This is a genomic window from Elusimicrobiota bacterium, from assembly GCA_016722575.1.
Classification (GTDB): Bacteria; Elusimicrobiota; Elusimicrobia; order FEN-1173; family FEN-1173; genus JADKIY01.
On sequence record JADKIY010000002.1, the window covers coordinates 634,386 to 690,746 of the forward strand.

The 56,361-nt window shown below is 62.3% G+C and carries 57 protein-coding genes and 1 riboswitch (1 of these 58 cut by a window edge); of the genes, 9 read left to right on the forward strand and 48 right to left on the reverse strand.

Translation table 11 applies throughout. The annotated features are described in order from the left end of the window. Both kdsA and IPP68_06440 read right to left on the reverse strand, forming a co-directional pair. Window positions 1–696, reverse strand: the 5' portion of a protein-coding gene (gene kdsA, locus IPP68_06435) for a 3-deoxy-8-phosphooctulonate synthase (GenBank protein MBL0349993.1). Its footprint begins 159 nt before the window's first position; the window shows 696 of its 855 coding nt (coding positions 1–696); it begins with the start codon at window positions 694–696; the stop codon falls past the left edge of the window. An 83-nt stretch (window positions 697–779) separates the two neighbouring features. Further along, window positions 780–980 carry a cold-shock protein gene (locus IPP68_06440; GenBank protein MBL0349994.1) on the reverse strand — a complete coding sequence of 67 codons (201 nt, stop codon included), beginning with the start codon at window positions 978–980 and terminating at the stop codon, window positions 780–782. A 497-nt stretch (window positions 981–1,477) separates the two neighbouring features. Between IPP68_06440 and IPP68_06445 the strand changes: the two genes are divergently transcribed. From IPP68_06445 to IPP68_06455, 3 genes are read left to right on the forward strand one after another with little or no spacing between them, the layout of a single operon-like run. Next, window positions 1,478–2,770 carry a hypothetical protein gene (locus IPP68_06445; protein ID MBL0349995.1) on the forward strand — a complete coding sequence of 431 codons (1,293 nt, stop codon included), beginning with the start codon at window positions 1,478–1,480 and terminating at the stop codon, window positions 2,768–2,770. Continuing rightward, window positions 2,757–5,966, forward strand: a complete 3,210-nt coding sequence (locus IPP68_06450; GenBank protein ID MBL0349996.1) for a type II secretion system protein — start codon at window positions 2,757–2,759, stop codon at window positions 5,964–5,966. The genes IPP68_06445 and IPP68_06450 overlap by 14 nt, the downstream gene beginning before the upstream one ends. A gap of 26 nt (window positions 5,967–5,992) precedes the next feature. Next, window positions 5,993–6,952, forward strand: a complete 960-nt coding sequence (locus IPP68_06455; protein MBL0349997.1) for a hypothetical protein — start codon at window positions 5,993–5,995, stop codon at window positions 6,950–6,952. 145 nt (window positions 6,953–7,097) lie between these two features. On the opposite strand, the gene IPP68_06460 is transcribed toward IPP68_06455, so the two are convergent. The 6 genes from IPP68_06460 to IPP68_06485 form a co-directional block, all read right to left on the reverse strand. Further along, the gene (locus IPP68_06460; protein ID MBL0349998.1) at window positions 7,098–8,348 is read right to left on the reverse strand and encodes a PD40 domain-containing protein; all 1,251 of its coding nucleotides are present in this window, start codon (window positions 8,346–8,348) and stop codon (window positions 7,098–7,100) included. Between the two features lie 997 nt (window positions 8,349–9,345). Further along, on the reverse strand, window positions 9,346–9,714 hold the full coding sequence (locus IPP68_06465) for a hypothetical protein (GenBank protein MBL0349999.1): 369 nt from the start codon (window positions 9,712–9,714) through the stop codon (window positions 9,346–9,348). A 262-nt stretch (window positions 9,715–9,976) separates the two neighbouring features. Continuing rightward, window positions 9,977–10,267, reverse strand: coding sequence for a YbaB/EbfC family nucleoid-associated protein (locus IPP68_06470; protein MBL0350000.1), 291 nt, complete (start codon window positions 10,265–10,267; stop codon window positions 9,977–9,979). Then, complete coding sequence (gene sfsA, locus IPP68_06475) at window positions 10,260–11,000, reverse strand: DNA/RNA nuclease SfsA (protein ID MBL0350001.1); 741 nt, start codon at window positions 10,998–11,000, stop codon at window positions 10,260–10,262. The genes IPP68_06470 and sfsA overlap by 8 nt, the downstream gene beginning before the upstream one ends. Next, on the reverse strand, window positions 10,985–11,443 hold the full coding sequence (locus IPP68_06480; GenBank protein ID MBL0350002.1) for an NYN domain-containing protein: 459 nt from the start codon (window positions 11,441–11,443) through the stop codon (window positions 10,985–10,987). Before IPP68_06480 ends, sfsA begins: the two co-directional genes overlap by 16 nt. After that, entirely contained in the window at window positions 11,440–11,751 is a 312-nt protein-coding gene (locus IPP68_06485) for an MTH1187 family thiamine-binding protein (GenBank protein MBL0350003.1), read from the reverse strand. The genes IPP68_06480 and IPP68_06485 overlap by 4 nt, the downstream gene beginning before the upstream one ends. A gap of 134 nt (window positions 11,752–11,885) precedes the next feature. Between IPP68_06485 and IPP68_06490 the strand changes: the two genes are divergently transcribed. From IPP68_06490 to IPP68_06505, 4 genes are read left to right on the forward strand one after another with little or no spacing between them, the layout of a single operon-like run. Further along, window positions 11,886–13,064 carry an FIST C-terminal domain-containing protein gene (locus tag IPP68_06490; GenBank protein MBL0350004.1) on the forward strand — a complete coding sequence of 393 codons (1,179 nt, stop codon included), beginning with the start codon at window positions 11,886–11,888 and terminating at the stop codon, window positions 13,062–13,064. Next, window positions 13,061–14,272, forward strand: coding sequence for a hypothetical protein (locus tag IPP68_06495; GenBank protein ID MBL0350005.1), 1,212 nt, complete (start codon window positions 13,061–13,063; stop codon window positions 14,270–14,272). Before IPP68_06490 ends, IPP68_06495 begins: the two co-directional genes overlap by 4 nt. Next, window positions 14,269–15,108, forward strand: coding sequence for a CHASE domain-containing protein (locus tag IPP68_06500; protein MBL0350006.1), 840 nt, complete (start codon window positions 14,269–14,271; stop codon window positions 15,106–15,108). Before IPP68_06495 ends, IPP68_06500 begins: the two co-directional genes overlap by 4 nt. Then, window positions 15,099–15,902, forward strand: a complete 804-nt coding sequence (locus IPP68_06505) for an alpha/beta fold hydrolase (GenBank protein MBL0350007.1) — start codon at window positions 15,099–15,101, stop codon at window positions 15,900–15,902. The genes IPP68_06500 and IPP68_06505 overlap by 10 nt, the downstream gene beginning before the upstream one ends. Here IPP68_06505 and IPP68_06510 read toward each other — a convergent pair. From IPP68_06510 to IPP68_06570, 13 genes are read right to left on the reverse strand one after another with little or no spacing between them, the layout of a single operon-like run. Next, window positions 15,863–17,005: an SAM-dependent methyltransferase gene (locus IPP68_06510; protein ID MBL0350008.1), complete on the reverse strand. Its 1,143-nt coding sequence runs from the start codon at window positions 17,003–17,005 to the stop codon at window positions 15,863–15,865. The genes IPP68_06505 and IPP68_06510 overlap by 40 nt on opposite strands. Before the next feature lie 52 nt (window positions 17,006–17,057). After that, entirely contained in the window at window positions 17,058–18,197 is a 1,140-nt protein-coding gene (gene queG / locus IPP68_06515) for a tRNA epoxyqueuosine(34) reductase QueG (protein ID MBL0350009.1), read from the reverse strand. Continuing rightward, a complete protein-coding gene (locus tag IPP68_06520) occupies window positions 18,194–18,943 on the reverse strand; it encodes a hypothetical protein (protein MBL0350010.1) in 750 nt (249 codons plus the stop codon). Before IPP68_06520 ends, queG begins: the two co-directional genes overlap by 4 nt. Beyond that, a complete protein-coding gene (locus tag IPP68_06525) occupies window positions 18,940–19,356 on the reverse strand; it encodes a DUF420 domain-containing protein (protein MBL0350011.1) in 417 nt (138 codons plus the stop codon). Before IPP68_06525 ends, IPP68_06520 begins: the two co-directional genes overlap by 4 nt. Further along, window positions 19,353–20,084 carry an ABC transporter permease gene (locus IPP68_06530; GenBank protein ID MBL0350012.1) on the reverse strand — a complete coding sequence of 244 codons (732 nt, stop codon included), beginning with the start codon at window positions 20,082–20,084 and terminating at the stop codon, window positions 19,353–19,355. Before IPP68_06530 ends, IPP68_06525 begins: the two co-directional genes overlap by 4 nt. 47 nt (window positions 20,085–20,131) lie before the next feature. Next, window positions 20,132–21,079 (reverse strand): ABC transporter ATP-binding protein, encoded by a 948-nt coding sequence (locus tag IPP68_06535; GenBank protein ID MBL0350013.1) that lies wholly within the window; start codon window positions 21,077–21,079, stop codon window positions 20,132–20,134. Next, window positions 21,079–22,827, reverse strand: a complete 1,749-nt coding sequence (gene cyoE / locus IPP68_06540; GenBank protein ID MBL0350014.1) for a protoheme IX farnesyltransferase — start codon at window positions 22,825–22,827, stop codon at window positions 21,079–21,081. Before cyoE ends, IPP68_06535 begins: the two co-directional genes overlap by 1 nt. Window positions 22,828–22,850: 23 nt before the next feature. Further along, window positions 22,851–23,072, reverse strand: coding sequence for a hypothetical protein (locus tag IPP68_06545; GenBank protein ID MBL0350015.1), 222 nt, complete (start codon window positions 23,070–23,072; stop codon window positions 22,851–22,853). Next, on the reverse strand, window positions 23,069–23,353 hold the full coding sequence (locus IPP68_06550; protein ID MBL0350016.1) for a cytochrome C oxidase subunit IV family protein: 285 nt from the start codon (window positions 23,351–23,353) through the stop codon (window positions 23,069–23,071). The genes IPP68_06545 and IPP68_06550 overlap by 4 nt, the downstream gene beginning before the upstream one ends. Before the next feature lie 2 nt (window positions 23,354–23,355). Continuing rightward, a complete protein-coding gene (locus IPP68_06555; GenBank protein MBL0350017.1) occupies window positions 23,356–23,943 on the reverse strand; it encodes a heme-copper oxidase subunit III in 588 nt (195 codons plus the stop codon). After that, window positions 23,943–25,658 (reverse strand): cbb3-type cytochrome c oxidase subunit I, encoded by a 1,716-nt coding sequence (locus IPP68_06560; GenBank protein ID MBL0350018.1) that lies wholly within the window; start codon window positions 25,656–25,658, stop codon window positions 23,943–23,945. The genes IPP68_06555 and IPP68_06560 overlap by 1 nt, the downstream gene beginning before the upstream one ends. A gap of 7 nt (window positions 25,659–25,665) precedes the next feature. Continuing rightward, window positions 25,666–26,466 (reverse strand): hypothetical protein, encoded by an 801-nt coding sequence (locus IPP68_06565; GenBank protein ID MBL0350019.1) that lies wholly within the window; start codon window positions 26,464–26,466, stop codon window positions 25,666–25,668. Between the two features lie 20 nt (window positions 26,467–26,486). Continuing rightward, complete coding sequence (locus tag IPP68_06570; protein ID MBL0350020.1) at window positions 26,487–27,176, reverse strand: cytochrome c; 690 nt, start codon at window positions 27,174–27,176, stop codon at window positions 26,487–26,489. A gap of 84 nt (window positions 27,177–27,260) precedes the next feature. Here IPP68_06570 and IPP68_06575 point away from each other — a divergent pair, with 84 nt between their 5' ends. Next, window positions 27,261–27,983 (forward strand): hypothetical protein, encoded by a 723-nt coding sequence (locus IPP68_06575; GenBank protein MBL0350021.1) that lies wholly within the window; start codon window positions 27,261–27,263, stop codon window positions 27,981–27,983. Next, complete coding sequence (locus IPP68_06580) at window positions 27,980–28,927, forward strand: VWA domain-containing protein (GenBank protein ID MBL0350022.1); 948 nt, start codon at window positions 27,980–27,982, stop codon at window positions 28,925–28,927. Before IPP68_06575 ends, IPP68_06580 begins: the two co-directional genes overlap by 4 nt. Window positions 28,928–29,008: 81 nt before the next feature. Here the strand turns inward: IPP68_06580 and IPP68_06585 are convergent, their stop codons facing one another. From IPP68_06585 to IPP68_06715, 27 genes are all read right to left on the reverse strand, one after another. Continuing rightward, window positions 29,009–29,290, reverse strand: coding sequence for a 4Fe-4S dicluster domain-containing protein (locus tag IPP68_06585; GenBank protein MBL0350023.1), 282 nt, complete (start codon window positions 29,288–29,290; stop codon window positions 29,009–29,011). 19 nt (window positions 29,291–29,309) lie between these two features. Continuing rightward, a complete protein-coding gene (locus IPP68_06590) occupies window positions 29,310–30,668 on the reverse strand; it encodes an FAD-dependent monooxygenase (protein MBL0350024.1) in 1,359 nt (452 codons plus the stop codon). A 12-nt stretch (window positions 30,669–30,680) separates the two neighbouring features. Next, window positions 30,681–31,049: a response regulator gene (locus tag IPP68_06595; GenBank protein MBL0350025.1), complete on the reverse strand. Its 369-nt coding sequence runs from the start codon at window positions 31,047–31,049 to the stop codon at window positions 30,681–30,683. Window positions 31,050–31,062: 13 nt separating this feature from the next. After that, window positions 31,063–31,626, reverse strand: a complete 564-nt coding sequence (locus tag IPP68_06600; GenBank protein ID MBL0350026.1) for a hypothetical protein — start codon at window positions 31,624–31,626, stop codon at window positions 31,063–31,065. Between the two features lie 50 nt (window positions 31,627–31,676). Next, on the reverse strand, window positions 31,677–32,984 hold the full coding sequence (locus IPP68_06605; protein MBL0350027.1) for a cytochrome c: 1,308 nt from the start codon (window positions 32,982–32,984) through the stop codon (window positions 31,677–31,679). Then, the gene (locus tag IPP68_06610) at window positions 32,981–34,753 is read right to left on the reverse strand and encodes a cytochrome bc complex cytochrome b subunit (GenBank protein ID MBL0350028.1); all 1,773 of its coding nucleotides are present in this window, start codon (window positions 34,751–34,753) and stop codon (window positions 32,981–32,983) included. The genes IPP68_06605 and IPP68_06610 overlap by 4 nt, the downstream gene beginning before the upstream one ends. Window positions 34,754–34,756: 3 nt before the next feature. Next, a complete protein-coding gene (locus IPP68_06615) occupies window positions 34,757–35,293 on the reverse strand; it encodes a Rieske 2Fe-2S domain-containing protein (GenBank protein ID MBL0350029.1) in 537 nt (178 codons plus the stop codon). Window positions 35,294–35,384: 91 nt separating this feature from the next. Next, entirely contained in the window at window positions 35,385–35,747 is a 363-nt protein-coding gene (locus IPP68_06620) for a response regulator (protein MBL0350030.1), read from the reverse strand. Window positions 35,748–35,757: 10 nt separating this feature from the next. After that, entirely contained in the window at window positions 35,758–36,360 is a 603-nt protein-coding gene (locus IPP68_06625) for an HNH endonuclease (protein ID MBL0350031.1), read from the reverse strand. Window positions 36,361–36,514: 154 nt separating this feature from the next. After that, complete coding sequence (locus tag IPP68_06630; GenBank protein ID MBL0350032.1) at window positions 36,515–36,754, reverse strand: NIL domain-containing protein; 240 nt, start codon at window positions 36,752–36,754, stop codon at window positions 36,515–36,517. Between the two features lie 351 nt (window positions 36,755–37,105). Next, window positions 37,106–37,384 (reverse strand): MoaD/ThiS family protein, encoded by a 279-nt coding sequence (locus IPP68_06635; protein ID MBL0350033.1) that lies wholly within the window; start codon window positions 37,382–37,384, stop codon window positions 37,106–37,108. A 23-nt stretch (window positions 37,385–37,407) separates the two neighbouring features. Further along, complete coding sequence (locus tag IPP68_06640; GenBank protein ID MBL0350034.1) at window positions 37,408–38,688, reverse strand: threonine synthase; 1,281 nt, start codon at window positions 38,686–38,688, stop codon at window positions 37,408–37,410. Between the two features lie 82 nt (window positions 38,689–38,770). Then, a riboswitch (SAM riboswitch) is annotated at window positions 38,771–38,885 on the reverse strand. A gap of 58 nt (window positions 38,886–38,943) precedes the next feature. Further along, window positions 38,944–39,396: a PilZ domain-containing protein gene (locus IPP68_06645; protein ID MBL0350035.1), complete on the reverse strand. Its 453-nt coding sequence runs from the start codon at window positions 39,394–39,396 to the stop codon at window positions 38,944–38,946. Between the two features lie 181 nt (window positions 39,397–39,577). After that, the gene (gatB, locus tag IPP68_06650; GenBank protein MBL0350036.1) at window positions 39,578–41,044 is read right to left on the reverse strand and encodes an Asp-tRNA(Asn)/Glu-tRNA(Gln) amidotransferase subunit GatB; all 1,467 of its coding nucleotides are present in this window, start codon (window positions 41,042–41,044) and stop codon (window positions 39,578–39,580) included. Then, entirely contained in the window at window positions 41,041–41,505 is a 465-nt protein-coding gene (locus IPP68_06655; protein ID MBL0350037.1) for an NUDIX hydrolase, read from the reverse strand. Before IPP68_06655 ends, gatB begins: the two co-directional genes overlap by 4 nt. Then, window positions 41,502–42,245 (reverse strand): glycosyltransferase, encoded by a 744-nt coding sequence (locus tag IPP68_06660; protein MBL0350038.1) that lies wholly within the window; start codon window positions 42,243–42,245, stop codon window positions 41,502–41,504. The genes IPP68_06655 and IPP68_06660 overlap by 4 nt, the downstream gene beginning before the upstream one ends. After that, window positions 42,242–43,711, reverse strand: coding sequence for an Asp-tRNA(Asn)/Glu-tRNA(Gln) amidotransferase subunit GatA (gene gatA / locus IPP68_06665; protein ID MBL0350039.1), 1,470 nt, complete (start codon window positions 43,709–43,711; stop codon window positions 42,242–42,244). Before gatA ends, IPP68_06660 begins: the two co-directional genes overlap by 4 nt. Next, window positions 43,708–43,992 (reverse strand): Asp-tRNA(Asn)/Glu-tRNA(Gln) amidotransferase subunit GatC, encoded by a 285-nt coding sequence (gatC, locus tag IPP68_06670; GenBank protein MBL0350040.1) that lies wholly within the window; start codon window positions 43,990–43,992, stop codon window positions 43,708–43,710. Before gatC ends, gatA begins: the two co-directional genes overlap by 4 nt. A gap of 17 nt (window positions 43,993–44,009) precedes the next feature. Continuing rightward, window positions 44,010–45,545, reverse strand: a complete 1,536-nt coding sequence (locus IPP68_06675) for a glycosyltransferase family 39 protein (GenBank protein MBL0350041.1) — start codon at window positions 45,543–45,545, stop codon at window positions 44,010–44,012. Continuing rightward, window positions 45,542–47,770, reverse strand: coding sequence for a UvrD-helicase domain-containing protein (locus IPP68_06680; protein ID MBL0350042.1), 2,229 nt, complete (start codon window positions 47,768–47,770; stop codon window positions 45,542–45,544). Before IPP68_06680 ends, IPP68_06675 begins: the two co-directional genes overlap by 4 nt. A gap of 282 nt (window positions 47,771–48,052) precedes the next feature. Beyond that, on the reverse strand, window positions 48,053–49,273 hold the full coding sequence (gene rlmD / locus IPP68_06685; protein ID MBL0350043.1) for a 23S rRNA (uracil(1939)-C(5))-methyltransferase RlmD: 1,221 nt from the start codon (window positions 49,271–49,273) through the stop codon (window positions 48,053–48,055). Further along, the gene (locus tag IPP68_06690; protein MBL0350044.1) at window positions 49,224–51,200 is read right to left on the reverse strand and encodes an LTA synthase family protein; all 1,977 of its coding nucleotides are present in this window, start codon (window positions 51,198–51,200) and stop codon (window positions 49,224–49,226) included. Before IPP68_06690 ends, rlmD begins: the two co-directional genes overlap by 50 nt. A gap of 29 nt (window positions 51,201–51,229) precedes the next feature. Next, complete coding sequence (locus tag IPP68_06695) at window positions 51,230–51,655, reverse strand: acyl-CoA thioesterase (protein MBL0350045.1); 426 nt, start codon at window positions 51,653–51,655, stop codon at window positions 51,230–51,232. 49 nt (window positions 51,656–51,704) lie between these two features. Beyond that, window positions 51,705–53,375, reverse strand: a complete 1,671-nt coding sequence (locus tag IPP68_06700; GenBank protein MBL0350046.1) for a diphosphate--fructose-6-phosphate 1-phosphotransferase — start codon at window positions 53,373–53,375, stop codon at window positions 51,705–51,707. Between the two features lie 112 nt (window positions 53,376–53,487). Then, window positions 53,488–54,567: a class I fructose-bisphosphate aldolase gene (locus IPP68_06705; protein MBL0350047.1), complete on the reverse strand. Its 1,080-nt coding sequence runs from the start codon at window positions 54,565–54,567 to the stop codon at window positions 53,488–53,490. Window positions 54,568–54,597: 30 nt separating this feature from the next. Continuing rightward, window positions 54,598–55,635 carry an acetyl-CoA carboxylase carboxyltransferase subunit alpha gene (locus tag IPP68_06710; GenBank protein MBL0350048.1) on the reverse strand — a complete coding sequence of 346 codons (1,038 nt, stop codon included), beginning with the start codon at window positions 55,633–55,635 and terminating at the stop codon, window positions 54,598–54,600. Between the two features lie 9 nt (window positions 55,636–55,644). After that, on the reverse strand, window positions 55,645–56,349 hold the full coding sequence (locus tag IPP68_06715; GenBank protein MBL0350049.1) for a hypothetical protein: 705 nt from the start codon (window positions 56,347–56,349) through the stop codon (window positions 55,645–55,647). Window positions 56,350–56,361 lie beyond the last annotated feature (12 nt).

Sequence of the window (56,361 nt, forward strand, 5' to 3'; positions counted from 1 at the left end):
CACGCCCACGGCCACCGCGGCCCGGGCCAGGGGGAAGATGAATTCCCGTTGCCCGCCGCTCGCCTTGCCCTGCCCGCCCGGCAACTGCACGGAGTGCGTGGCGTCGAAAACGATGGGCACGCCGTAGCCTTTCATGACTTCCAGGCTGCGCATGTCCACCACCAAATTGTTGTAACCGAAGGTCGCGCCCCGCTCGGTGAGCATCAGGCGTTCGCCGCCCGCGGCCCTGGCCTTTTCGACGATGTTGGCGGCTTCCCAGGGGGAAAGGAACTGGCCTTTTTTCACGTTCACGACCCGGCCGGACTTGATGGCGCCGACGACCAGGTCCGTCTGCCGGCAGAGGAAGGCGGGGATCTGCAGGACGTCCACCACGGCGGCCACGGGCGCGATGTCTTCCATGGCGTGAATGTCGGTCAGGACCGGGACGCCCAATTCCCGTTTGACCCGGGCCAAAATTTCCAGGCCTTCGCGCACGCCCACGCCCCGGTAGGAGCCGATGGAGGAGCGGTTGGCCTTGTCGTAGGAGCACTTGAAAATAAAGGGGATGCGGAGCTTGGCGGCGGTCTCCTTGAGGCTCTTGGCCACCCGGAGGGTCAGCTCTTCGGATTCGATGACGCAGGGGCCCGCGATCAGCGCCAACGGGCGATCGTTGGCGAGGCGAAGGGGGCCGATGGAAACGACGTTGGTGGAAACCATGGTGGAGCGGACTATTCTACATAAAAAAGACACGCCCCCGCCGGGTTTCCCTGGCGGGGGCGTGCTTGAACAAGAGGCGAAAATTACGCCGGTCGAACGTTAGCGGCCTGGAGCCCTTTGGGGCCTTTGGTCACTTCCAATTCCACCGCCTGCCCGTCATTCAAGGACTTGTAACCGTCGCCCTGAATGGCCGAGAAGTGGACGAACACGTCCTCTTGGCCGCCTTCCGGGGTGATGAAACCGAACCCCTTGGAGGCGTTGAACCATTTCACGATGCCTTTCACTGAAACATCACCATCCCATGCAAGATAGATTGCGAAGCGTCTTCCACAGCGAACCGCACATACAAAAAAACCGCGAGCCGCACTTTCCGACCCACGGGTTCACGATGGTGTCCCACTGAGAGGTACCGGAAGCCAATCTTCAACTCTTACGGGACTCAGTATGGCATGTTTCCCGAAATAAGGGAAGGATTATTTACGTGCTATTGGTTTCTATCTGGCCCCGTTCCCATCCACGCACCCAAATGGACTCGGGCGGGCGAGCCCCTTGAACGCGCCCAAAATTCCGCGCTGTCCGTCCGGGCGAAAGAACCCTGAGCGACAATGGCAACCTTCGATAAACGGTCCGCTGTGTTTCTTCGAAGCTTCTCTTCCCGGACGTGACTTGAGAACGCTCCGTTGCTGGGGAGAACGTCAAGGGCGCCTGATCCATTCCAGGGACGAAGAACCCAGGGGGTCCGTCCCATTGAAAAAACCCAATGAGCGGGATATATATATTTATGGTCAAGAAGCGACCCCAAAACGACATAAAAACGCGGGGGCAATCGGCATGGATCATGCTGGTGTTTCTTCTATTGGTGACCGCCTTTCCGCTCCTCCTAAAAATTCGAACCGAGTCTCAAAAACAATCCTATAAATCGGAAGTTTACGACCAAATGGCGGGCAATTTCGCCCAAGGGGCGGTGGAATTGGCCCACGCCTGGTTTCGAAAACAGGGTCCGGAGCGGGTGGCTTCGATGGATGACCCCGTCGCCTACCCCTATCCCGACGCCGCTTTCTATCCGCGGGTGAGTTCCGCCACCGCGGCCTGTTGCACCTTGGACGAAAGCATCGGGCTGGTGGAGGAACAACTGGTCGATTCCGTCAAAAACCTATGGGTCCGGCTTGAGGCGCGCCGACAGTCAACGGACCCGTCCTCTTCCACCCGGGACCCCCTGGCGGTGCATGACATCACCGCCCTGCGTTACCCGGGGCACGCCAACGGCGAAGGGAAAGCCTGGGAAATCACAGGGATCGCCACCATTTTTGTTCGCTTGTCGACGGCCGTCCCCTACGATTGTTATCCGAACCGAAAAGTGTCGAACGCAAAAGCCTACGGAGAGATCCGCTTTTTAAACCTTCAATTGCCCGCGCCCGCCGCCATCTGGTCCAACGACATAAGCCGCGTGACCGGAAAGGGGGTGGTCCGGGGGGTCTCCGGAATCGGGATCGCCGGATCGACCGGCTCCTTGGCGATGGCGTCCGACCGGGTGTCGGGAACCCCGCCGACGATGATCGTCAATGCCACGGTCACGGTGGAAAGCGTGCTGGGGGTTTCGGCCGCGGAGTTCAAAGAGTTGGCCTGGTCCCGCAACGTGATGGGGGCCGAATTCTCCACCACCAGCGGGTATCGGGAAGGAGTGAGCGACCTTTGCAACAACAAGGCCGTCTACACGACGTGCAAATTCGGATTGGGCGGAAGCGCCGGCACGCAGGGCCGCGATTCCATGAGCGTTGTTGAACTCGTGGAGTCCGACTCCGACCTCAACATCGGCGGAATGATGTCGATGGTCGACACTTTGCAATCCGGCCTTTTCATTTGGAACAGCTCGAAAACCTTGACCTTGTCCCAATACTTCAGCCTGACGGGAGCGGTTGTTTTAACCGGCGGCGGCTCGCTCGTGGTCGATGAGGCCACCAACACCTTGTCGGTTTCCTACGACCCCGACAGGGTTCAGGACATATTCGAAAAAGCCTGCGGATATCTTCTCCTGCCCACGAGCGAACGGAGGATTTACAATGACTCGAACTAACCGGCGGGGCGTGACGTTGCTGGAGATCATGATGGTCATTGCCGTCTTCTCTCTCGCGGCGGTGAGTTTGGCCAAGGGGATTGCGCGGTTCATGGTCATGCAGGAAGCCGACAATCTCCGGCAACGGGCGCAGGAACGCTGCCAATCCATGATCAGCGAGATGAAACAGCTGAGTTTAAATAGCCTGAACAATTCGGACGACACCGTTTTGTTTTCCGCCTATGTCAAGCTTCGAAACGATGCCACCCTCAGCGCCTACGACGATGGCGGCACACGGAAATTGTTCCTGTCGTTGTCCCAATCCTATTTCCCCGAAAGCCCCCCCAGCTCGAACAAAGGGCTTCGGATGGAGCGATTGGTTAAAATCACCAAAGTGCCGGACCAAGACGCGTGGAAATGCGTCGTGACGATCTACAAAACCGGGACCGATGAGGTTCTCGCCCAGTCGTCGATTGTCCTCCGATCCAATTATTCATCGCCCAAGAGCATCCAAGCGCCCACCTACCTTTTCCTTAACCCCTCCGTGATGAGCCCCGTCTTAAACAGCAACGCCAGCGCCTCGCTTATATCCCACAATTCGATGCTGAGCACCCATCGGGGAGTGATCGGCAATCGAGACGAGATCCGGACCTTGGCTTTTGGCCGGGACCGGTTCTACCGCCCCTACGGCTGGATTCAGGCCAATCCCTCCTATGGGATCTACGTTTACGACGAACAATCCACCAACTATCCAGGAAGCGGCATGCTCTACAACACCGACACCGTCACGGGATCCTCCCCCACCAGCGATATCTTTCGCACGCACGCGACGGAGTTCAACCACGCTCAGCGTTACCCGCAGGAACTCTTGTCCTACGACGCTTTAAAAGTTTACGAATCCACGGCGCCGGATCGATACGCGGAGTCCATCCGGATTCTGATGGAAAAGATGATCCAGGGGAGCACCGCCTACAAGCACCGGGTGCTGCTCTTTCCCCCGGGCGGCCTGATGCCGGCCCCCCCGCTTCGCAACTTTTCGGACGCCGCCAAGAACCCGGCCACCCAACCCAACATGCGGGCCGTGGTCCATCCCGAGAACTTGCGGATCGCCTCCGGCCAGGCCGCCAACTTGCGGGTATACACCTACCCCATGATGCCCAGCGTGTTCGCCGCCACCGCGGCGATCCCCGCCGTGACCGTGCTGGTCAAATACCCCGTCTCCACCGCGGGGGTCACGGTGCGTTACATGGTCGGCAGCAGCACGACCGCGTACTCCTGGATCGACGCCGTGAACGGCGCTCATTACACCATCAGCAGTTCCGCGGCGGGATTGAAAATCGTGCTCTACAACAGCCCCCTCCATTGCGGCCTCCACGCCGTCAGCGGGACCGGCTTGGACCCCAGCCGCTGGCTCCACGGGTTGGAGTATATTCCGTGCGTGGTGGGGACGGCCGGCCTGCCCTACGCCTTTGTCGAAGGCAACAAGGATTTGTCGACGGCCGGAGCGGGGGCGTCCAAAAACACCGCCCGCTGGGTGATCGGTCTGCCGGCGGGGGCCCTGCCCGACGGGGAACACACCATTGAAACCCGGCTGGGAAACCAGACCGCCACCGGCGCCATCCCCAACGACCCCGAAAACCTCTCGACCACGTACCTTTGGGTGGGCGTGACGCCGCCCCGCACGGAACAGTTCCAGTTGGTGGGCGACCCCCGGCACATGCCCTACGCCGACGTGAAAAGCAACCACGGCTACAACCGCTACTACGTTCAGGTGCCCGCCGGGGATTACGAGGGGTTTTCCTACACGTGGACCGGCTGGTCCACCACCAACCCCGTGTACAACAGCGGCTCAACCTCCGCCGGGCTCGTGTCCCTCGACGTTCCCCGGGCCATGCAACTCTGGCGGGAGGCGCTCCTCAATTCAAACGCGGTCTTTTCCTTTTCCGGAGACCCCAAAGAAGGGATGACCCCCAGTTACATTTCCATGGGCGGTGAAATTTCCGGAGCCGGCCTCTTGGAAGGCAATATATGGATCTCCACCATCCCTTCCGGTTGGTATCGCACCGCATCGGAATACATGAATTCGACCGTGGGAGCGGCCTACGGTCGGCAACAGACCCATCAACGCGTCATCGCGAAGGCGAACAACTCCTGGGTGTCCCGGCCGGATCTTGGCGAATTGTGCCCCGACAGCAATTTCGCCTCTTGGAAAATCATCGGCAACTTGTCCCGCGGGGCCGCGACTCAGTTTTACCGGGCCAAATACAGCGTCTTTTACTCGACGTTGGGTTTTTCGGCTCCCGTTGATTTCGACAAAAAAGTGGCGGGGTATGGCCTGGGGCTGCTGCTCAACGGCAACGCCTCGGGGGCGGGAGACAACTTCGCCTATCAGACCTACAACACCGCGAACGTCCCCCTGACCGAAACGGCCGAGGGGCAAGAGATGGCGAACGCCTTCAAGCTGCCCAAAATCTCCTCCGGGGGAGCGTCCATCCTTTCAATCGACCACACGGGCACCCCGCCCACCGGGTACGACCTGCCCGAATACGCGGCCAATCGCAACCGACTCACGCTGGAAACCTGGCTTTCCCACCCCAGCGGACCCGCGGTGGGCCTGGTGAAGGTGCAAGACCCCACCAACGTCAACCGCGTCGGCTGGGTGGTGGTCAACGGCGCGCGAGGCTACGAGTTTCAACTTCGCAACAATGCCCAGTTTCTGATTCCCGGAGCGGGCGCTCTTTGGGCCTTTTACCGGGCGGGAGAACCCGCCGTCGCGGCCGGGGCGCGGGCGGTGCATTTTCCTCTGGTGCGTTGGGTCACGCCGGACGGCATTACCGCCTACAAAAACCCGTCGACCATCTCCCTCGATTGGGCCGTGGATTGGAAACGGTTCGACAACAAACCCTACAACAACCAATATCCGGATCCTTACGCCCCGGCCGATTCACCTCTCTTCAACATCACCTACCACAAGGAAGTGCCCCCGTCGGCCGCCCGAACCTATTTTCATGCGGGAGGGGTTTTCATCCGCGACTACGTCCTTGACTATTTTGAGCCTCCGGACTTCCCGGCCGATCCCGTGTATGCCCGGACATCCCCCTACACCTGGGATGTGTCCGCTCTGCCCGCCGGCTCCTATCAAGTCGTGGTCCGGGCCTTTTTTCCGGGCCGTCGAATGTATTCTTCCGACACGATGAAAGTCGTCATCGACCGGTGAGGGGATGGGAAATTCCGGACCCCCCGATGCGTCCTCGTAAAAAGAAGGGTTCTTCGACCGGCTGGACCTTGGTGGAAATCATCGTCGCCTCGGCGGTTTTCGCGATCCTCCTCGTGGGGTTTGCGAAAGCCTACCACCACCTCCGCCAAGTCATGGCCCTGGGGGACGCCGTGGAACAAATGAAATTGAGGTCCGACGGAATCGACGAAGTGTTTCAGGCGGTGGCGCCTTCGAGCATCCGCCTCTTTTCCCAAGACCCGGGCAGTTTCCCCTTCTTTTCCCGCCTCAGCGCACCGCCCCCCCTGACCGGTTGGCAGGCCCCCAACGTTGACGGGTCCTCGTCGGGCAACGTATTCCTGGTCCTTGCAAGATGGAAAGCGTTGGACGTTGTCGTGGGGACAGAAACGGTTCGGATCGACTTGGTTCGCTTCCATTACATTTTCCCCTCCTACGGCGAGGGAATCATGCTGGGAACAAACACCTTTCGGGAACTCCACTATTGGGAAAGCAAACCCTACGCCAACCTAAACAACATCAACGTCATTCTGTCCCCCGCGTTAAAGTCGAGCGTCGTTTCGTATCTTTATTCCACCAGGGGCATTTTCTACGCCATGGACATCGGGGCCATAAATCCCAACGAAGCCTTTTTTTCCTTGTCCGCGGGCGGCGCGGTTGCCAGCGACCCGGCGCACACAATTCCACAGGACCGGCTCGTCAACTTGACCCGGGGAGGGGGGGTGGAACGCGGCAGCTACCGCATCGGTCTGGCCCCGAACATTTTATTCAGCGCGGGTCTCCTCCACACCGTACCCCGTTACAATGCCGCCAGCGGGGATTTTCCATCCGGCTTTGAAGTCGTCTTTCGAAGGACAAACACCCAAAGACGAGACGTCGTCGTCCGCTGCGTTCTTCTCGCCAAGGGGGCTTTTCCAAAACCGCGCACCTACGAGCTGGCCTCGCAATTCGCCGTCCGCGACGTGTGGTGATGGGGGACGACGCCCCCCGGAATCCCGGATGGCCCCCCCCGAGGAGCCTCGAGTCGGACTTCTTCGCCCCCAACGCCCGCCACAAACAATTCAAGCAGGGCCATCGCGGGCCCCGGGGGGATCGCCGCGGCCGGGGATCGGCGGGTCAATCCCGGGTGACTTTATAGAGCGCGAATTGCGGGCCGTCTTTTTTGTGGTAGTAGAGGGTTTTCCCGTCGGAGCTTAGCGTGGGGGCTTCGACAAATCCCGTGACCGGGGCCAGAACTTCGGGCGTCCCGAAGGGCTCGTTGACCGTCCTCCGTCGGGCTCGAAGGATCGAGGTGTGAAGGTCTTTCAAACGAAGCCGGGTGAAGAAGAGCTCCAGCCCGTCGGGAGAGATGGAGGGGGCGTATTCCAGGTCCGGCGTGTTGACGTTGCGCAGAATCGCGTCGGTGTCGGATAAAAGCAAGAACCGGCCATCGGCGCCCTTCCCGGCGATCTTGATGTCCGAGAGGCTCGGCATGCCCTTGTCCATCTTGGGGAAAAAAGCGTCGGAACAATACACCGTGTTCCCGTCCTCGCTCACTTCCACGTCCATGGTGACCCAATGGAGCTTCCCGCGGGAGAAATTCCCCAGCACCGGGGAAATGTCCGTCAGGACTTCCTTCGTGAAATTCCCGCTATAGATGGTCAGGAAGCTGTTGGCGTAATCCCTCGTGGTGGTGAAATAGAACCGGTGGTTCCGGTCCATGCTGGCCACGCCGTCCAAAACGGGCGGCGGCCGGTTGGCGCCCTTCACCGGGCCCACGAACCGAAACCCGCCCTCGGGCGTGCGCCGGGCGTAGAACAGGTCCGTTTTCTCCCCCGGGTCGTTGGAGTTGTTGAAGAACAGGTATTTGTCGTCGTGGGAGAGGAAGGGCTCCATCAGGTTCCCGTCGTATCCCAAGATGGGAACCTTTTGCGGATGGGAAAACTCCATGGTCGTCTTTTCCGGCGGGAAGCCGGCGGCCGCGGGGGTCGCCGCGGCGGCGGCCGTTCCGGAAGGCTCCCGTCCAAAGAGTTTCTGGTTCAGCTCCGTGAGCGTGTAGCCTTGATAGATGTCCCCAACGAAAGCGATGTTCAGCTGAAACCCCGTGTCCTTCTTTCGTCCCACCATGATCCAGGGCGGAAGGCCGATGCCCAGGAAGGCGTTGCGAATCCATTGGTAGGAATAGACCGTCGTGTTATCGATGGTGTTCCGCGCCACGTTCTCCGGCTCGCCCAGGACGGTCTTCACTTCCTCGGGCGTGGTCTCCCCCACCTTAAGCTCGTTGACCTGGTTGATGTCCACCTTGTGGCCGGTGGAAACGATGGCGCAGGCCGGGAGGATCAGCGCCAGGCCCAGAGACAACAACGTTCGCAACATGGACGGTTTCATTTTTATTTCCTCGCGAGAAAGTGCAAAACAAAATTTAAATTCAATCGATCAGTATACTGTCCCTGCTATTTCATGTAAATCTAATTCGTGGGCCTCCCCGGCCCACACCCGGCCGTTGAAATCTTTTTAACCAACAACCAAATCCCCAGGCGCTCCGAATCAGCGGGCATGCCGCGCCTTTACACAAACAGGCACCGTGCCTAGCGGCACAGCCCCAGGTGTCCGGAGCTCTGCGACGGGCCGCCCTGGACCCAGGGAACCAAAATCGTGGGGCTCCCCCGGCCCACGCCCGGCACCAACATCCCAGGCGCTCCGCCCTGGACCCGGGTGACTTCTCTTTTTGCTTGTCCAAAAAGAGAAGTCACCAAGAGAAAAAGACCCCCCAGACGGCCTGCGCGCGGTCTTTTTGCCGGGCCTGCGGAACTCGCCCCGTCAAAAGCCCGTGACGGGGCTCAAACAGTCCTCGGCCACCGCGGCGGCAAAAAGCCCGTGCTCGTTTCGCCTCAAGGGGCCCCCGAATTCAAAAACGGAAACGGCAAGCTTTGCTTTTGGGTTTAGGCTTATGCCTATGCCTCTAAAAACCCCCTTGAGGCGTTATGAGCACGACGTTTTGGCCGCAGCGGCGTGGCCCGTTGTGCCGCCGATAGGCCCTTGAGGCGTGCCGGCCCTGGTTTGGCGGCGGCAGCCGACAAGGGACCGGGGCCGGTGTTTGGCCCACGTGAGGGCCACCGGCCAAAACGGCGCGCGCAAGCCGCCTGGGGGCGGTTTTCTTTTGCCTACTTTTCTTTGGGCGGCCAAAGAAAAGTAGGTTGCTGCCGGGCAACCCCCGGCGACTTTAGATTTCGGGGGCCAAGGCGATACCTTGACAATTGATTTTCGGTGCGGGGCGCGCAGCCCCGCGACCTTTCTTGAAATTATTAGGATGATTTTTTTAATATCCCAGACAAGACACCATCGGCGACTTTCTTCTAATGTTCCTTTATTGACTATTGATTTTTCAATGGAGATAGAATCGGACTCCGACGTTAAATTCCACTCCATTCGTTTCTGTTTTTTGACCAAGAAGTAGAGGAGATTCTGTTGCCTCGAAACTTGAACCAATATAACCGATGGCCCCCGATAGAGTCACTCGATCGGAAACTGGCAAACGCACGTTAAGGGCAAGGGCACCATACGACTGTTCAACATCTTGGATCGCTGAAGACCCTGAATTTAAAGCTCTTGAATCTCCGGTTTGAGCTCCACCACCTAAATTAATGCCAATAGAAGGGAATCTATCGGGATTTCCTGAATACTCTTGTGCCATTGCGGTGGAAGCTATCATCATGGAACCCAAGAAAATACCCGCGATCGCAAGCTTATTCATTTGGTTTCTCCTTTTGTCTACCCGTTGGCGATTAATTGCCTAAACTGTGTCGATTTCAGGCAATATCTCATGCAACCAAAGATGCCCCCCAGATATTAAGGATCCGAACAATCCCTCGTATACCCGCAGTTCTGACAAACAATCTTGCACTTCTTGGCCACCGCCGTCCCCCCGCACACCACGCAGGTGGAAATATCCCGGGGATCAATCGTCGGGCCCCCCGAAGCGGGCGACGCGGGCGCCGGCGGACGCGCCCAATCCCTCATCCGCGCAAACCTTTCATCATGTCCATGGCCGCCTTCGCCGCCTCCTTCTTCGCGTCGCCCAAGGCGTCGTTCAAAAGTTCCACCAGGGCCTTCTCCAAAACTTCTTTCTGCCCGGGCGCGGCCAGAGCGCCGTCGATTTCGACGGCGGACACGCGCTGGTTGCCCGTCACCTTCGCCCGGAGTTTTCCCCCCAGGGCGGTGCGTTCGATCTTGATGTCTTCCAGGCGGCGCTCGGCCTCCTTGGCCATTTTCTGCATGTCCATCAACTGCTTCATTTTTTCAAACAAGGGATGTCTCCTTGGGAGTTTGAGGGGATAAATCCAGGGGCACGGCCTCGCCCCAGGCCACTCGTTCGCGGCTGACCTTGGCGCGATAAACCAGGATATCGACGCCCAAATCCGCGGCCCGGCGGAGGGCGGCGCCGTATTCCGGGTCGATGTCGTCGGCGGGGCGGAAGACCTTGCCTTCGGGGCGCTGGACGACGAAGAGCATGGCGGCCCGGTCGCCCTTGGCCAGGGCGCCGCAGAGTTCCTCCAAATGTTTTTTGCCCCGCTCGGTCACGGCATCGGGAAAGCGGAGTTCTTCCCCCTGGAGCATGCTGACGTTTTTGATTTCCACCCAACACCGGCCCGGGGGGCCTTCCAACAAAAGGTCAATGCGGCTGTTGACGCCCAGGCGCACCTCGCGCTTGACCTCGGTGTAGCTGATGAACTCCGGGATTTGGCCGTATTTGATGGCCAGGGCGGCCAGTCCGTTGGGAACGCCCGTGTTGACCCCGACCCAGCCGGCGTCCATTCGGATCATTTCCCAGGTGTAGCGGTGTTTGCGGCCCGGATCGGGGTGGTAGCTCAAGGCCACCGGGCGGCCGATCTCGCAACAACTCTTCATGCTCCCGGTGTTGGGGCAGAGGGCGGTGATCATTTTGCCGGAATCCAACTTTACGTCCGCCAAAAAGCGCTTGTAGCGCTTGAGCAAAATCCCCGTCGTCAGCGGCGGCGAAAAAACTACTTGAGCTTCCATAATCGGCGGAGCTCCTCGTTGATGTCGTCCACGTCCTGGGGGGCCAGTTGGCGGCCGGGCTTCCGGGGCTTGGGCGCCCCGGCTCCGGCGGCTAGGAAATCCCGGCAACGCATCACCTTGGCTCCGGCGGCTTTGACCCAGCGCTCGATGGCCCGGTCGTCGGTAACCACCACCACGTCCCGGGGGTTTTGACGCTCGTCCACCAGGCTTTTTAAAAGAGGGTCGGCCTCGCCGTCGGAATAGATCACCCGGGTGGGCCCGCCCCAGCGGGGGCCGCTCACGTCGGCCCGGCCGTCGAAAATCACGATCACCTCGGCGTTGCCCTGGGGCCGGCGGTCCTCCACGAAACGAAGCAGGCGGTCCCGCTGGTCCCGCAGAGGGCCCGTGGCCATCCAGTCCACGCTTCGGATCACGTTGTAGCCGTCCAGAAAATAGGCGGTCACGGGCGCCCGAGCTTCCGGCCGACCCGCCGCTCGACGCTGGCCACTTTGGATTTCAGGCGGCCCCGGGCGCCCCGGCGCGCGTCCACCTTGATCGTCAGGGCCAGCCGGGGGCAGTCCCGGCGCATGCGCTCGTAGCACTTGCGGACCACGGCGAAGACCTCGTCCCACTCGCCTTCCAGGATCGTGCCCATGGAATGAAGCTCGTAGGGCACCCCGCTTCTGTCGATGATTTCCAGGGACCGGGCCACGTAGCGCCCGACGCTTTGACCTTTGCCGATGGGAAACAGGCTGAATTCCAGGAGGACCATGGGGAACATGATACGCCTTCCACAATCCGACGTAAACCCGCCGGGCGGGGATTCCCCCGGACGGGGATTCCCCCGCAGGGGGCCCCCCCGGCGGGGGTTCCCGTCGGGGTCCCAAGGTGTTATCATCAAACCCCATGAAGTGGGCCTCCGCCATCTCCCAGCAGGTGCGATTGGAATCGGCGCTCAAGGAATGCGCCGAGGGCGTCCGCACGCAGTTGGGCGAATCCCCGGTGGATTTCGCCGCCCTCTTCGTCTCCGATAATTTCGCCGGGCGTTACGAGGAAGCCCATCTCCTTCTGGCCGACCGGCTGGCCGCCAAAACCCTGATCGGGGCGAGCGGCGGCGGCGTGATCGGCGACGGGCAGGAAGTGGAGCACCGCCCCGCCGTGAGCCTCGTCGCGGCGCGCCTGCCCAAAGTGCGCATCCGCCCTTTCTCAGTCCAGGACGAAGACCTGCCGGATCTGGACGCCTCCCCCCGGGCCTGGGAATCGATCGTCGGCGTGCGCGCGGGCGAAGACCCCCAGTTCATCGTGTTGGCCGACCCCTTTTCCATCCGCTCCGACAATTTTATTTTGGGATTGGACTACGCCTTCCCCAAGTCCGCCAAAATCGGCGGTCTGGCCTCGGGCGCTTCCGAACCCGGGCGAAACGCCCTTTACCTCAACAACCTCTGCCTGCGCTCCGGGCTGGTGGGCGTCTCCCTCTCCGGCGACATTCAAGTGGAGACCGTCGTGGCCCAGGGGTGCCGCCCCATCGGCAAACCCTTCCACATCACCGAATGCAACGACAACGTCCTGGCCGCCCTGGACGGCAAGCCGCCCCTTCAGGCCCTTCAAGATTTGTTCCAAAGCCTGCCGGAACGGGACCGCCAACTTCTCCGCCAGTCCCTCTTTTTGGGCATCGCCATGAACTCGACCAAAGGGGAACCCGTGGCCGGGGACTTCTTGGTGCGGAACATCATCGGGGTCGACAACGAACGGGGTCTCCTGGCCATCGGCGCGCCCCTTCGGGTGGGCCAGGTGGTGCAGTTCCATTTGAGAGACGCCCAATCCTCGGCCGACGATTTGAAGCAGGTCTTTGACCGCGTGGGCCCCGTCCGGGCCGAGACCCGCGGGGCTTTCCTTTTTTCCTGCGTGGGCCGCGGCCAATCCCTTTACGGACGGCCCCACCACGACTCTCGTTTTTTCCAACAGCAAGTCGGCCCCGTTCCCCTGGGAGGCCTTTTTTGCAACGGCGAAATCGGGCCCGTGGGAGGCACGACCTACCTGCACGGCTACACCAGTTGCTTCGGGCTTTTCCGCCCCAAACCATGACGCGAACGCTTCTCGCTATACTTCTGGTCTTCGGCGCGGCCTTCCCGGCCGGCGCCGCGTCGCCCGGCCCGAAAACCCCGGTCGCCGCCCCCGCCGTTCCGGAAGACCCGCCCCCCTCGCCCTCCACCCCCCGGGAGGCCATGGACGCCCTGATCGACGAAGGCCTGCGGGGCATCTACAACCTGGACTACGCCGGTTCGAAAAAAGCCTTCGCGACCCTCAAACAAGATTTCCCCGACCACCCCATCGGCCTCTACGGGCTGACCACCGCCCTCTGGTGGGAGCTCACCAACGACTACGACGAAGACAACCCGGTGCTGGAAAAGGAATTCCTCGCCACGGCCGACGAGACCATCGCCTTCGCCCGGAAACAATTGAAGAAGGGCGACCCCACCGGGGAAATCCGCCTGTGCCTGGGCGGGGCCCTGGGGTTGAAAGGCCGGTGGGACGCCATTCAAGGCCATTGGCTGGCGGCCTACAAAAGCGGAAAGAAAGCCTTCGACGTCCAGGACGAAGCCATCAAGTCGAACCCCGAACTCTACGACGCGTACTTGGGCGTTGGCATCTTTCACTACTACGTGGCGGTCCTGCCCGCCGCGGTTAAAATTTTCGCCCGGATGATCTTCGGCGGGTCCAAAGCCCAGGGGCTTCGGGAGATCAACCTGGCCAAGGACAAGGGCCGCTTTTCCCGAACGGCCGCGCTCCTCTTCCTGGTCAACCTCTACGTCAACAACGAAAAAGACCCCGCCAAGGCTCTGGCGTTGCTCCGCGAAGGGCGGAAGGAATTCCCGAACAGCCCCTTCTTCCATTTTGCCGAACTATTGATTTTGGACGAGGCCCGGGACTGGTCGGCCCTTCGGATCGGCGCCCAGGACTTTTTGGCCCGGATTCGCCGGGCGGAGGGCAACTACGGAAAAGGCCGGGAACACATGGGGCTCTTCGCCCTGGGAAATTCCTACCTGATCGAAGGGGACGTGGGGCGCGCCCTGGACATTTACGAGGACGTGCTGGCCAACCACCATCAACAGGACCGTTGGATCTCCCTCACGTATCTGCACCGGGGCATGGCCTACGACCTTCGAGGGCGGCGGGACCTGGCCGTGGCCGACTACAACACCGTTTTGGATCGACGCGACGTGTGGGAACTTCACGACAAAGCCCGGGCGTTGCTGAAACACCCGTACCAAGCCCCCCGAAAAAAACATTGAACAAAAAATTCGGCCCCATCGCCCGGGGGGTAGGCGCCCTTTGGATCGCCGCCTGCCTCGCCGCCATGGCCCTCACGGTTCGCTACCTGAAAGGGGCCGTGCGGAACGCCTTTGTCCTCCAATCGGCGGGGGTGTCCCAACAGGCCCAGGCCAATCTACAGGAACTCCTGGACCGGCACACCCGGGACCTGGGCGAACTCGCCCAGGAGCTGGGGGACGCCCCGCCCGTCGGACAACGGGATTTCGAGGACCGGGCGGCCCGCGTTCTCCCCGAAAACCCCGCCTTCGCCGCCTTGAATTTCATCAATCGGGACTTCATCCTCACCTGGGGCTTTCCGTACGCCGCCAACCGCGCCGCCGAGGGGTTGGACCTCAAAACCCATTTCGCGGGGCTGGCCGCGGCCCGCCGGGCCATCGAGCGGCACGGTCCGGCGGCCTCCGGGTTGGTGGACCTCCTTCAGGGGGAATCGGGGGTGCTGGTCTACGCCCCCATCTTTGAAGGAGACACCTGGCGGGGATTGATCGAGGGCGCTCTTCAAATTCCACGGTTCGCCGCGCGGGTGATTGCGCCGCTCTTCGGCCCCCGGTTCCGGTTTATGATCATCGATGAACGACGGGGCGAGGAACTGTATTCCAATTTACGGGACGCCGACCGCGCCCGAACCCCGGCCTACGACGCCTATTTCACGCTGACGGTGGCGGACCGGATCTGGTGGGTCGTTTTGCACCCCGCGGCGCCGCCGCCGACCCTGGCGCTCGTGGTCGCGGCCCTGATGGGGGAGTTGGCCGTGGGCGCGGGGGTTTTGACTTTGGCCTGGAGGCGAAAATGGGATTGAAAAAGTGGGGTTGCGCGGCGTTGATTTGGGCGGCGGGGGTTTCGCTCGCCGGGGCGGAGCCCTTCGACGTTCCCGTGCCCGGACGGGCGGAGAAGGATCCCCTCCTGCTTCAGGGCGATTTCACCGCGCCCCGGACGGCCAACGCGCCCGTCCTCGTGTGCCTTCACGGACTCGGAAGCACCCGGGCCGAATGGCAGCCCCTGATCGACGCCGCCCGGAAAAAAGGCTGGGGCGCCTACGCCTACGACGCCCGGGGCCACGGACGCAGCCAGAGCACCCTGGCCGGAGACACCATCGCTTACGACAGCCGCCGGGACCGGACGCCCGCTTTTTGGAACGCCATGCCCGGGGACTTGGCCCGGGTGCTGGAAGCCTTGGAAAAACAAAAGAACGTGACGCCCCGACAGCGGGTCCTGGTGGGCGCCAGCCTGGGCGCCAACGTTTGCTTGTTGGCCGCGGGCTCCTCCCCCTCCGCCGGGGCGATTGCCCTGTCGCCGGGGATCGAATACGCCGGATTGAATGTCGAAGGCGTGATGGCCGGATTGCCGGTGCCGGCCCTTTTGGTTTCGGCCCGAACGGATTTGTACGCCCACGCCAGCGCCGAACGGCTCTTGTCCCTGGCAGGGCGGCCGGGGTTTGTGGGCTGGACGGCCCTGGACCGCGGAACCGCCCGGGGAGACCACGGGACGCAACTCTTCGACGGGAAGTTGGAAGAACGGCTGTTGGATTGGATCGCGGGCGTGACGAAGACGGCTCAGCCGCGAACGACCAAGTCGCCCACGCCCAAACGCTGAAGTCGGGCCGCGGTTTCGGCCCGGAGGGCGATGCCCTCCACGCTTTTCCCTTGAACCAAAACGCGGAACGCCCCGCCGAAGGCGCCGGGGTGGATCAACTGCCGCACTTCCCGCCCCCGACGTCCCCCGTCCGACAAATCCTCCACCGCTTTTTTTAGGACCGCCTCCCCGGCGGCGATCCAGTACGGGCCCTGATCGGCGTAGACCAAGGGCCGGAATCCCTCCGCCGCGCCCAGGCGCGCCAGCCGGGTGAAATCCACGTGGGCCGTGATGTCCCGTTCGCCGATGCCTTCCAGGGGCGTCTCGGTCAACCGGTGTTTTGAAAAACTCCGCAGGGTTCCCCGGGGCCGGTGCGGCGCGTACACCTCGGCCGCCGACCCGCCGTAATCCGCCGTCCACAAAAATCCCCGGGCCAAAATTCGTCCCACCCCCTCCATCGTGTCCGCGGCCACCAGGCAAATTTCGCCCTCCTGACCGTCGGTCAATTGGACGCCGCCTTGGGCCAGGGCCGCCGCCAACCGCGGCGTGGACGGGTCACCGGGCTCCTCCACCAAACGCCCGTCTTTTTCCGTCACGTAAAGCTCCGCCAAACAATCCCCCACTTGCCGCACGCGGTGAACGGGAAGCGCGTCGAAAAATTCGTTGGAATACACGCAGCCTTCCACCCCGGCGATGTGCTCCAGGTCGTCCAGGGACGCGTGCAGGTGAATGTGCGGGTAGCGGGACAGCCGCTTGCGGGCGGCGGCCCGGGCGGCGGGGCTCGCCTCGATCAAGTGAAGGGAGGCCGATCGATGGCGGCCCCGGCTTTCCAATTCACGGAAAATCCCCTCGGCCAGGGCGCCGTCGTTGCCGCCCAGTTCCACCAAGGTGAACCGCTCCGACCCCAGGGCGTCCCACATCTCGCAAAATTGGTGGGCCAACAGTTCGGCGTACAGCGGCACCTGCACGTTGGTGATGAAATCCCCGGACCGCCCCGTTCGGCCGGGACCCGCGGTGTAGTAGCCGCCCCGGGGGTGGGTGAGGGCCCAGGCCATGAATTCGCTGAAGGGCACGCGGCCCCGGCGGCGGATTTCCTCCCGGACGGTTTGGTCCAGGGAAATCAAGGGAAGACCTCGAATCCCAAAGGCTGCGACCCGGGCCGAAGGAAATCTTCCCTCACGCGGCCGCCTCGAGCGCCGAGGCGATTTCGTCCCGGACCGTGGCGTCGGTTTCCACGCGCCCGGCGTGGTCCAGCGCGCGGCGGGCGGCGGCGCCGCCCGACCGGAGGGCCCAGGCCGCGTGGCCCCGGGCCACGGGGTCGGCGTCGCGGTTCAACACGTCGGTCAACTCCGGCATCAACTCCCGCACCCAGCCGCCGTTGGCGGCCGCCAGGCAGGCGTTCCGAACAAGCCCCGCTCGTTTGGCCCGAAGCAGGGAGGTGCCGGCAAACCTTTTCTTAAAAGCCTCGTTGGTCCGAAGGCCCAAAACTTCCCGCAGGGAAAGCCAGGCGCCGGGGCCCCGGTCGGGGCGAAATTCCGGCCATTGGGCCTCCAGGGCCCGGGCGTTGTAGGGGCAGGCGTCCTGGCACAGGTCGCAACCGAAGAGCCATTCCCCGAGACGCGCGCGGAGACGGCGCTCGATGGGGCCCCGGTTCTCGATGGTGTGGTAGGCGATGCAAAGACGGGCGTCCAGGGAGTATTCGTTGTTCAGGGCCCCGGTGGGGCAGGCGTCGGCGCAGTGACGGCATTCCCCGCAGCCCTGGGGCACCGATGGGTCCGGGGGGAGTTCCAAATTGACGAGGAGGTCCGCCAAAAATAAAAAGGATCCCACCCCCGGGCGGATCAGGTTCGTGTTCTTTCCCACGAACCCCAACCCCGCGCGGCGGGCGAAGGCCCGCTCCAGGAGCGGCTCGATGTCCACGGCGGGACGGGCCGTGACGCCCGGACCGTAACGCCGAACCAGCTCCCCGCGGAATTTTTCCAGCCGGTCCTGGATGGCGGCGTGGTAATCGAGGCCCCAGGCGTACCGGGCCACCCGGCCGGCCGGTTCCGCCGGTCGGGGCGGGAGCGCCTCGCCCGCGTAGGGGACGCCCAGGCTGATCAACGTGCGGGCCCCGGCCAGGAGGTTCGATGGATTCCCCCGCCGGGCCGGTTCCCGGGACAGCCAGGCCATCCCGGCGGCCTTGCCTTCGGCCACCCAGCGTTCCAAAAACGCGGCGTCGTCCGCCGCGGGGTGGATGGCGGTGAAGGCCGCAAAGGGAAAACCGAGGTCCGCCGCGAGGGCTTTGACCTCCGGGCCGGACGCCGGGGCCGTCATGAACGCGGGCGGGGCGCCCGTTCGGGGAAGTTGGTGGCCGCGGCGTGGACGCCCAGGGAGGACAACCGCCGAAGTTCGGCCGTTTCGTTGGCCGTCCAGGTTCCGACGAACCATCCGTGGCGGCGGGCCGTCGCCATCAAGGCGCGATCGATCAAGGTGTGTTTGGGGAAAATGGCGTCGGCCCCCAGGGCGGCCATCCGCCGGGCCAGGCCCGGAAGGGGATCGGAAAAAAGAAGTCCCGTGCGCAGGGCGGGGCACAACTTTTTGACGGTCCGGACCGCCCGGGGGTCGAAGGAAATGACGGTGGTTCGATCCAGCATCCGGCCCGCGGAGAGGATTTCGACGACGGCGCCGGGCAGGCGGCGGGGGCTGTCCGGCGACCTTTTGATTTCAACGATCAGTTTCAAGGGCCGGCCCGCGCGGGTCTTTTTCCCACGGGCCCAGCGAACCAAATCCCCCAGGCGCCAGAGCCTTTCATTCGTGAACCGGGGGCCGAACCGGGCCCCGGCGTTGAGTTTTCGAAGCTGCGTCCAGGAACGCGTCCGGACCGGGCCGCGACCGCTGGTCGTTCGATCCAGGGTGCCGTCGTGCAGAACGATGGTTTCCCCGTCTTTGGAGCGATGGACGTCGCACTCCACGGCGTCGGCGCCCAGGCGAAGGGCCGTTTCAAAAGACGCGCGGGTGTTTTCGGGCGCGTGGCCCATGGCGCCCCGGTGGCCGACGATCCACATCCGTTCTTTTTTCACGGGAATTGGTAAAGCGCGACGTATATGGCCACACCGGTCACCGAGACGTACATCCAGACGGGCCACGTCCAGCGGGCCCAGGCCCGGTGGCGGTCGAACCGTTCCCGCATTGCCAAAACCAAGGTGGTCAAAACCAGGGGCACCACGGCGGCGGCCAGGACCGTGTGGGAAATCAGGAGAAGGAAATAGAGCGGGCGCCAAAAACCCGCGCCTTCAAACCGCACATGGCCCACCCGGGCGTGGTGGACCAAATAGCCGATCAGAAAAAGGGTGGAACTTAGCAAGGCCCCGGCCATGCAGGCGCGGTGGGCGGCGGTGTTCTTCTTTCGAACGAAGAGGAATCCGGCGGTGAGGAGAGCGGCGCTGACGGCGTTGAAACCGGCGTTGATGGTCGGGAGGAGGGGCGCGGTCACGCCGCCTCTCCGCCGCGGCGAATCAGCGACAGGGAGAACCCGAAGGTCAAGGCGGCGAAGAGGGCGTTGACGCCGAAGCACACCCAGAGAGACGCCCCGCCCGCGTCCGGGAAAAAGCCCCGGTGCAGGGCCGCCACGCTGTAGCTCATGGGGTTGATCGCCATGAGGACCTTGAGCCACCCCGGCGCCCCGGAAGCGGGGAACACCGCGCCCGACAGAAACCACAGAGGCATGAGGAAGAGGTTCATGATGGCGTGGAACCCCTGGACCGAATCGGTCTTCAAGGCGATGATCAGGCCCAGCCCCGTGAGGCCGAAGGACATCAGAAGCAGCATGGCCGACGAAATCAGAAAACCGGCGAATCCCAAGGGAACGTGCAGAATCGGCAGGAGGGCCATAAAAAGCGCCGCTTGGAAAAAGGCCAGCAGGGTGCCGCCCAGCATTTTTCCGGCCACGACGGCCCCCCGGGGCGCCGGCGACACCAGCACGGCCTGAAGGAAACCGGCCTGGCGGTCGTCGATCACCGACATGGTGGAAAAAATCGCCGTGAACAGACACACCAGGGCCATGGTGCCCGGCAGGAAGTACTGCATGTAACTCACGCCCCCCGCCGCGCCCATGGGCACGCGGAAGCTGCCGCCCAGCCCCGCGCCCAAAAAGAACCAAAACATAAGCGGCGTCATCAGGGCGCCGATCAACCGGTTCCGTTGACGGAAAAAGCGGACCATTTCCCGTTCCACCAAGGTCCCGGTGGCCAGCCAAAACCGCGACGCGCTCACGACGGATTCCCGTTCTCGGCCCAAAACCGGTGGCCCGTGTGGTGGACGAAGACGTCTTCCAAGGTGGGTTTACCGACGGAAGCGGCGGCGACCAGATCGGGGAAGGCGACGACGATTTGGGGGATCAATTCGTGGGCCCGGTCCCGCTCAAAGCGAACGGACCCGTCTTGAACCACCGCGTCGACCCCGAAGCGCTCTTTGAGGCCGGCCGCCAAAAGGTCCGGCGAGACCGTGGTCACCCAGACCACGTCCCCCTGAATCGCCTCTTTCAACACCGCGGGGGTCCCCAGGGCGGCGATCCGCCCGCGGTCCAAAATGATTAGGCGGTCGCACCGCTCGGCCTCTTCCATGAGGTGGGTGGTGACCAGGACCGTCACGCCGTCTTTCTTCAAACTTTTCAGATAGGTCCAAACGTCCCGTCGGGCCCCCGGGTCCAAGCCCGTGGTCGGTTCGTCCATCAGGAGAAGGGCGGGGCGGTGCAATAGGCTTTTGGCGATCTCGGCCCGGCGCTGGAGGCCGCCCGACAAACGCTCGACCAAGTCCCCCGCCCGGTCGGCCAAACCCAAATGGCCCAACATTTCGGTCGACCGTTCCGCCAGTTCGGCGCCGTGCAGGCCGTAAAGGCGGCCCTGGTGGCGGAGATTTTCCATCACGGTTAATTTTTTGTCCAGGCTGGGCGATTGAAAAACGACGCCCATTTTCTGACGTGCGGCGTCGGGCGCGGCCGTCACGTCGGTGTCGAACAACCGGGCGCCGCCCCCGGTGGGCCGGAGGGCCGTGGACAGAATGCGGAAGAGGGTGGTTTTTCCCCCGCCGTTGGGACCCAAAACGCCGAAGAGTTCTCCCGGGGCCACGTCGAAATCGATGCCCTGGAGGGCCACCCGCGCGGGGCCCCCGGGGTTTTTGTATTCGTGGCGGAGGCCTTTGACCTGGACGGCCGGAATCACAAAGCCCCCCGACGGTCCAGAACCAAAATCAACAGGAGCGCCGGCAGGTAAAGCACCGAGGCCAGGAACACCCGCCGGGCCCGAACGTCCGAATGCTCGCGGAAGAAAACGAAGGACAATCCGAGGAGCCCCAGGCCCATCACGAAGGCCGCGCCGAAATAAATCGTCCCGGCCAATCCCAGGAAGGTGGGCAACAGGCTGACGCTCGTGAGCGCCAGCGTCGTCACCACCATGTGGCGGGCCGTGGTCTCCCCATCGGGTTCGACCGCGGGGAGCATGGCCAGGCCGGCCCGGGCGTAATCGGCCCGGTAAAGCCAGGCCAGGGAAAAAAAGTGGGGGTATTGCCAGAAAAACAAAATGGCGAAGAGGACCCAGGCCCCGGGATTCAAGCGACCGGCGGCCGCGGACCAACCGATGACCGGCGGGAGGGCGCCGGCCACCGCCCCGAACAGGGTGTTCAAAGCGGAGATCTTTTTAAGCGGGGTGTATACGTAGAGATACACGCACAACGTCAATCCGGCGATGACCGCGGTGAGGGAATTGACCGCGGCCGAAAAATAAAGGACTCCCGCCACCGCCAGAAGGGCCCCCAGAAAAAGGGCCTCCCCGGGGTTTAAGCGCCGAGCGGGCAGGGGCCGGTTTTCGGTTCGATGCATTCGGGCGTCCACGTCGCGCTCCAGAAGCATGTTCAAGGCGCAGGCCCCGCCGGAGACGAGCAGGGTGCCCACCACCGTGTGAAAAAGCCGCGCCGGCCCGACGCGTCCGCCGGACCCCAGAAAAAACCCCGCCAAGGCCGTGACCGCGGCCATCGCGCTGATGCCCGGCTTGGTCAACGTCACGTAATCGCGAAATCGTCCCAGGGCCACGGGGCGGCCCCGCCAGGACAACAGCGTCAAGGCCGCCGAAAGACCCAACAGGAGCGCCCCCGTCATGACGTGGCTTGTGGCCAGCACCACGGGGCGTACCGGGCTCGCGATCCATTGGGGGACCAGAAGCGACAAAAGGGTCGCCGTTCCCAAAACCACTTGAACGACATACGCCAGGGCCAGAACCGAGGCCAGTCGCCAGAGGCGCGGGTCGGTCCCGTCCCCCAGGGAAAGACGGCGAAACACCCACCCCATCCCCAGAAGAATCAATACCGCGTTGGCGATGTGAAGCCCCGCGGCGTGCCCCGTGTGCCGGACGACCGCCCCCAGGATCAATTGGGCATACAACGTCAGAAATAAAAGGAGGGCGACATGGGGCAGGGCCACGTTCGCCGGGTCGCCGTCCACCGACGGGGACCGTTCGCGCCAAGCCCGGGACGTCCAAACCACCAGGGCCACGGACAGGCCGAAAAAGGTTTGCGCCAGGCAGGCGTGGGTGATGGACACGGCCTTGGGAAGGCGAAGAAGAACCGTGAGTCCGCCGAAGAGACCTTGAAGAACGACCAAGCCCAGAGCCGCGTTGGCGGCGCGGCGAACCCAGGCCCGGGGCTCTTTTTTCCAAAACACGAGGTTCAAGGCGATGGTCAAAAGGCCGACGGAGGCGGCGGCCAGCCGGTGCCCGTGCTCAAAAAGGATCCCGCCGATCATGGGGGGCATGAAGCGGCCGTAGGACAGCGGCCAATCGGGCACCGTCAATCCCGAATGGGTGCTGGTGACCAGCCCCCCGATGAACACCAACAGCAGGGTGGCGGCGGCCAGGGCCCAGGCGAAGCGGTGGGGCCAAGGGCTCGGAACGGCGGGCGGTTCGGACATCGACATGAACGAGAATCCCCTCCGGGGATTTATTGAGGCAGGGAGTGCGTGGGGCGCTGGCCTTTGCGGATATGATACACCACCAGGCCCACCAGCGAACCCATTAAAAGAAACGGAAGGACCAACAAAAGGAGAATGGCCCAGAAAAAACCCCGGTTGAGCGACGACCCGGGCGCCCCGAAACAGACCGCGCAGGCCCGGGCGTTCACGGCGATCATCGAAACCAACGCCGCCGCCGGGAGTTTTTTCACGGCCGGGCGACGCCGATGTCCGGGAGAACCGCCAGCACCAAAACCGCCACCAGGAACAACCCCGTGAACAACAGGGCCCGAATCGTCTTTCCTTCCCATTTCAGGTGCATGAACACGCTGGCGATCAGGGTGCATTTGGTGAGAGCGATCAAGGCGGCCAGGGGGATGGCCACCCGGTGCGACAAATGGAGGTAGCTGAGAAAAACGGTGACGCCCGTCAAAATCGCCAGACCGCCGAACACCGCGGCGTAAAGGGGAACCGGGGATTTTTGGTTGTCCATCGTCAGACCAGGTAGAACATCGGAAAAAGGATCACCCACACCAAATCCACAAAATGCCAGTAAAGGCCCGCGTATTCCACGCGCTCGTGGTGTTGGGCGTTGTAGCGGCCGCGAAGGCCGTTGCGGAGGATGTAGCCGTTGAACACCAGGCCGCCGATGATGTGGAGAGCGTGGAGTCCGGTCAGCGTGAAATAGAAGGAACCGAAGAGACCGGAGGAGATCGTGAGGCCTTCGGAAATCTTGTGGTGGTATTCAAACATTTTAACGCACAGGAACAGGACCCCCAGACCCAGGGTGGATATCATGTTCCGGGCGAAGGACCGCCGGTCGTCCCGTTGAATGGCGGCCAGGGCCAGCACCATGGTGAAGCTGGAAAGGATGAGGAGGAAGGTGTTCATCGTGGCCAGGGGCCGTCCCAGGATTTCTTCGGACGGCACGCCGAAGTCGGGGCTGCCCATGCGAAGAACAATGTAGGCGCTGATGAAGGCGCCGAAGAGCATGATTTCCGAGGACAAAAACACCCACATCCCCAGCTTGCCCGAGGGGATGGGCGTCGACGGCGGAAAGGCGGGCGCGGCGGATTCGGACATCAGTTTTTCTCCCATTGGGGCCAGAAATCCTTGGGGCGACCCGGAACGCTGTATTCGTAGGGCGCCCGATGGGCGGCCGGGACGGAGGTGAAATTGCCGTGGGGCGGCGGCGACGGGCAGGCCCATTCCAGGGTCGTCGCGTCCCAGGGGTTTTCCCGGGCGACGGCGCCCTTCGTCATGGATTTAAAGAAGTTGTAGAGGAAGGGGAATTGAAACAACAACAGCAGGATCGCCGACGCCAGTTGGTAGGGGCTCAAGAACTGGGTGGTCAGGTTGTGGGATTGAACCGTCGGATCGTAAAGCCGTCGCTGCATGCCCGCCAAGCCCTGGATGAACATCGGCATAAAGATGCCGTTCATGCCGACCAGGGTTCCCCAAAAATGGATTTTGCCCAAGCGATCGTCCATGAAACGGCCGAACATCTTCGGGAACCAATGATAAACCCCGGCCATCAGGGCGATGATCGTTCCGGTGACCACCACGTAGTGAAAATGGCCGATCACGTAATAGGTGTCGTGCAAATAAATGTCGGTCGGCAGAAAACCCAGGGGCAGGCCCGTGAGGCCCCCGATGCCGAACATCGGAAGGAAAGCCAGGGCGAAGAGCATGGGCACCGTGAAACGGATCTTCCCGCCCCAGAGGCTAAAGAGCAGGCAGCTCAGGATGGCCACCGAGGGAATGGAAATCACCATGGTGGTGGTCATGAAGAACATGCTCAGGGACGTTTTCATGCCGCTCACGAACATGTGGTGGGCCCAGACGAGAAAAGAGAACACGCCGACGAAAACCATGGAACCGACCATCGTCGTATAGCCGAAAAGCGGTTTGCGGGTGTTGGCGGCGATGATTTCGGAGACGATGCCCATGGCCGGAAGCACCAGGACGTACACCTCGGGGTGGGCCAGAAACCAAAAGAGGTGCTGCCACAGGAGCGGACTGCCGCCGCCCGCCCGCTCCAGCATTTTGCCGCCGACCACCAGACCCATGGGAATGTAGAAACTCGTGCCCGCCACCCGGTCCAGGAGTTGGAGAATGGCCCCCGATTGAAGCACCGGGAACGCGAACAAAAGAAGGACGGCCGTAATGAGCTGGGCCCAGACGAACAGCGGCAGGCGCCTCCAGGTGAGGCCCGGCGCCCGCAGGTTGACCGTGGTGACGATAAAATTGATGGACCCCAACAGGGAGGACGTGATCAGAAAGGTCATGCCGAGCAGCCACACGGTCTGCCCCGGGTTGACGACCGAAAGCGGCGGGTAGGAGGTCCAGCCCGACTGGGCGGGACCGCCCGGAAGGACGAAGCTCAGGAGCATCACGACGCCGCCCAAGGCGTAGACCCAATAACTGCTCATGTTGAGCCGGGGAAAGGCCATGTCGGGGGCCCCGATCTGGAGGGGCAGGAAGTAGTTGCCAAAGAATCCGACGCCCAGGGGGACCACCCCCAGAAAGATCATGATGGTCCCGTGCATGGCGCCCAATTGGTTGTAGAGGGCGGGCAACATGACGCCGCCCGGGGCGATGGCGTCGGGCAGGAGGCCGCCGATCAAAGGAAGGGGGCGGCCCGGAAACGCCAATTGCCAGCGCATCAGAAGGATGAAGGCGAAGCCCAGGAGAAGGAACGCCATGGACGTGAAAAGGTATTGCAACCCGATCACCTTGTGATCCAGGCTGAAAACGTACGTCCGCCAAAAGCTTTTTTGCCGATGTTCGTCGTTCATAGGGGGCTTACTCCGACCAGTCGCCGGCGGCGACCACTTTGGGTTTCGCGGTGGCTTTGGCCTGGGAAACGCCGGCCCACCACTGGGCGTAATCTTCCGGGGTCTGCACCACGATCTCGCCCCGCATCACGTAATGGCCCGCGCCGCAAAGTTGGGCGCAGCCGATTTCAAAGCGGCCGACCCGGTTGGGTTCGAACCACAAGGGAATTTTCATGCCGGGCACGACGTCCTGCTTCACCCGGAATTCCGGAACGAAAAAGCTGTGGATCACGTCTTTGGACGTCATCTGGAGGATCGTCGGCTTGCCCAGGGGCACGTGGAGCTCGTTGTAAAGCACCAAGTCGTCGTCGGCCGCCGGGTCCGTGTCGTCCAGGCCCAGGGGGTTGGACACCGTCACCCGCGCGGGGTCCCGTCGGCCCAATTTTCCGTCGGGCCCGGGGTAATGAAACCCCCAGGAAAACTGCTCGGCGGACAAGCCCACCACGTTGGAGGCGGCTTCCGCGGGAAAATCCTGTTTAATGTGGGACCAAATCGGAAGACCGAAGACGAAGATCAGCCACAATTCGAACACGAGGACCAAGGCGTCGGGGACGAAGGAGGACGCGTGGCCCTTCCACCCCTGGTAGGACGCCCGGGCCACCTTCTTTTGCTGAAACCGCCAAAGACAATAGACGAAAAAGGCCAGCCAAAGGAGGAAGATCGCGATCATGCCCACGTGAAGAACGGTGAGCGAGGTGTCGACCCGCCCCGCGTAGGTCGAGGCCGCCACCGGCAAACCCACCCGGTAATTGCGAAGCAGTTCGTCCATGGACGGGGAGGGCCGGAGCGCTACTCGCTCCAGTCGTCCTTTGCGGCGGTCGCGGGCCGAAGGGAGAAAACGTATTCCACCAAATCGTTGATCTCGTCGTCGGTCAAATACTGGCCCCAGGGCGGCATCCGGATCATCGGAGGCGGCAGGGAAGCGTCGGCGGGCAGCGACACCCGGCCCTTGTGGAGCAAGGCGCGCAATTCATCCTTGGAATACCCGTCGGCCGCGTAGGTGAGGGTCAAAATCTTCCCCCCCACGACGTTGTTGTTGGGGTACCCGCCCTGGCCGCGTTCGCCGTGACAGCCCACGCACCCGACGCGCGTGAAGAGCATCTCCCCCCGCTTGAGCGGTTCGGCCTTGACGGCCGGGGCGTCCCAGGGGGGCTTGGCCCGGTAAATTTCCCCTTTGAGCGACGTCAGGTAGGCCACCAGATCTTCCCGAACATTTTCCTTCAGTTTAAAGTTCGGCATGGCCGTCCCCGGCTTCCAAGCGGCGGGGTTGGTGAGCCAGAGGCGGATCCATTCGGGCGTTTTCCGGAAACCCACGGTGGTCAGATCGGGCCCGGCTTGCCCGCCGCCTTTGTCCCCGACACGGTGGCAGGTGATGCATCCCAGACCGACGAAATAAGACCGTCCGCGGGCCACGGGGTCTTTGGAACCCGCGCAACCCGCCAAAATCACCAAAAACAGGAGTCCGCTGAATCGTGACATTTGAAGGGGGGATTCTATAATCTCCCAACCCCCCCGGCAAGAGGCCTTGAAAAAATCGGATTCATCTGCTATGTTGGTTTTACGATGACCTCAAGAGAATCCTTCGCCGCTGGCCTTCGCCGGACCCGTCGCCTCGCCGCGGCCGCGCCGGGCGTGGCCGTGTTGCTGGCGCTTGTGACCCTCGTCGCCGTTCCGGCCCGCGCCGAATTGGACGACAACGTCGATTACATGAACGATTGGGCCGAGCGGGACCGGGGCTCGGGGTGGAATTTTTCCCCCGCGCTCAACGGCGGATCCACTTCGTTGCTCCACGGGTATAAAGGGTATAAGAACCTGGGCAACGTCGGTTTGGACCTCTACATGCGCCCTCCGGAACCCCAATTTCCCCGCTGGTACAACCACATGATCTTCCGGCTCTCCGCCGACTACTTCCCCCTCCAAGTCCCTTCGCAAGTGGTGGGAATCACCGAAGACCTCTATTCATTGAACGGCACCGCCCTTTGGCGGTTTTCCAACTTTGGCCAATCCGAACACAACCAATGGATTCCCTATTTGGGCGCGGGGGTGGGCGTTTACCTCGACTCCGTGACGGTGGACACGCTGGCCACCGGCAAGGTGAAGACCACCGAACAATATCTGGGAGTGACCGGGTCGGCCGGCGTGATGCTGCCGGCCATCGGACCCATCCGCTTGGTTCCCGAAATTCGCTATCACACCTTTCGCCAAGCCGGCAACTATTGGGCTTCGCACCTGACCTACCAGGTCGGGGCGGCCATTTGGTTCCCGGCGAAAGTGATCGAACAATGACCCGGTCCCTTTCCCGCCTCTCGGCGTTGGCCCTGGCGATCCTGGCCGTCGGCGCCTGCAAGAGGAAAGACAACAACCCCCTGGTCGGAACCCCCGGCGGCGGCGTCACCGGCGTCAATTTGGCCGTGCGCGGCGTGGACAACACCCAATTTCCGGACATCAAGGTCCTCCTTCAACCCAGGACCAGCGGCGGCGCCGCGATCACGGACTTGACGGTCGGTAATTTCCAGATCCTCCAGGGCGGCAAAGCGGGGCCGATCCCCGCGGCCTATGGCTCCGCCTCCGGCTATCCCTTTTCCGTCATGCTGGTCATGGACCACAGCGGCAGCATGGCCATTGACGACGGCACCGGGTCCACCCGGTTGGCTCTGGCCCAACAGGCCGCGGCGGCCTTTTTGAACGCTCTGGGCGCCGACGACCAAGCGGCCTACGTTGAATTTGATGATTCGGTTAACTTTGTCCAAGGCTTTACCAGCGACAAGAGCGTCGTCATCGCCGCCGTCAACGCCAGCACGCCGGCCGGCGCCACCGCCTGCTACGATGGCATCGTCAAGGGCGCCGAGGAATTGAGCAAAGGCACCGGTCTCCGGCTCTTGGTCTTTCTGACGGACGGCGACGACAACTCCAGCACCAACAGCCCCGCCATGGCGCAGGAAAAATTGGCCACGGCGGGAGTGATCGCCTGCGGCATTGTGGTCGGCGGCGACATCGCGGACACGACCGTTTTGGACGGCATCGCCACCAGCACCGGCGGCCAACTGTTGAGCGGAACCACGGCGTTGGAGCTCCAAACAGCTTTCAACACCATTTTGACGTCGGGGTTGTTCGACGACATCTACGCCCTCAGTTTTCGGAGCAAAAACAGCCAAGGGAGCGCCACCTACAGCATTTATATCAACTACGGCTCTTTCACGGATCGGGCCGACTTGGTGGATTTCCTCTAAACGCCTTTCCCCCTTTAAACTAAAAACCCGTCCCACGAACAGCGTGGGGCGGGTTTTTTTATTGAAAGCCGAAAGACGCGGTCAGCCGTATTTGTATTGGACCCCGAACCCGCCCCGGGGCCAATGGCAGTCGATGTTGTCGAAGGGGCAGAGCATGCGGCAGGCGCCGCATTCGATGCAGTTTTCAAAGGAGACGATGATCTTCTTCTGGTCGCCTTCCCACCGGTAGACCTGGGCGGGGCAGACCGTCGTGCAGGGCTTGCTGTCGCACTTTTGGGCGCAGGGGTCGGCGGCTTTGATCGAAATGTGGGGGTGGTGGTCGGCCTTGTATGTCAGGGTTCCGAGCTTTTCGTCGACGTTGATCTTGGGAAGGTCGGTCATTTTAGTTCTCGTGGGTCAGTTTGCGGAATTTGAGGCCCGCTTTGAGGCCCATTTTCAAAAGGTTGTACGCGTTGCCCCAGTTCATTTCGGAAGCGATGAGGCTTTTCACGCCCTTGTTGCGGAGCGCCCGCTTGATGATGGCGGCTTGCACGTCCCGCCGGGGCCGTCCGTCGACGGCGAAATAATCCATCGCCGACTGGGCCAGGAGGGTCGGCGCTTCCGCCACAAAATCCAGGTGTTTTTCGATTTCGGTCTCGAGGTTACGATGATCGTATAGATCCGGGATCACGAAGGAGTCCCGCAGTTTCTTCTGATAATTCGAAAGGGTTTTGGAGGAAAAATCGCCCGCGGCTTTGGCCTCGATGACCGTTTCCCCCGCCATGCGTCCGGCGGCCATGGCCAGATTGGACCCTTCCCGGTGGGAAGGATTGACCATCTGGGCCGCGTCGCCGGCGATGAGAAAACCGTCGGCGTAGAGGGGCGGCATCGAGTTGTACCCCCCTTCTGGGATCAAGTGGGCCGAGTATTCCAGGGGTTTGGCGTCCCGCAGCACCCGGCGGACCAGGGGGTGGTTTTTGGCGGCTTCGAGCAAATCGGGCGGACGGATGCCGGTTTTCTGGAGGTGGGAGAGCTTGGCGCCGACGCCGAAGGAGATGCTCTCCTTGTTGGTGTAGAGAAAAGCGTAGCCGAGCATGCCCTGGGTAATGTCCCCAAACATCTCGATGGTCGTGCCTTCGCCCCGTTCCAAGTTGAACCGGTCTTCCAGCTTTTCCCGGGGGAGGGCCAACACTTCCTTGACCCCCAAGGCCACTTCGTCGGCCTTCCATTCGTCCATCAAGCCGAGCTGCTGGGCCAACAAGGAGTTGACGCCGTCGGCCGCCACCACCACGTCGGCGTAAAGCTCGTCGCCCTCGCTGGTTTTAACGCCGACGACCTTGCCGTCTTTTCTAAGGCCCTCGCGCACGGTCACGCCGGTGAACAACTGGGCTCCGGCTTCTTCGGCCTTCTTCGAGAACCAGCGGTCGAAGTTGCATCGGATGATCGTGTAACAGTTGTGGGGTTCCTGAAGCCATCGGTCGGATTTGAATCCGACCTGAAGGCCGGAATCGGGGGAGAGGACCCAAATGCGCTGTTCGGTGATGGGGCGTTCCATGGGGTTTTGGGGATCTTTCCAAAACCCGGGGACGATGTCCTCGAGCATTTTGGCGTAGAGGACCGCGCCCTGAACGTTCTTGGCGCCCGGGTATTCGCCGCGCTCCAACAAAACAACGCTGAGGCCCGCCCGGGCCATGGTGAGGGCCGCCGCGGTCCCCGCGGGACCCGCGCCCACCACAATCGCGTCAAATTTTTCGTCGGCCATCGAATCTCTCCGTCAACCCACGGGGGGCACGAGCCGGCCCACCGCCGCGTCCAGCGCCAGGGGCGTGAACGGCTTTTCCAGAAACGACTGCACCTGGGGGAACTTCGCGAACATGTCTTTGGCGAACCCCAGGGCCGAAAGGACCATCACCGGCAGGGCGTTCAGGCGGCCGTCGTCGGCCAGCAGAAGAAGCAGCGAATGACCGTCCAACCCGGGGAGCATGATGTCCAACAAAAGCAGGTCCACTTTTTCCCGTTTCAACACGGCCAAGGCCTCGGTGCCCGAGGGCGCTTCCAACACGGTGTGGCCGCTTCGCTCCAAAACGATCTTGGCGATCTCGCGGGTTCCCGCGTCGTCCTCCGCCAAAAGGATCGTGGCCACGGTCGTCGAGGGCTTATTGGCCCTCGTAGAGCTCCTTGTATCGGGCGGGGAACTTGGCTTTGAAATCGGCCAGCAATTTTTCCCGGTGGGTTTTCCAAGCGGCGGCGTTCTTGCCGGATTTCCGCTTTTCGCTGTCGTACACCAGGAAGCGATAAACGGCCTTGCCTTCCACGTCCGAAATATCGCAACCGGGCTTCGACATCATGCGCTTCACGTAGCGTTGCCAGATATCCGTTTCCACCTGCCAAACGTTCTTGTTCGAGAAGAGAATCTTTTGGCCGGACTGCAATTTGGCCAGATTCGCGGCCTTTTCCTCTTTTTTACCGGGAACTTCAAAGAACTGGGAGTTCAACGGTCGGGAGGCCGTGTGGCACTTTTGGCATTTCACCAAAAGCACGTTGTTGTAGGCGTCCTGAAGTTCCTTGGGGTAGGCGGCAACATCGACGGCGGCCGGGCCGAAATCGTTGGCGTAGGGGTTGGCCAGAGCTTTTTGTTTTTCCGCCTCGGCGGCGGGATCGGCCGCGCGGACCCAACCGGCGAAAAGGGTCAAAAGGACAACAAGGGCTGAGCGTTTCATGGGGTTCCTACCTTTCGTGATGGGCGGTCGAAGCCGTCCGTAAATCCATTCTACCACTCTTCCGTCTTCTCCGCGATGCTGAACAAATACGTCATCAAATCGTCGAGTTCCTGGCCCTTGATTTTCTCTTTCCAGGAGGGCATGTAAAGCGGCGGCGTCGGCCCCTGGGGATCCGCTTTGCCGACGATGGGAACGCCTTTTTCCAATTTCTGCCGCAATTCCTCGCGTTTGTAGGTCCCCATCACTTTTTTCAAATTGGGTTCGGTGCCGCCTTGATAGTTAAAGTTGCGAATTCCTCCCGATCCGTCCGGGGCGTGGCAGGCGGCGCAGCCGAATTTCACGTAGACGGCCCGGCCGCGCTCCACCGCGGTGCGAAGGACCGGTTCGGGTCGGGGCGCCGCGGGCACCACGACGTTCGAGGGAATCTTGTCCTTGGCGAAGGAAAGAACATACGTCGTGACGGCGCGGGCGTCCGCATCGGACAACTGGAAGAACGGCATGCCGGAGGGGGCAATCGGCTCCTCGTTGAATTCCGCCTTGGGGTCCCCGGGCACCAGCGTCCAGGGGTCCGTCGCCACGTGGAGGCGAATCCATTCGGCCAAGGTGCGCTCCTCTTCGGGGAGATCCGTGTGGCTCCAATCGATCCGGGAAAGGGGCTTGTCGGACGTTTCCTCGGCCAAGTCGACGGAGATGGGGCCGCCCTGTCCGTGAATCTGATGGCAACCGATGCACCCGTGTTCTTTAAAGAGGGATTCGCCCCGACGCCAGGCGGCGGTGAAGGGCATGGCTTTTTCGTCGTGCAGATTCGAGTGGCATTTGGCGCAGGACGCCTGAAGATACGCCCCTCGGTGAAGGGGCTTTTCCCAGTGAGGCACCGGCCCGTGGGCGGCTTTCACCGTCGTGGCCAGGCCTTGCCCTTCGTGGCAAACCGTGCATCCGAACTTTTCCACGGGGTGGGTCTTATGAACGTCGTTGGCCCGGGCTGAAAAAGGTTGTTCGGTGAAATCGGTTTCCCCGGTGGGGCTCAACACCGGGTCAAAACCCAGGTGGCAGGTGGTGCAACGATCGTAGCGGTCCATGCCCGGAACGATTAACTGGCGGAGGCGGACCGGCTGGGCCCGTACCAGGGCAAGTTTCTTGGTCAGCCGCTCTTTTTCTTCGGGCGCGTTGGCCCCGTCCAGCGCTTCCGTCAGACGTTTGATTTCCTTTGCGTAGAACGTTTTCTGGTAACCCTTCCATTCCCGATCGGCGTCTTTGACGGCCGCGGCCAGGAAAAGGATTAAAAGCAAAACATTCCCTCCCACGAACAAATTCCGAAGGGTGAAATAACGCGTGAGCAGGGTTTCTTTCAGGCTCATATGTTCAGATTGAGGCTCGGGAGGCTTAAAATGTATTTAATGTTGAAACCGAGCCGGGCGCCCATCTTGAGGACGACCCCCAGCATCGACAACAGCAGGACCATGGTCACGACGTATTGGAGGAGGCTGACCGGGGATTTTCGAAGGTATCGCTGGGGCAACAAAAAGCCCATCACGATCACAATGGAAAGGAAGAAGGCGATGTAGAAGATTTCCGTCACGCCGAAATGCGGCATGTTTTTGCCGATAAAATCGTATTTCGAGAGGAAGGTGTGGGTCGTTTTGGCCAAGACGCCGATGGCGATCGAGACGATCACGGCAATCCCCACGGATTTCTTGAAGGGCAGATCTTTGTTCACCAACTTAGGCAAAACCACCCCCGCGCCGAAATAGGTCGTGAACAACCCGCCGGCCGCGGCCAAGGCCGCGCCCACGCCCGCCCAACCGGAAATTTGAAGTCCCGCGGTTTTTTGGCTGGTGAAAAATTGGCCCATTTTATCGTCGAGGTTGACCAAGATGAGGCTCCAGGTCGGCGGCGGCAGGGGTTTGTGGGAGGCCCAGCTTTCCCAGGGCCAATACCAGGCCCAGTTGGGGCCTCGCATAAAGGTGCCGATGGCGATCAACACAAACCACAAGCCGACCCCGAAAAGGAAGACGGTGTTGGCGAAGGGGCGCTCCTTAATGGAGTAATAGCCCACGCCGGTCTTGGGGTCCGGATCCAAATACGGGATGGCGATCAGGCCCAGGGCGATGACGCCCGGCAACTTAACGCCGGCGAGCCAGGGGTCAAAATAAACCAGAAGCTCCTGCAGGCCCAGGAAATACCAGGGGGCTTTGGAGGGGTTGGGCGTGACCGTGGGGTTCGCCAATTCTTCCAGGGGCGCGTTTTGCAGAACGGACCAGCCCACGAGGAAAATGAGCATCAAAATGGCGCCGAGGTATTCCCGAACCACGAGATTGGGCCAGACTTCCATCTTTTTCTCGGGCGGATCGCCGGCCAAAGGAGCGGCGGAGAACCCGTCCTTGCGGATGCGCCAGAAGTGGACGATCATGAGAATCCCGGCCACCACGGGGACCGCCACGCAGTGCATGACGTAAAAACGGAGAAGGGTGTTGGCCCCGACGGAGGTGCCCCCCAGGAGGGCGAAGCGCGCGTCGTTGGCGGAATTGACGCCCAAGAGCGACGAGAAGGGCCCTTCGGCCCCGAGGAACGGCGTGGCGCTGGCCATGTTGGTGCCGACGGTCACGGCCCAGATGGCCAACTGGTCCCAGGGAAGAAGATAACCGGTGAAGGAAAGGAAAAGGGTCAGCACCAACAGCACGACGCCCACGCCCCAATTAAACTCCCGGGGGGTCTTATAGGCGCCGGTCAAAAACACACGGACCATGTGGAGGATGACCAAGAGAACCATGGTGTGGGCGCTCCACCGGTGAAGGTTGCGCAGGAAAAGCCCCATGGACACCGCGAACTCCAAGTCTTTCATGTCGCGGTAGGCCAGTTCCACCGCCGGACGGTAGTAGAACATCAACAAAATGCCCGTGATGGTCAAAATCATGAACAGCCCGAAGGACAGGCCGCCGAGGCCCCAGGTGTAGGTGAAACGAACGGCGCGTTGGCGGATGCGGGCGGGGTGAAGGTGGAGCCAAACGTTCCCCAGGATGTGCTGGGCGCGGTCCCGGGAGGTGTCTTTCCAGGTGCCGCCCCGGAACATGGAGCGCCAAATTTGGGTGTTGATCAACTTTTCTTTAAGCTCGTTGACGGAAGGCATGGATCAGACGGCGACCGGGATAAAGAAAGCCCCGCGGTCGCGGAACCCCGGCCGGTTTTCCATTTGGGATTTGTCGACGACCAAGTCCCCGTCGGGGGTGACGTCGACGGAGCAGCGCCAGAGCGGTTTGGGCGCCGGTCCGGCAATGACGTCGCCGGCGACGTTGAAATTGGAGCCGTGGCAGGGGCACCGAAAGCGGCTTTCGGCTTGAAACCAGTTGGGCGTGCACCCGAGGTGGGTGCAACGGGACCAAAGAGCGTAGACCCCCTTGTCGTCGCGGATGACCCAGACGCGGTTCTCTTTGTTGACGGTGACGCCCTGGGGCAGGTCTTTCAGCTTTCCCATTTTAAAGCGCTGGGACGGTTCGTAGAGAACGTTGGGAAGCATGTAGCGGGCGGTGGCGGCGGCGCTTCCGGCCAAAAAAGCTCCAAAGGCGCCCCAGGCGCCGGCGATCAAGCCGCGACGGGTGACTTCCGGGTTAAAAAAATTTCCTTCGGGCGCCGGGGTGGAACCCGACGGGGATGAGGGAACGTCGGACATGGACGAGAACTCGTTTGACGAAATTGGCGTTGCGGCCTGAGTTTACAAGTTCACTTGGGCGGTGTCAAACCGACCGGCGACGCGCTCTTCGCTAGCGCGCGGCCAGAGCCCCGCTCACCGTTTCTTTCAACTGATGAAAGGTGAACGGCTTGGGCAGATAGGCCTTGATTTCGTTCCCAATAAATCGTTCGAATCGTTTTTCCGCGCAGACGGTGCACAACACAATGGGCAGGGTCGGCCACCGACTTTTTATTTTTTGGGCCGTCTCCAACCCGTCCATGCCCGGCATGCGAAGGTCCAACAGGACCAGGTCCGCCGGTGATTTTTCCAAGAGGGCGAGGGCTTCCTCGCCGGAACTGACGGTTTGAACCCCGAACCCCTGATCGGCCAATTCCAACCGGAGAACGTCCCGAATGCCCGGATCGTCCTCCACCACAAGCACCGTTTGATTCAACGCACACCCCCTATTTGGATTCGAGCTCCGAGTTCCAATAAGCGTTGTCCACGAAGCGTTGCCAGGACTGACGCACTTTAAAATGGGACCGGAAAACCAGGGAGGCCGGGCCTTTCCATTTGGGCCGGGTGGGGCGGATCAAGAGCCTCATCCCCGCCTCTTCGGGCAGGCGGCTTCCTTTTTTCAAATTGCAGGGGATGCAGGAGGTCACGATGTTTTCCCAGGTGGTCGCGCCCTCGCGGCAGCGGGGAACCACGTGGTCCAAATTCAGGTTTTCCGTTGAAAACTTCACGCCGCAATAACAGCACCGGTAGCCGTAATGTTCGTAAATGTTTCGACGGGTGAATTTGACCTGACTCAACGGGAGGCGATCAAACACGCGCAGAGCGATCACTTCGGGAATGGCGAGCTTAAAGGACGGCGTTCGAATGAACCCCGCCGGGTTTCCCCCCCGCTCGATGGAGAGCTCCCGCCAACTGTCGAAGGAGTAAGTGCGGTATTCCTGGTCTACAACGTGGGCGTGGTCGAGGTAAAGGAGGGTCAGCGCTCGCTTGAGCGAGGTGATTTGAATGGCGTAAAACTGCCGATTAAGGACCAAGACATCGCCGGACATAGTCGGGCCCCCGTTTTATTGATTGCGACAAAACCGCCAGAAGCCGGGGGAAGGCTGGGGACGGCTAACAGAAAGAAGAGTTTAGCAAAAAACAAACACGCAATGGACGTTTTTAAAGGAGGTATCGGGAGGGGCGATGGGGAAAGGCTTTAAACTAACTTTCGAGCGTGTCGTGGGTCACCAATTCCACCTGAACGCCCAACCCTTTTAACCAGGCCACGGCGGCGTCCAGCGTGGGGCCGTCGCCTTCCAGTTCCAAAACGCTTTCACCGACCGTTTCGGTAATCTTGGCCCGGCGCACGTTGAAGACGATGTCGAACTTCTTGCTCAACTCCCAGGTGATCGGCTTTTGAACCAACGTGGGAGAAAAAATAAGATGCACGCGTTTTTTCACGAACTCGGACTCCGATCTTGATGTCGCGACCAAAACGACCTGGCCGGATCGCTTCGCCCGCGGGCGAATCGCGGTACTCGGTCAGGCGGCCGCCCCCGTCGAACGGTGGGCGTTGAATTCAGCCGACGACTTCCGCCCGAACGGTCGGGCGGTCCAACAAAAAACCTCAAATCCCTCCGGCAAAAAGCCGGTTATTTTCCGCCGGCGATGGCGGTGGGGGTTTCGGTCCCTCGGGGACCGCCCACCGTCTTTTGCCTCCGGCAAAAAGCCGGTTATTTTCCGCCGGCGATGGCGGTGGGGTTTCGGTCCTCGGGGACCGCCCACCGTCTTTTGCCTCCGGCGAAAAGCCGGTTATTTTCCGCCGGCGATGGCCGGGATGATGCTCACTTCGGCGCCCGGGGCCACGGCCGTTTTGGCCCCGTCTTTAAAACGAATGTCTTCGCCGTTCACGAACACGTTGATGAACCGGCGGATCTGGCCCGTCTCGTCGCACAGGCGTTCCTTGAGGCCGGGGAACCCTTTTTCCAAACCGGCGATGATCTGCTCGATCGTCGCGCCCTCCACCTCCACGACGGCCTGGTCTTTCGTCAAGCGCCTCAACGGGGCGGGAATGCGCACTTTTACGGCCATAACAAAGTCTCCTTTAGTGTACGTCACGCCCCGACGGATTCAAGGGGGGGCGCCCCCGGAACCGACCGCGACCCCTTGACACGCTGGTGCAGGGAGCGGAAGGCCTCCAACGTGGGAGGGATATCGTGCAAGACCGCGGTGCGCCCGGCGACGGCTTCGATGGTTTTGTAGCCGCTGCCGGTGATGAAGGCCACCACCGTCTCGTCGGCGGCGATTCTAGCACTCGCCGCCAGCTTTTTCAACACGCCGATGGTCACGCCCCCGGCGGTCTCGGTGAAGAGGCCCTCGGTGCGGGCCAAGAGCTTGATGCCGTCGACGATTTCCTCGTCCGACACGTCCTCGGCGTGGCCCCCGGTCGCCTTGATGATTTTGGCGGCGTAGGGCCCGTCCGCCGGGTTTCCGATGGCCAGGGACTTGGCGATGGTGTTGGGCCGGACGGGCCGGACGATGTCGGTCCCCTCCCGGACGGCGGTCACCACGGGGGCGCAACCGGCCGCCTGGGCGCCCGACATGCGGGTTTTGTGTTTGGAAATCAATCCCAGGTCCTGGAACTCCTGGAGCCCTTTATGAATTTTGGTCAGGAGCGACCCGCTGGCCATGGGGACCACGCAATGGTCCGGTGCCCGCCAACCCAGCTGCTCGGCGACTTCGAACCCCAGGGTTTTGGAGCCCTCGGCGTAATAGGGCCGCACGTTGACGTTCACGAAGGCCCACTTGTAAGCGTCGGCCACTTCGGCGCAAAGACGGTTCACTTCGTCGTAGTTGCCGCGAACGCCCACGAGCACGGGGTCGTAAATTCCGGCGCCGATGATTTTGCCCTGCTCCAAATCCGCGGGGATGAAGACAAAGGTTTTGAGCCCCGCGGAGGCGCCGTAGGCGGCGACCGCCCCGGCCAGGTTCCCCGTGGAGGCGCAGGCCACGGTGTCAAAGCCCAACTCCTTGGCCCGCGTCAAGGCGACGCTCACGACCCGGTCTTTAAAGGAATAGGTGGGGTTCACCGAGTCGTTCTTAATGTAGAGGTTCTTGAGGCCCAATTCCCGGCCCAGGTGTTTGGCGTGGAAAAGCGGCGTAAACCCTTCGTGGATCGTGACCAAATTTTTCGATTCCACGGGAAGGAGATCCCAATAGCGCCACAGGGTTCGGGGCCCGGATTCAATTTTGGCCCGGGTCAGGCCCGTTCGAATCGCGTCGTAATTGTAGTCGACTTCCAGGGGGCCGAAGCAAAATTCGCAGACGTGGGTGGCCAGGGCGGGGTAAATCTGCCCGCATTCCTTGCACTTCAAACCTTTGATTTTCGACGACATGCCGCTGTTCTCCTTGGCCGGACGTTCGGCGCAAAAAAATCCCCGAGGAGAGATCTCCACGGGGAACCCGTTTCTTCGTCTCCTCTTATCGCTCCCCTCGCGCGGGGTCGGCGTTGGCACCTGTCCCGAATCCGATAACGATTCGGCGGTTGCCGTGGGATCATCGGGCGTTGTCCCTCCCCCACTCTGGATAAGAGTACGTCGGTAATTCTAGAAAAGTCGCCTCATTCCGTCAAGATTCGCCCTCAGTCGCCCTCAGGCCGCGGGGCGAATCTTAATGGGTTTTTCACACAGGGACCAGTAAGCGCAGGTGTTCTTGCAGATGTTTTTGAGAGCGAAAGTGATTCCCGCCTCGCACACCTGGTGGTCGTAGGCCCAGCGGCCGATGACGGCCACGGCTTCGGCCGGCGCCGAAAGAAAACGAAGCCCGACGCGGGTGCCCCCGGCCTCCTTTTCGGCCCAAACCACCCGACCGCAGAGGCGAACGCCCCGCAAGGGCCCTTCGGCGTAAAACGTGACCCAGAGCTTTTTGCCCTTGCGAAGGGGGCCGTGAACGTAGGCGTTCAACCCTTCGGTGGAGAGGTTTTCCACAACGCCGTCCCGGGCGCCCTTGAGCCGCCCCAGAAGCCCCACCGGGGCGAAAGACACCAAACCGCCGAATTTCGCCGGAACGGGGATCCGGTGACCACTGCGACGATCCAATTCCATGAAACGCCTCCCACGGAATCGCGGCCCGCCGACGGTCGGCGGCGCCCGAAATTCCTTTCATCGTTGTGTCGATTGTGTCGAGCGGGGTGTGGGATGAGGGATGGGGGATGAATGAGGCCGGTCGCGCCGGCCCCTAAGCTTAGAGCCGAAACCGGGGAAATGCCAGTCCCGAACGGGACGGCTAATTGACGGAGAGTTTTTCCTTCAGAAGACGCTGAACGGTCTGGGGGTTGGCGCGGCCGGAGGACTTCTTCATCACCTGCCCCACCAGGGACCCCACGGCGCTGGGCTTCCCCCCCTTGATGTCTTCCACGATCTTGGCGTTGGCGGCGATGACTTCGTCCACCCAGGCCGAGATGGAGGATTCGTCGTCCACCTGGACCAGCCCTTTGGCTTTCACAATCGCGGCCGGATCGCCGCCTTCGGTGAACAGGGTGTCAAAAACGGTTTTGGCGGCTTTACTGTTCAACACCCCTTTTTGAACCATTCCAACGAGCGCGGCCAATTGGTCCGGCGAAATGGGCGACTCTTCCAAGGATTTCTTGAGCCCGTTGAGGCGGCCGAGAAGTTCGGTGGTAAGCCAGTTGGAAAGGGGTTTGGCCGCGGCCCCCCGTTCGGCGGCCGGGAAACCGCCCAGAGCCCGGTCGAAATAGTCCGACAACACCCGTTCGGCGGTCAAAACGCCGGCATCGTAAGGCGAAAGACCCAATTCTTTTTCGTAACGGCCGCGCCGGGCCTCGGGCAGTTCCGGCAGCTGGGACTGCAAATTCGTGATAAATTCCGTCGAAAGGTCCAGGGGCACCAGGTCCGGGTCCGGGAAATAACGGTAATCGTGGGCCTCTTCCTTGGACCGCATCGACTGCGTCGTCCCGGTGTCCTGGCTCCAAAGCCGAGTTTCCTGCACGACCCGTCCCCCGGATTCCAACAGGGCCGTCTGGCGAAGCACTTCGTGGGCGATGGCGTCCCGGACGCTTTTCATGGAATTCATGTTTTTGACTTCGGCCTTGGTGCCCAGGGCCTCGGTTCCCACCGGGCGAAGGGACACGTTGGCGTCGCAGCGCATGGAGCCTTTCTCCATGTCGCAGTCGGAGACGCCCACGTAACGGAGGATGTTCCGCAGAGTGTCCAAGTAGGCGCTGGCCTCCTCGGGACTTCGAAGATCGGGCTCCGAGACGATTTCCATGAGCGGCACGCCCGTGCGGTTCAAATCCACGAGGGAATAATCCAAGGCCCGGTTGCCGATGGCGTGCAGGAGCTTCCCGGCGTCTTCTTCCAAATGGATGCGGTGAATGCGGATGCGCCGGGCTTCCGCCGGGGGAAGGGCGATGTCCAGGTGGCCGTTGATCGCCAGGGGGAGCTCGTACTGGGAAATCTGGTAGTTCTTGGGGAGGTCCGGATAGAAATACTGCTTTCGAGCGAAGATGGAATGGCGGTTGATGCCGCAATGAAGCGCCAGGGCGGCCCGCACCAGGCCTTCCACGACTTTCTTGTTGAGCACGGGCAGAACGCCGGGGTAGCCCGCGCACACCGGGCAAATCTGGGTGTTGGGCTCCGCCCCGAAGGTCGTCGGGCAGGAACAAAAAATCTTGCTTTCGGTTTTGAGCTGGACGTGGACCTCCAGCCCGATCACCGTCTCGTACGCGGTCACGGCAACGCCTCCCCGGCTTTTTTCTTCAACAACGACAAAATCATCTTGTCCGATTTATACACCACGAGGCTCGCCGCCTCGGGGAGCGGATACCACCGGCAGTCCAGCACTTCCTCCGGGTCGGGCCGGCCCGGCCGGTCTTCGGGCGTCATGTAGAACCAGTGAACGGTTTTGTTGACCGGGCGCAGGTCCCGTTTAAATTTGTAACGGACTTCGCCCAAATCCCCGATGACGCGGCACTTCCATCCGGTTTCCTCGAGCACTTCCCGAAGGGCGGCCTGTTGGGCCGTTTCCCCCGCTTCCAGATGGCCCTTGGGGAACGTCCAGACCACGTTGTCCTCCAAGTTTCGGACCTTGATCATCAGGAGGCCTTCCGGCCCGAGGACAATGCCGCCCGCCGACACTTCCTCGCGGGTGGCCGCCGGGTCGCTGTTCGTGGTGGGACCGCCTTTGGGAGTCATCGTTTGCGCACCTCGTACCAGGTCGGGGCCGCGCTCCGTTGCCGGAGCCGCCAGGGCATCAACACAAACTTAAAATGCTGCCACAGCACGTTTATAAAACCGAACTCGTCGATCTTCCGAAGGGAGGTCCGGATGTGGGCGTCCGCCACCCGCGCGAATCGCTTTTTGAGCCGCCGCCCCTCCTTCTGGAGGGCCAGCACGAAAAATCCGTCCTCGCCCACATACACCGTCTCCGGGAAGCCGCCGATTCGGTCGAAGGTGGCCCGGTCGGTGAACAGCACGCCGAACCCCATGCCGAAGAGCCGGGCGCCCCAGTCGAAAACCGCGAACAGCAGATCCGTGTTCCAGCGGCTCGCCTCCGGCTCGATGCGCACACCGCCGCCCACGCAATCGCCCCGGGCCATTTCTTCGTCCACCCGGACCAGCAAATTGTCGGACACCGCGTTGTCGGCGTCGCAGGTGAGGACGATCTTTCCCCGGGCGGCGCGCACCCCCGCGTTCCGAGAGGCCGCGATCTGCCGTTTGGCTTCCGTCACCACCCGGGCGCCTCCGGCCCGGGCCGTTTCCGCCGTGCGGTCGGTGGACCCGTTGTCCACCACAATGACTTCGGCTTCCACGCCCCGTTCGGCTTTCAAACGCGCCCGGGCAACGGCCAGGGAGGCCAACAGCGGGCCCAAATAGTTTTCCTCGTTGTAGGCCGGGACCACGACCGACAGGCGCGGTCCCTCCGGATCGATCAAAGGCCCGGAGGCGTCGGCGGCGTCTTGACCCAGGAGGTCGCTTCTTCGTAGGCCCGGGCCGCGGCCAACACCCGTTCTTCCTCAAAAGGACGCCCCAGCAACTGGAGGCCGATGGGCAACCCGCCGGAAAAACCGCAGGGCAGGGAGAGTCCGGGAATCCCCGCCAAGTTGCAGGAGATCGTGAAGACGTCGGACAAATACATTTGAAGCGGGTCGTCGGACTTTTCCCCCGCTTTAAACGCCGGCGTGGGGGCCGTCGGGGTGGCGATCAAATCCACTTGGTCGAAGACCTTGTCGAAATCGTTCGTGATCAGCGTGCGGACCTTTTGCGCCTTGAGGTAATAAGCGTCGTAATACCCGGAGGACAGGGCGTAGGTCCCGAGCATAATCCGCCGTTTGACTTCCGGACCGAAGCCCTCGTCCCGGGAAAGCTCGTACTGCTCCAGCAAATTGGTCGCCTTGGCGGACCGGTGGCCGTATCGCACGCCGTCGAAACGCGCCAGGTTGGCGCTGGCTTCCGAGGGCGCCAGGACGTAATAGACCGACAGGCCCGCGTCGGTGTGGGGCAGGGACACCTCCCGCACCGTGGCGCCGAGGGACTCCAGGGTTTTGACGGCCTCCCGAACGGCTTTCTCCACCGCGGGGTCCATCCCGTCGATGAAATACTCCTTGGGCAAACCGATGCGAAGGCCTTGGATGGAATCCGCCGAACGGGCCAGGTAATCGGGCACGGGGCGCTTCACCGAGGTCGAATCCCGGGGGTCGTGGCCGGCGACCACGCCCAACAGCAACGCCGCGTCGGCCGTGTTCCAGGCGAAGGGCCCGATTTGATCCAGGGAAGAGGCGAAAGCGACGAGGCCAAAACGGGAAACCCGGCCGTAGGTGGGCTTGAGGCCCACGATGCCGCAGAGCGCCGCGGGTTGGCGGATGGACCCCCCCGTGTCGGACCCCAGAGCCAACGGCGTCAGGCGAGCCGCCACCGCGGCGGCGCTTCCCCCCGAGGAGCCGCCGGGAACGCGGGTCGGGTCCCAGGGGTTCTTGGTGGTGAAGTAGGCGGAATTCTCTGTGGAGGATCCCATGGCGAACTCGTCCAAGTTGGTTTTGCCGAGGAAGACGGCCCCGGATTCCCGAAGACGCGCGATGGCGGTGGCGTCGTAATTCGCCACAAAATTTTCAAGGATTTTGGAGGCGCAGGTCGTGCGGGTGCCCGTCACGCACATGTTGTCTTTGATGGCGACGGGAACGCCCGCCAGGGGCCCCGGGTCTTCCCCCCGGGCCAAACGGTCGTCGACCGTCCGGGCCTGGGCCAGGGCCTTCTCCTCGTCCAGGGACAGAAAGGCTTTGACGGTCTTGTCCCAGGCCTTGGCGCGGGACAGAAAAGCCCGGGCCACTTCCTGGGCGGAAATTTTTTTCGATTTGACCCGGGCGGCGATCTCCCGGGCGGTCCATTCGTGGGGGGCGCTCACTCGATGACCTTCCGGACTTTAAAGAAGACGTCCTCGCGCTCGGGCGCGTTGGCCAGAATGGAGTCCCGGTCCGGGAAGGAAACGGCGACGTCCTCCCGCCAGACATTGGAAAGCGGCACCACGTGGTGGGTGGCGGCCACCGCGTCGGTGTTGTAGGCGCTTAGGGTTTGAATGTGGTCCAAGATGCGGGTCAACTGCCCGAGGTATTTTTTCCGTTCGGCGTCGGTCAAGGCGAGCCGGGCCAGGCGGGCCACGTGGTTGACGTCTTTTTCGGTCAGCACGAGTGCATTTTACACTTTTAGGAGGGATTGCGTCCTTGGGACGGCCATTGAAGGGATAAGACCTCCCACAACCCGTCGCCGCCGCTCCCCGTGTCGATGAATCCCCGGAGAGCAACCCGCGCTGGAACCGACCGGGCCAGACTTTCGGCGGAATCCCCCGGACCGAGCAGGTTTTTTTTCACGAAGGGATCCAGAACGACCACCTCCGGACGCCAGGACGCGAGGCATTCCCCCCAAAGGTCGGAACGGCCGGTAAACCATCGGGAAAAAACGAGCGCCCCCAGGTCCCGGGTCCGATCGGGCGCGAGAAACCACATTCGATTGGGCCCAAGAATTTTCGCTTTTTCATCGGGCACCAGGCGGCGGAAGGCTCGCTGAATTTCCCCCTCCGAAAGGTAGTGCGATCGATAAGAAAACACGGCGCCCGCCCCCGCGGCGAGTTGGAGGGTCGCCAGGCCGGCGATGACCGCCCCCCGCCATTTCTTTTGAACCGTGAACAGCCCCAACACCACCAAGGGGTAAAGCAAGGGAAGGGCCAGGGCGCCGTACAGCGCCTCTCGGCGGCTGACCAAAGCCGCGGCGGTCACCCACCACACCGCCCAGGCCGAGGCCAGGGACCGCACCGTGGGCGAGGAACGCCAGGCGCGGGCCACGCCGAGAATCGCGGCCCCGAAAAAGATCGCCCCGGCAACGCGCAAGGAACCGACCCACGGGCCGCGGTGGGCTTCCCGAAGGTAAAACGAGTCTCCGGCGAACAAAAAAGACGCCGGCCTTCCCAGCCAACGCCAGGGGCGCCAATCCTCCACGAAGGGAACGCGGTAGAAGGCGTCGCCGAAAATCCGCATGCCCGCGGCAAACGATTTCAAGTCAACCACGGCCACGAGCGACAAACCGGCCACGGCCACGCCGACGGCCCAGGCGCTCCAACGCGCGACCGTCCTCTGCGCCGGTTCGCTCAGGTGCCAATGCACGCATACGCCGGCCAAGAGCGGCGCGGCGTTGGGATGGAACCCAACGGAAAGGCCCATGAGCAACCCCAAAAGCGGGCTTTTCTTTTCCCAGGCGGACGGGAGGGCGTCGATCAGCCAGAGGATCCCCGCGACGGCCGCCAACAGCGGCATTTCGGGCCGGACCAAGACAGCGGCCAGCCAGAAAAGGGGATGGACGGCCAGAAGGGCGATCCCTTCCGCCCCGAGGCCGGTCAATCGACGGCGCAGGAAAAGCCAAAGAAAGAGGAGGGCCAAAGCGCCCGCAACGATCGAGGAACAACGCGCCGCCCAATGGCCGCGGCCGCCCAGGGCCAGGAAGGGGATCAACCACAGGTTGTGCACGACGCGCACGTTGTCGGGGGAAAGATCCCGCCAGGCGTAAACGGAAGGGTGAAAAACGTCGTTGTAGAGCGTGTAGTGGGAACCCCGTCCTTTCAACATTTCCCAGGAGCGAGCGGTCGCCACCACCTCATCGGTGCTGACCGGAGGGAAAAACCAAGCCAGCGTTCCCGCGACGATTAAAAACGCCGTGATCAGCGCGGCGGCGCCTCCGCCGCGGCTCATGAAACCACGGTGAAGTTGGCGTAACGGACCAGAATGCTTTTCCGGGCGCCGGAATCGAACAACACGGTCACTTTTAAATTTTCGCCGGAGCCGTTTTTGTCCAGGATTTTCCCCTCGCCGAACATGGGGTGGCGCACCCGTTGGCCGAGGCGCAGGGGGCGCTGGCCGCCCGGCGATGTCGCTTCGCCCTCGTCCGGGTCGAAGGAGGCCACCGCCGCCGGCCGGGGCGCCGCCGACACCGGCTCCACGGATTCGAAGAGGCCCGAGGGCACCGGGCGTTCCGGCGTGAGGCCCGCCTCGGCCACAAAGCGCGACGGCACGTGCCAGTTGGACCGGCCGTAGATTTTACGGGAGGAGGCGGCGGTCAGCGTCAGGAATCGGCGGGCCCGGGTGATGCCCACGTAGGCCAGCCGTCGCTCCTCCTCCAATTCCTTTTCGTCGAAGGCCGATTCGCCGATGGGAAAGAGTCCCTCTTCCAACCCGGTCAAGTACACGGACGGAAATTCCAGCCCCTTGGCCAAGTGGACGGTCATGAGCGTCACCGCGCCGCCCTCGGCCTTCAGGTTGTCCAGGTCCGAAGCCAGGGACACTTTTTCCAAAAAGGTGGGAACCGACTTATCTTCGGAGACGTCTTCGAATTCCTTGGCGGCGTTCACCAATTCCTGCAGGTTGTCCAGGCGGTGGGCGGCCTCGGGGTCGGTGTCCACCTGTTCCTCCCAATGGGCCCAATACCCCGTGGCCTCCAAAACGGCTTGGACCATGACGGCCGCGGTTTTCTCCCCGGGCCGTTGGGCCAGGGCGGTCATGACGTCGATGAATTTCAACAGGTTGCCCCGGGCGGCCGGCGTCGTTTCCGGGTCGGCGGCGGCCTGACGGGCGGCCTCGAAAAAGGTCAGGCCCCGGGCCGCGGCCAATTGGTCCACCCCTTGAATGGTGGTTTTGCCGATCCCCCGGGGCGGGTTGTTGATCACCCGCTTGGCGGCCACCGAATCCGCCGGGTTGTTGAAGAGCCGCAAATAGGCCAGGACGTCTTTGACTTCCATGCGTTCGTAAAACCGAACGCTCCCGACCAGGGCGTAGGGCAGGCTTTCCCGACGAAAAGCGTCCTCCAGAACGCGGGACTGGGCGTTGGTTCGGTAGAACACGGCGACGTCCGACGGTTTCGCCGCCCCCGTTCGCACCCGGGTCGCCGTTTCGTGGGCGATGAACCGGGCCTCCTCCAGCTCGTCGGCGAATTCCTGAAAGCGAACCGCGTCCCCGCCCTTTTGTTCGGTCCAAAGCCGTTTGTCTTTCCGAAAATGGTTGCGGACGATGAGCCGGTGGGCGGCCTCCAGGATGGGCTCGGTGGAACGGTAGTTCTGCTCGAGCTTGACCACGGTGGCGCCGGGGTAATCCCGCTCGAACTCCATGATGTTGCGGATGTCCGCCCCCCGCCAGGAATAGACGCTTTGGTCGTCGTCGCCCACCACGCAGAGGTTCTTGGGCGGGGCCACCAGGTGCTTCGTCAGCAAGTACTGCGCGTGGTTGGTGTCCTGGTACTCGTCGACCAAAACGTATCGGAAACGGGCCTGGTATTTTTCCCGAAGAGCTTCCTGATCGCGCAGGGCCATGGTGGACCGCAGAATCAAATCGCCGAAATCCAGGGCGTTGGCCTTGACCAGTTTCTTCTGATAGAGGGAATAAATCGTGGCCACCATGTTGCGATAGGGGTCGTTCTGGGCGAGGGCGTGAATGGTGTAGGACCCCGCGTCCAACAAGTCGTCCTTGGCCCGGGAAATGACGGACAGCACCTGGTTGGGCTTGTATTTTTTTTCATCCAGACTCAACTCCCGCAAACATTCTTTGAGGATTTGGGTCTGGTCGTTGTCGTCGTAAATAGTGAAGTGGGGATCCAAGCCCGCCGCCTTGGCCTCCACCCGAAGGAATTGGGCGCAGAAAGAGTGAAAGGTGGAAATCCAAACAGCGCGGCCCCGCCCGCCGGTGAGCTCGTCCACCCGGCGGCGCATTTCCGCCGCGGCCTTGTTGGTGAAGGTCACGGCCAAAATATTCCAGGGGTTCACCCCTTCGGAGAGGAGGTGGGCGATGCGAAAGGTGATGACGCGGGTTTTTCCGGAGCCGGCGCCCGCCAGGATGAGAAGCGGCCCCTCGCCGTGGGTCACGGCCTGGTGCTGGGGCGGATTGAGGGTGGCCAAGAGGGGTTCGGGAAGCGCCATGGCGAAGGGCATTATACCTTACTCCCTCGTCGCTGATTTAGGCCCCTTTGGGGCCGCGCCATTTTGAAAGACGCCGTGGAACGATGAAAGCGCGTCGGGAACCTTCGCCCCGAAGGAGCCAGGCTGTTTGCCGCACCGAAACGCACGGTTCCGTGGCGGGCTCCACGACGGCGACCCAAATCCCGGGGTGGGAAATGATCGTCGGCGTGGGCCGAAAAGGAGCGTGGTGGAGTTTCTTCGACCTCAAAACCATCCACCCGGAAAAGCGGGACCCCGAGGGGCGCGACCGCCCGCTCAAGTTCCGGGCCGGCGCTCCAAAAGGACCACGGTTTCCACGTGGGGCGTGTGGGGAAAAAGGTCCACGGGTTGCACCACCACGGGATGGTAAACCAGGCTCAAAGCGGTCAGGTCCCGAACCAGGGCCTCCGGGTTGCAGGACACATAGACCCAACGGGCGACGGGTTTTTCGACCAGGAGGCGGCGGACGTCCGGCTGAAGCCCCGGACGCGGGGGATCCACCACGGCCACCGAGCCGGGAGAGGTCCAGAGGTTTTGAAAGTCGGACGAGCGGGCGAAGGCGGCCGCGTCCAGGGCGTGGAATTCGGCCCCGTCCGCGCCCTGGCGGCGCGCGTTGGCCCGGGCGTCTTCCACCGCCGCGGGGTTCAACTCGACCCCGATCAAACGCCGGGCGCGGTCCATCAACGCCAGTCCGATGGAACCGGACCCGCAATAAAGATCAAAGAGAATTTCGGCCCCGCGGCCGAGGAATTCCCCGATGACGTCCAGCAACACGTCGGCGCCCCCGGTGTTGGTCTGGAAAAAAGTCGACGGCGAAATTTGAAACCGCTTTCCCCGAAGGACCTCGTCGATGGTCCCCGTCCCCCGGAGAATTCCCCGCGGAACCCCCTGGGCGGTGTCGGAAAGCCCGGCGTTGATCGTCCAGATCACGGTGTCGACCGGAACGCCGGCGGCGTCCAAGGCCGCCAGCAGCCCCGCCCCCGGAAGCTCCCCCTCGGCGGTCACCAGGCAGACCATGCGTTGGCCGGTGTTCTTTCCTTCCCGGACCACCAGGTAGCGGAGAAACCCTTTGTGGGATTTGAGGTGGTAGGTCGGAAGGCCTGCGGCGGTCGCCCACCCCCGAACCGCCGACAACAAACGGCCGGTGTCGGGCGACAACAAAAAGCATTCGGACAAATCCACCACGCGGTCGAATTTGCCCCGTTGGCGGAGGCCCAGCAAAACGGGGCCGTCTTTGAGTCCCCCGAAGGCGAATTCCATCTTGTTCCGGTAATAAAAGGAATCCGGGGAAGGCCGAAGGGGCCGGAACTCCCCGGGCGCAAAAGGAGCGAGGAGCGCGCGGACCGCGGCTTCCTTGCGGGCCGTTTGATCGGGGTAAGGGACCTCCTGGGTGGCGCAACCGCCGCAGACCCCGAAGTGGGAACACCGGGCCGTGCCGAGGGGGGGGTCAGCGGGCGGGGACAGGCGCGGGCTCCAACCGGTAACGGCGGGATTGATAGAGGGCGTAGGCCGTTTGGTAAAGGGCGACCCCGTCCCGAATCAATTCTTCCTCCACCGGTCCCAGCGGCAGGGGCGATGAAAATTTTCGCGCCGCCCGATCGTAACGATAAACCCGCGCGGACTGATGAATGCCCAGCACGGCCAAGCGATCGCCCCGGAGGATGCCGACGTCCCGGTCGTGCTGAAGCAACGCGTAGCTCTCCCGGGGGGCCACGTCCCAAAGGTCCCGGCCGAAAAAAACGCTCCGATAGGACATGTCCGTCAGCCCCATCAAAGTCGGGGCGACATCGAGGGAAGACCCCAGGACGTCCACGCGGCGGGGTTTCAACAATTCGGGCGCGTAAATAAGGAACGGGACTTCGTAGGAATGGATCGGGATGAAATCGGCTCCGTACACCCGGGCGCCGTGGTCGCCGATGATGACGAAAACGGTGTTTTTAAAAAAAGCGTGGCTTTTGGCTTTTTCAAAAAACTGTCCCAAGGCCCAATCCGCGTATTTCACCGCGTGTTCCCGACGTCGGCGTTGGGGATCCAAATCGATGCGCCCCGGCGGGTAGGTGTAGGGCTTGTGATTGGAGACCGAAAGCACGGTGCCGAAAAAACGGCGGCCCCGGGCGTGAAACGCGTCGAATTCTTCCAACGCCCGGTCGAAGATGTCCTCGTCGCACACCCCCCAAATGGTGGTGAACCTCGGGAACGCGAAATCTTTTTGCTCCACGAACCGGTCGAAGCCGTTGGCGCGGAGGAACGGACGCATGTTGTCGAAAAGCCCTCGCCCGCCGTATACGAACATGGTTTCGTAGCCCTGATCCTTTAGGGCCTGGGCCAGGGAAAACACATTCTCCGACCGGTTCCGCTTGACGATGGATTCCCCGGGAACGGGAGGGAAACCGCAAAGGATCGCTTCAAGCCCGCGCACCGTTCGGGAACCCGTGGCGTAGAAGTTGGTGAAGAGAATCCCGTCGGCCGCCAGCCGATCAAAGAACGGGGTGAGGTGGTCGGGGTGATGCCCCAGGACGCCCGTGAAATTGGCCCCGAAACTTTCCTCGAGAACGATGACGATGTTCGGCCGGTCCAATCGGCCCTTCTCGCGTTGGGAACGCTCGAGAGTTGGAGAGGCCGTTCCCGCCCCCCCGCCGGATTCTCGGTCGCGGACCAAGCGCAGGGTTCGGCGAAGGGCTTCGTCGGAAGGAATCGTTCGGTAAAAATGGCCGTAGGGTAAATCGTTGCTCCAAAAAGCGTAAAAGAAGGCGTAAGGACCGTTGGCCGCGATTTCATTTTGAAGGCGGTTGCCGCTGACTTCGGGTTTCACGTACGGCGCGAGCCCCACCCCGCCGACCGCCGCCAAGGCGAAGACCCCGGCGGACCGCCAACGGCGGGCGGGGGGAGCGGGCCGGGCCGCGCGGCGAAGGAATCCCCGGACGGTCGCCGCGCCAATCAGGCCGGCGGTCGCGGCGACTCCGAAAAGGACCCACAGGACCGGGTAGGACTGCCAGATATTCCCCGCCACCTCCGTCGGATAAAGGAGGTAGTCGACCGCGATGGAATTGAAGCGGGAATTAAATTCGTCAAAAAACGCGGTTTCCAGCGCCGCGACAAAAACGAAGAAAAAAAGAAAACATCCCCAGGCGACCGCCAAAACGCGGGCCGAAAGGCGGGAAGCGCGGAAACGATCCGATGCGGCGGCAATCCACAGGGCGAAAGGCAAGGCGAAGAGCAACGCCATGGCCGCGTCCAGGCGCAGCGCCGCCCAAAGGGTTTTAATCCAAACCCCCCCCCGCCCCTCCAAATCGGGCCACGCCATTGCGGTCAGAACGGCCCGCGTCAGCGCAAAAATCCCCATCAGCGCCGCCGCCGGAAAAAACGCCGCCGATAGGGGGCCGGCGTTTTTCTGTTTGCCGGTGGAAAATAAACGGGGGAACATGCGGCGGGAGCGGGGGGGCTTTGCGTTTATCAGCGAATTGGTCCGGAGGACGAGGGACCCCGGTGGACCAATTTTTCCAGCGTTCCCCGCAGCGAAGGCGGGACCGGGACGGGTTTCCACTGGAAGTTCACGAAGGGGTGTTTGGTCGTTCCGCGGGTGATGACGCGGCCGTTCTCCGACTGAATCACTTCGTAGGAAAAAGTGATCGAGGCCCGGCCGAGGGCCGAGATCCAGGTGCGGATTTTAAGGAGGTCGTCGTAGCGGGCGGGGGCCAGGTAGTTCAATTCGGCGTGGACCGCGGGAAGGAACACCTTCAACGTTTCCTCGAAATCCCGGTAACGCAGGCCCAAGCCCCGGAGCAGTTCCGTTCGTCCCCGCTCGAAAAGGACGAGATAGTTGGCGTAATAGACGACGCCCATGCGGTCGGTGTCGGCGTAGGCCACCCGAAATTCCATTTCGTGGATCACGGGCGGCCTCCGGAGCGGGGCGTCATGGCGGGGCCGCTCAGCGGCGCGCCGATTCGAGTCGAAGCGTTCGGGTGGGGACGTCGGTCACCGACGCGGGGCCGAAGTATTGGATGGGGCCGGGAAACACATAGTCGTCGGCGGCCGCCCAGGCGTCCCGGGCCTTGGCGAAGGCCGCGAAGGGGGCGTCGTCCAACCGGACCAGCGCCTTTTGAATAACGGGTTTTTCCTTCCCCTTGCGCCGTTCCACGTTCATCATCATGGTCAAGGGCACGCCGCCGGCTTTCCATTGCGCGGCCGGTTTCGTGAGCCCCTGCACCGAGGAGAGATAGCCCGTCAACCCGTTCAGCGCCAAAACCGCCGCGTTGTACCCCAGGGCGTAGCAGTAGGTGGCGTCGAAGTTGGACGGCGCCCCGCAGCGGCCCTCGTAGCCGAAGAAATGGGTGATGGCGGCGAACTTGCCGTCGTAGGCCCCGGCTTTTTTCATTTCGGCCAGGCGCTTTTTGACCATCTCGACGAGGAGTTTTTCGGTTTCGATTTGGGAGACGGTCACGTTTCCGTGGGGGTCCCGATCGAGCATCAATTGGGCCTGAAAGCCGTCGGGCAGGGACCGGAGCAGCGCGGACAAGGGGGCTGGAAGAGACTTCGCCACCACGTCCCGCTTTTCTTCAAAGGCGGAAAGACCGGCCAGGGCGCCCTCGTTTTGGGCCAGGGCGTCGTTCAGGCCCGAAATAAGGGAGCGCATCTCGGGAATGAATTCAATGAGCCCTTCGGGAATCAAGACGAAGCCGTAATTCTTTTTGTCCCCGGCCCGGCGCGCCACGGTTTGAGCGATGCCGTCGACCACTTGGGCCAGGGTGAGTTTCTTGTCCAGGACTTCCTCGCCGATCAGGGCCAGATTGGGATGGGTTTGGAGGGCCACTTCCAAAGTGATGTGGGAGGCGCTCCGCCCCATCAGTCGGACGAAGTGCCAGTACTTGCGGGCCGAAAGAATGTCCCGACCGATATTGCCCACGACTTCGGAGTAAATCTTCGTGGCGGTGTCGAAGCCGAAGGACGCCTCGATTTGATCGTTTTTCAAATCACCGTCGATGGTTTTGGGGACGCCCAGGACGGAGGCGGCCAAACCCTCCGCTTTAAAATATTCCGCCAACAGGGCGGCGTTGGTGTTGGAGTCGTCCCCCCCCACCACGACCAAAGCGTCAAATTTGTTGTCCTGAACGTTTTTCTTGGCCGCCGCGAACTGTTCGGGGGTTTCGATTTTGGTCCGCCCCGATTGAATGAGATCGAATCCGCCGGTGTTCCGGAAACCGGCCACCAGGGCCGGGGTCAATTCTTTGAACTTGTTTTCCAAGATGCCCGAGGGCCCGCCCAGGAACCCGAACAATTTGTTTTTGGGGTTTGCTTTTTTGAGCCCGTCCAGGAGCCCGGCCAACACGTTGTGACCGCCCGGAGCCTGTCCGCCAGACAGCACCACCCCGATCCGAACGGCTTTTTTGGCCACGGCCGGGTTTTTGCCGGACACAAAAGAAACCAAGGGAAGTCCGTAGGTCCGGGGGAATAGGCCCTGGACCGAGGCCTGGTCCGACAGGCTTTGGGTCGGCCGGCCGGCCTTCGCCGTGACGGCGCCCGGGCCGCCCTTCAGTACCATCGGCAGGGCGGGTTTGAATTTCAGGCGTTCCATTTGAAGCGCGGAAGTGGTCGTGGGCATGGGATCCTCTCGGCGATTGACCGCCGGCGTCGGCCGGGCGGAAATGAAAAGCGGTTTAAAACAAATACCCCCTTGCCCGAACGCGTTCGGGCAAGGGGGCTTGAAAAATGCCTTAGGCGATGGTGACCGATTTATCCAGGTAGACGTCCTGCACGGCGTTCAGGAGCTGGACGCCTTCGCGCAGGGGTTTTTGGAAGGCTTTGCGGCCCGAGATCAGGCCCATGCCGCCGGCGCGCTTGTTGACGACGGCCGTGCGGACGGCTTCCGCCAGGTCCGAGGCGCCTTTGGATTCGCCCCCCGAGTTGATCAACCCGGCGCGCCCCATGTAGCAGTTCATCACCTGGTAGCGGGTGAGATCGATGGGGTGGTCGGTGGTGAGGTCCGAATAGACCTTCGAGCTCGTTTTGCCGAATTTGACGGCGTTGTAGCCGCCGTTGTTCTCGGGCAGTTTCTGCTTGATGATGTCGGCTTCGATGGTCACGCCCAGGTGGTTGCCCTGGCCCGTGAGATCGGCGGAGACGTGGTAGTCTTTTTCGGGGGTTTTAAAGGCGTTGTTCCGCACGTAGCACCACAGCACGGTGAAGAGGCCGAGTTCGTGGGCCTGGGAAAACGCTTCGGAGATTTCCTGAAGCTGGCGGCGGCTTTCGGGCGAGCCCCAGTAAATGGTCGCGCCGATGGAGGTGCAGCCCATGTCGAAGGCGCGCTGGACTTTGGTGAACAGGGTCTGGTCCGGCACCTGAGGCAAGCTCATGAGCTCGTTGTGGTTGATCTTGAGCATGAAGGGAATTTTGTGGGCGTATTTTCGCGCCACGGCGCCCAAGACGCCGTAGGTCGAGGCGACCGCGTTGCAACCGCCCTCGATGGCGAGCTTGATGATGTTTTCCGGGTCGAAGTAGTCCGGGTTCGGGGCGAAGGACGCGCCGCCGGAGTGTTCAATGCCTTGGTCGACCGGCAGGATGGACACGTAGCCCGTCCCCGCCAGGCGGCCGGTGTTCATGGTGTGTTGGTAATTGCGGAGCACGGCCGGGCCGCGGTCCGACTGGGAGAACACACGGTCCACAAAATCGGGGCCGGGAAGGTGCAGGCGCGCGGCCGGCACTTTCGCTTTGTACGTCAAAAGGGATTCCGCGTCTTTGCCCAACAATTCCGCTGTGGATCCGGACTTCTTTGCCGCTTCGACAACCTGTGACATGATGACTTCTCCTTTTTCAGTGGACCAAAATCAGGCTTTGGTTTTGGATCGCCGCCGGGGCGCGGCGGTTTTCGCTTTTTTCTTTTCGGCTTCCTCGAAATGCCCCACCGATCGGTATTTGTCGTACCGACCGTCCAAAAGTTTGTCGAGAGGCAGGGCGCGCAATTCCTTTAAGTGACGAAGGAGCGCCGCCTTGAGCGCCGCGGCCGCCGCGTCCGGGTCTCGGTGGGCGCCGCCCAACGGCTCGGGGATGATTTCATCCACGATGCCGATGCCCTTTAAATCCTGGGCGGTGATCTTGAGCGCGCGCGCCGCGTCGGGGGCTTTGGCGGCGTCCCGATACAAAATGGAGGCGCAGCCTTCGGGGGAGATGACGGAATACCAGGCGTTCTCAAGCATCAACAAACGGTCGCCGACGCCGATGGCCAGGGCCCCGCCGGATCCGCCCTCGCCGATGACCGCGCAAAGGATGGGCACCGGCAGTTGGGACATTTCCCTTAAATTTTCCGCGATGGCCGTGGCCTGGCCACGCTCCTCGGCGCCGATTCCGGGGTAGGCCCCGGCGGTGTCGATCAGGCAAACGACCGGGGCGCCGAATTTGGCGGCCAAACGCATGAGGCGGAGGGCTTTGCGGTAACCCTCGGGGTGGGGCATGCCGAAATTACGGGCCATGGATTCCTGGAGCGTCCGCCCCTTTTGGTGCCCCATGACCACCACCGGCTGGCCGTCCAAATAGGCCAAACCGCCGACGATGGCTTTGTCGTCGGCGTAGTGGCGGTCGCCGTGCAGTTCGATCAACCCGGTGAACAGGCGCTCAAAATAGTCGAGGGCGTAGGGGCGGCGGGGGTGCCGGGCGATTTGAACCCGTTGCCAGGGGGAGAGACGGCCGTAAATTTCGGCGCGCAACTCGTTCAAGCGCGCGCGCAGGCCTTGGATTTCGTCGCCGATGCCGACCCCCTGGTTTTCCTGGGCGGTCTTCTCGAGCGCTTGAATCTGCTCTTCCAAATCCATGAGGGGTTTTTCGAAATCGAACCCCTTGAACGATGTGTTTTCCAAGGTCAGAGTCATCCTCCCGTTTTAAAATCCCCCGGAATAAGTGAGTCGAATGATCCGTTCCGCCCGTCGACCGGGCGCCGTCAAATCCCGGCCGGCCAGTTCCACGGCGAAACTGGGCGTCACGTAATACCGCCCCCCCACGTTCAATCGGCTGTCCCGCCAGACGCGGACATTGTCCCACTCCACCGTGAGCCCGAATTGGTCGGCATACAGGTAATTCAGTCCCACAAAGGTGTAAAGGTAATCGTTCTTGAAATCGTAAATATTGACGCCGCCGTGCAGGCTCAAATCGGGAACGAACACCTCGCCGCTCCCCACCAGATACAACCCCTTTTCCCGCTGGCGGTATTTGTCCGTGTCGTGGTCGTAGAAAAGGCCTTGGCCGTCGTACCCCAGGGCCAGGGCCGGCAGATTGCGCTTGCCGTCGAAGAAACGGAACCGGGCGTTCAGGGTCGGCTGGTTGAGGTCCACCGACCGGTTGCCGATGAACCCTTCGGCGTCCAACCCAAAACCGACGTTCAGCCGGGGGAACACCCCGAAGGACGCTTTGGTCAGCAGGCCCCCGTCGGTGTAAAATCGGAAACCGGCGCTGTAGCCGTAATGGTCCAGGGCCTCGGCGGTCGGGACGTCGATCAGCTCGGTCATGGGCGGTACCGCCCACAGCCGGTGGGGAAGCAGGACCGCCGCCAAAGCGGCGGCCCGCAGGATTAAAGATCGGTTTGACAAATCGGTGGACCT

Bases quoted from the DNA above. Each gene is read 5' to 3' on its own strand.
- IPP68_06610 (MBL0350028.1), bottom strand. From the start codon at position 34,753: ATGCCTTCCGTCAACGAGCTTAAAGAAAAGTTGATCAACACCCAAATT.
- IPP68_06600 (MBL0350026.1), bottom strand. From the start codon at position 31,626: ATGAAACGCTCAGCCCTTGTTGTCCTTTTGACCCTTTTCGCCGGTTGG.
- IPP68_06570 (MBL0350020.1), bottom strand. From the start codon at position 27,176: ATGTCACGATTCAGCGGACTCCTGTTTTTGGTGATTTTGGCGGGTTGC.
- IPP68_06710 (MBL0350048.1), bottom strand. From the start codon at position 55,635: ATGACTCTGACCTTGGAAAACACATCGTTCAAGGGGTTCGATTTCGAA.
- IPP68_06655 (MBL0350037.1), bottom strand. From the start codon at position 41,505: ATGACTCCCAAAGGCGGTCCCACCACGAACAGCGACCCGGCGGCCACC.
- IPP68_06450 (MBL0349996.1), top strand. From the start codon at position 2,757: ATGACTCGAACTAACCGGCGGGGCGTGACGTTGCTGGAGATCATGATG.
- IPP68_06675 (MBL0350041.1), bottom strand. From the start codon at position 45,545: ATGAGCCGCGGCGGAGGCGCCGCCGCGCTGATCACGGCGTTTTTAATC.
- IPP68_06550 (MBL0350016.1), bottom strand. From the start codon at position 23,353: ATGGACAACCAAAAATCCCCGGTTCCCCTTTACGCCGCGGTGTTCGGC.
- IPP68_06445 (MBL0349995.1), top strand. From the start codon at position 1,478: ATGGTCAAGAAGCGACCCCAAAACGACATAAAAACGCGGGGGCAATCG.
- IPP68_06680 (MBL0350042.1), bottom strand. From the start codon at position 47,770: ATGCCCTTCGCCATGGCGCTTCCCGAACCCCTCTTGGCCACCCTCAAT.
- IPP68_06640 (MBL0350034.1), bottom strand. From the start codon at position 38,688: ATGTCGTCGAAAATCAAAGGTTTGAAGTGCAAGGAATGCGGGCAGATT.
- IPP68_06485 (MBL0350003.1), bottom strand. From the start codon at position 11,751: ATGGTCCTCCTGGAATTCAGCCTGTTTCCCATCGGCAAAGGTCAAAGC.
- IPP68_06590 (MBL0350024.1), bottom strand. From the start codon at position 30,668: ATGGCCGACGAAAAATTTGACGCGATTGTGGTGGGCGCGGGTCCCGCG.
- IPP68_06560 (MBL0350018.1), bottom strand. From the start codon at position 25,658: ATGAACGACGAACATCGGCAAAAAAGCTTTTGGCGGACGTACGTTTTC.
- IPP68_06465 (MBL0349999.1), bottom strand. From the start codon at position 9,714: ATGAATAAGCTTGCGATCGCGGGTATTTTCTTGGGTTCCATGATGATA.
- IPP68_06580 (MBL0350022.1), top strand. From the start codon at position 27,980: ATGACCCGGTCCCTTTCCCGCCTCTCGGCGTTGGCCCTGGCGATCCTG.
- IPP68_06565 (MBL0350019.1), bottom strand. From the start codon at position 26,466: ATGGACGAACTGCTTCGCAATTACCGGGTGGGTTTGCCGGTGGCGGCC.
- IPP68_06700 (MBL0350046.1), bottom strand. From the start codon at position 53,375: ATGCCCACGACCACTTCCGCGCTTCAAATGGAACGCCTGAAATTCAAA.
- IPP68_06695 (MBL0350045.1), bottom strand. From the start codon at position 51,655: ATGGAATTTCGGGTGGCCTACGCCGACACCGACCGCATGGGCGTCGTC.
- IPP68_06490 (MBL0350004.1), top strand. From the start codon at position 11,886: ATGAAGTGGGCCTCCGCCATCTCCCAGCAGGTGCGATTGGAATCGGCG.
- IPP68_06645 (MBL0350035.1), bottom strand. From the start codon at position 39,396: ATGGAATTGGATCGTCGCAGTGGTCACCGGATCCCCGTTCCGGCGAAA.
- sfsA (MBL0350001.1), bottom strand. From the start codon at position 11,000: ATGGAAGCTCAAGTAGTTTTTTCGCCGCCGCTGACGACGGGGATTTTG.
- IPP68_06690 (MBL0350044.1), bottom strand. From the start codon at position 51,200: ATGTTCCCCCGTTTATTTTCCACCGGCAAACAGAAAAACGCCGGCCCC.
- IPP68_06605 (MBL0350027.1), bottom strand. From the start codon at position 32,984: ATGAGCCTGAAAGAAACCCTGCTCACGCGTTATTTCACCCTTCGGAAT.
- IPP68_06575 (MBL0350021.1), top strand. From the start codon at position 27,261: ATGACCTCAAGAGAATCCTTCGCCGCTGGCCTTCGCCGGACCCGTCGC.
- IPP68_06455 (MBL0349997.1), top strand. From the start codon at position 5,993: ATGCGTCCTCGTAAAAAGAAGGGTTCTTCGACCGGCTGGACCTTGGTG.
- IPP68_06460 (MBL0349998.1), bottom strand. From the start codon at position 8,348: ATGAAACCGTCCATGTTGCGAACGTTGTTGTCTCTGGGCCTGGCGCTG.
- IPP68_06530 (MBL0350012.1), bottom strand. From the start codon at position 20,084: ATGGTCCGCTTTTTCCGTCAACGGAACCGGTTGATCGGCGCCCTGATG.
- IPP68_06635 (MBL0350033.1), bottom strand. From the start codon at position 37,384: ATGGCCGTAAAAGTGCGCATTCCCGCCCCGTTGAGGCGCTTGACGAAA.
- queG (MBL0350009.1), bottom strand. From the start codon at position 18,197: ATGACGGCCCCGGCGTCCGGCCCGGAGGTCAAAGCCCTCGCGGCGGAC.
- IPP68_06495 (MBL0350005.1), top strand. From the start codon at position 13,061: ATGACGCGAACGCTTCTCGCTATACTTCTGGTCTTCGGCGCGGCCTTC.
- IPP68_06705 (MBL0350047.1), bottom strand. From the start codon at position 54,567: ATGTCACAGGTTGTCGAAGCGGCAAAGAAGTCCGGATCCACAGCGGAA.
- IPP68_06615 (MBL0350029.1), bottom strand. From the start codon at position 35,293: ATGTCCGACGTTCCCTCATCCCCGTCGGGTTCCACCCCGGCGCCCGAA.
- cyoE (MBL0350014.1), bottom strand. From the start codon at position 22,827: ATGTCGATGTCCGAACCGCCCGCCGTTCCGAGCCCTTGGCCCCACCGC.
- IPP68_06555 (MBL0350017.1), bottom strand. From the start codon at position 23,943: ATGTCCGAATCCGCCGCGCCCGCCTTTCCGCCGTCGACGCCCATCCCC.
- IPP68_06625 (MBL0350031.1), bottom strand. From the start codon at position 36,360: ATGTCCGGCGATGTCTTGGTCCTTAATCGGCAGTTTTACGCCATTCAA.
- IPP68_06505 (MBL0350007.1), top strand. From the start codon at position 15,099: ATGGGATTGAAAAAGTGGGGTTGCGCGGCGTTGATTTGGGCGGCGGGG.